The organism is Dyadobacter sp. UC 10 (assembly GCF_008369915.1).
Lineage (GTDB): Bacteria > Bacteroidota > Bacteroidia > Cytophagales > Spirosomataceae > Dyadobacter.
In genome coordinates this window covers 5,832,303-5,889,973 of sequence record NZ_VSRN01000001.1, presented here as the reverse complement: position 1 = coordinate 5,889,973, position 57,671 = coordinate 5,832,303, and the positions used below count along the sequence as shown (strand labels likewise).

The following is a 57,671-nucleotide window of genomic DNA, read 5'->3' as shown; positions in this document are numbered from 1 at the left end:
CTGCTTCGCAGGGACTTTATATCAGCAAAATCGTTGGTGACGAGACCGTTTTTACCAAATACCATAGTTTTACGGACTTTAAAAATTTCTTCAATTTCATGAATGAGCGCCAGCAGGAAAAAATGGAAAGGCGCATCAAGAAGAAAAAAGAAAGCGGAACCGACCTGAAATTAAATTACAGACTGCTGGTCCACGATATTGTACCGAAAGACAATCATTACCTGCTTGTCGCAGAAGCCTTTTATCCCGAATATCGATACAATAATAACAATGGAATGATGGGCGGTTACGGCTTCACGGGCTATCCTTTCGGAATGGGGCTTTACAATCCCTACTTATGGAACCCTATGTACGGTGGCCGCGGCTATAACCAGCAGGTTTTCGATGGCTTCACCTACACCCACGCGATCGTGACGGGCGTGGACCAAAATGGTAACCTGGTTTGGGACAACAGTATCAATTTCGATAACGTGAAAAGTATGGAGCTGCGGGAGAAAATCCGGGTGCAAACTTTCTCAAACGGAAATTCGAGACTTGTATACAGCCACAATGGTGCAATCCGCAGCAAGATTATCAAAGGCAATCAGGTGATCGATAGTGACCGCGTTATTCCGAATGAAACCAATGTGGAAGGTGACAAGGTCAGAAAAACCAGTACGGATGATATTGATTACTGGTACGAAAACTTCTACCTGGCCTGGGGCGAACAACGCATTGTAAACGCAGCCGGCGACCCGCAGACAAGAGGAAGGCGCAATGTGTTTTATCTGAATAAGATCGCATACTAGAGACCCGGTAACCATATCCCAAGATCCCAAGATCCCCGGATCGCCCGGGATCCCCGGCTGTATCCGTTGGCAAAAGCCAACGGAAATTAATCAATGACCGCCGGCTTCAGCCGACGGATTATACAAAGACCGCTGGCACAAGCTGACGGATAACGAAATACTTTCCATGATCCTACTTACTCCCGAACAACATACTGACTACCAATTGATCGATTCCGGCGGTTTTGAAAAGCTGGAAAGATTTGGCCAATATATTCTGACGCGGCCCGAACCGCAGGCTATCTGGGACAAGTCCCTGCCTGAAAGTGAATGGGAAGAGCGTTCACATGCGGTTTTCAAAAAAGATAAAAACTCCCAGGAAAAGGGCCAGTGGATATCAAAAACAGATATGCCGGAAAAATGGGTTTTTCAATACAGGACAAATTCGCTGCATTTACGCAGTAAGCTTATATTATCCTCATTCAAGCACGTAGGCCTCTTTCCCGAACAGGCGACGAACTGGGATTATATTTTCAGGAAGCTGAAGCAAATCCCGGAAGAAAAACCGAATGTACTTAACCTTTTCGCGTACACGGGAGTCGCCTCCCTGGCTGCAAAAGCTGCGGGTGCAGATGTAACGCATGTGGATTCAATTAAACAGGTGATCAGCTGGTCGCGTGAAAATATGCAGCTGAGCGGGTTGGATAATATTCGTTGGGTGGTGGAAGATGCAATGAAATTTGTGCAACGGGAAGTGCGCCGCGGTAACCAATATAACGGCATTATACTGGATCCGCCTGCATATGGTCGCGGGCCGGATGGCGAGAAATGGCTCTTGGAGGAAAGTTTGAATGAACTATTGCGTCTTTGCGCGCTGCTTTTAAAGAAGGAGAATTACTTCTTTATTATCAATCTATACTCACTTGGCTTCTCGGCGCTGATCGTGGAGAATCTAATCAAGGCGCATTTTGGAACAGAAATCAGGCACGAGTTCGGCGAGTTGTATATTCCTGATACATTTGGCAAAAAACTTCCCCTGGGCGTCTTTTCCCGATTTTCAGACCAAATTGATTAAAATACAACAAGAATTTTCAATTTTGTATAGTATCCGGATAAGCTGGAAAATATCACGGCTTAATTCGTCTTTTGTATGAGATCAGCAGCTTTTAGCTACCTATTGCTTCTACTTGCCTTTATTTCCGGCAGTTTCTTTCAATCCTGCCAGAGTGATGCGAGAAATGCTACGCGCATTCCTCCCGTTGTAAAAAAGTCGCGGGCGCAGTGGCAGAGTGATGCATTACTTTCACTGACCGACCTGATCAACAGAGGTATCGATTCCGATATAAACTATTTCAAAAGAGCGCGGATTTACTTTGAAAAAGAGCAGTATAACGAAGCGCTGGACGATATCAATGAATCGATTTACGAGCAGGGCAATGTCAGCGACTATTTTTTGCTGCGCGGAAAAATCAACCGGGAACTAGGTAAGATCGATAATGCGCTGGAAGACGCCCAACGGGCAGAGGCGTTGCAGCAAAGCAGTCCTGAACTCTACGTGTTACTGGCCGATATCTTGCAGGCAAAAAATCGCTTTGGGGAATCCGTAGGTTACCTGAACCAGGCTTTGAAAATGGCTCCTTACGACGGTCCCGCCTATTATGTAAAAGGTATGCTGCAGGCCAAACAAGGCGACTCCCTCGCCAGCTTGTCCAGTTTGGAATATGCCATTAACGTGAATCCGAGAATGCTCCGGGCCTACCAGCAGAGTATCCTGATTCTTCGGAAACTTAAAAATATTGAAAAAGCACTGCAGGTAAACCAGCAAGCGATCGACCGTTTTCCCAATGATCCAAACCTTCATTTTGAGCGGGGAGAGATATTCGTTGCGATGGCAAGGCCTGACACCGCGCTGTTTAGTTTTCAGAAAGCTGTTTCGCTCAGCCCCGACTATGAGGACGCGCTTTTTCAGATTGCGAATATTGGCATTCAACTGAAAGCATATTCCAAAGCCATCCCGGCACTGATTAAACTACTCAAAAAGAAGCCGCAATCGAAAGAAATCAACAATATGCTGGGATTTTGTTATGAGAAAAGCTACGATTATGAAAACGCCAGAACCTATTACAGTACAGCATTGGCACTCGCTCCGGGTGACCAGGATGCCCGGTACGGATTGTACAGGATCAGGCTGCGGGAAAATGAAGAAAGCAGCTATCAATCCTATTACCCTGAGGAAAACGTCTCTTCCGGCTACAAATTACTAGACACTTCCCGGGTAAAAATCAATGTCCTCAAACCGCGGGGCACGACAAATATCCGCATCGACTCAACACAAAAAGCTAAAATTGAATAGCTTTGCACTTTCCCGATTTCCGAAAAACCTTTGAATTAAATCCACAGAATAGATTTTTGAATGAAAGACGAGTCTCAAGTAAAAATTACCCTGCCCGACGGTAGCGAACGATTTTACCCGAAAGGAGTTACTGCCCTCGAAATAGCACTCAGTATCAGCGAAGGACTTGCGCGCAATGTGATCGCTGCGAAGGTCAATAATGAAGTTTGGGATCCTACGCGCCAGATCACGCAGGACTCCCTCGTAAAACTGCTGACATGGAATGATGAGGACGGTAAAGCTACATTCTGGCATTCCTCTGCCCATTTATTGGCTGAGGCGCTGGAAGCTTTGTATCCGGGTATAAAATTCGGCACGGGGCCGTCTCTTGAAAAAGGCTTTTACTATGACGTCGACCTGGGAGAACAATCTATTTCGCAGGATGATTTCCCGAAGATTGAAGCAAAAATGCTTGAATTGGCGCGGCAAAAAAATGAGTATGTACGCAAGCCTATCAGCAAGGCAGACGCTATTGAACTGTTTACTCAAAAAGGTGACCAATATAAACTGGAACTGATCGACGGGCTGGAAGATGGCTCGATCACCTTGTATGAGCAAGGTGGATTTACGGACCTTTGCCGCGGCCCGCATATTCCCAATACCGGATTTATCAAGGCTGTCAAGTTGACGAATATTGCCGGTGCCTACTGGCGCAACAAGCAGGAAAACAAAATGCTTACCCGCATTTACGGGATCACTTTTCCGAAGCAAAAAGAGCTGGAAGAGTATGTTACCCTGATGGAGGAGGCTAAAAAACGCGACCATAGAAAGCTGGGCAAGGAATTGGAACTGTTTGCTTTTTCGGAAAAAGTTGGTCAGGGACTCCCTTTGTGGCTTCCGAAAGGTGCGATGCTGCGTGAGCGCTTGCAGGCATTTTTGAGCAAGGCACAATCACGGGCGGGCTACACGCCGGTGGTGACCCCAAATATTGGCAGCAAAGAATTATATGTGACTTCGGGCCACTGGGACAAATATGGTAAAGATTCATTTCAGCCGATCAAAACGCCGAATCCAGGTGAAGAATATTTACTGAAACCGATGAACTGTCCGCATCACTGCGAGATATACAAAACTTCTCCCCGCTCCTACAAAGACCTGCCCTTGCGGTTTTCGGAGTTTGGAACGGTTTATAGGTACGAGCAAAGCGGCGAGCTACACGGGTTGACCCGCGTGCGGGGCTTTACACAAGACGACGCCCACATTTTCTGCCGCCCTGACCAGGTGAAAGAAGAATTCGTGCGCGTGATTGACCTTGTATTATATGTATTCAAAACCCTTGGATTTGACGATTACAGCGCGCAAATATCGCTGCGTGATCCAAATGATAAGGTGAAATATATCGGTAAGGACGAAGACTGGGAGCGCGCTGAAAATGCGATTATAGAAGCGGCTTCTGAGCGTGGCTTAAACACGGTAACAGAATTGGGCGAAGCTGCATTCTACGGCCCCAAGCTTGATTTTATGGTTCGCGATGCTTTGGGCAGAAAATGGCAGTTGGGTACTATTCAGGTTGATTATCAAATGCCAAAACGATTCGGTCTTGAATATACTGGCTCTGATAATCAGAAACACCAGCCTGTCATGATCCACCGTGCGCCATTTGGATCGATGGAGCGATTTATTGCGATATTGATCGAAAATACTGCCGGGCAATTCCCGTTGTGGTTGTCGCCTGACCAGATCGCTATTTTGCCGATCTCCGAGAAATTTGCCGATTATGCGGAAGAAGTTTTCTTTCGGTTGCAGGATGACGATATCCGGGGTTTTGTAGACCACAGGGATGAAAAAATAGGAAGGAAAATCCGTGATGCGGAAGTTACCAAGGTTCCGTTTATGCTGATTGTCGGTGAAAAGGAAATGGCTGAGGGTAAATTATCGGTACGTCGCAAGGGAGAAGGTGACCTGGGTAGCATGACCGTGGCGGAATTTGCGGCTTTTTTCAAGAAGGAATCCGCGGTAATTTGATGTTTTCCTAACTTTTTGTTATAATTCAAGCAGGAAGGCACTATTTTTGTTACCGCACTGTTAGCACTTTTGATTTTCACCGAAAAAACAAAAAAACACCAAACCAAGTTATATGGCATTAAGACCCCCTAGTGGACGGTTAAGAGTTCCCGAAGAACCTTATAAAATAAACGAACGAATTACAGCAAAAGAAGTACGTCTGGTTGGAGAAAATATTGAGCCAGGCATTGTGGATATCAATACAGCCCGAGCACTTGCAAAGGCGCAAAGTCTTGATTTGGTTGAGATTGCACCAACAGCAGTACCTCCGGTTTGCAAGGTAGTCGACTACTCCAAGTTCAAGTACGAGCAAAAGAAAAAGCAAAAAGAGATCAAGGCGAAAGCCCAGAAAGTGGTTATCAAAGAAATTCGTTTCGGACCAAACACGGACGATCACGATTTTGATTTCAAGCTGAAACACGCGATCAACTTTTTGAAAGAAGGCTCAAAAGTAAAAGCTTACGTGCATTTCGTAGGTCGTACGATTGTGTTTAAGGAAAGAGGTGTAAATCTTTTGAATAAATTTTCCGAGGCATTGAATGAATACGGCAAGCTGGAAATGGAGCCTAAGCTCGAAGGAAAAAGGATGACAATCATTCTCGCCCCAACATTGAAAAAATAAGATATTTATAATATATAGAAATCGTGGTTCCGGAATCCGGGATCACGATTTTCATTTTATAAACATTTTGGCTAATTTTGCGCGCTGTTTTATATTTTATCAACTATTATTTTTTGAATCATGCCTAAAATGAAAAGCGTTTCAGGAGCTAAAAAGCGTTTCACGCTGACCGGCACTGGAAAAATTAAGCGTAAACACGCTTTCCACAGTCACATTCTGACTAAAAAATCTAACAAACGCAAGCGTGGGTTGGTGAAGACTGGTCTTATTGACGTGTCTAACCACAAGCAAGTGCTGGCAATGCTTGGTTAATTAGCCAGGCCATTTAATTACAATACCATTTCGGTTTCTTTGTTCAACCCGGTAAAAGGCTTTTAAGACTCAGCAGAGCGCCCATTATCAAAAACAGTTAAAACATGCCACGTTCAGTAAATCACGTTGCGTCACGTGCAAGACGTAAAAAAGTAATGAAGCTTGCGAAAGGCTATTTCGGCCGTCGCAAGAATGTATGGACAGTAGCTAAAAATGCGGTAGAACGCGGTTTGGCTTACGCATACACAGGCCGTAAACAGAAAAAGCGTAATTTCCGCGCACTGTGGATCCAGCGTATCAATGCAGGAACCCGCGAGCACGGATTGTCTTATTCTGCTTTTATCGGCAAATTGAATGCAAAAGGCATCGAGCTAAACAGAAAAGTGCTCGCCGACTTGGCGATGAACCATCCGGAAGCTTTCAAAGCGATCGTAGATCAGGTAAAATAAAACAGCAATCCCGCCCTTCCGGCGGGATTTTTTTTGTCTAAAATTTGGATATTGCAGGCGAAAATCAACTATCGTACCTCAAAACCAAATAACATGCTTGAACAACTTTTCGACCTCGTTCAACAAAATTCCCAACAAGCCGTAGTCCAGAACCCAGATGTGCCTAACGAGCAGAATCAGGAAGTAATGAACACATTGGTAGGCTCGATTACCGGCGGTTTGCAGGATCAGGCACAAAGCGGGAACATCGGCGGCCTCATGAGCCTTTTTTCCGGCGAAAGCGGCACCTCTGGTGCTTCGCTTCTCAACAATCCCATAGTTGCTTCGATCGCCACCAACGCTATCGGCGCCATCGTTCAAAAGTTTGGATTAAACAGCCAGGTGGCGGGTAACATCGTTAACGCTGTGCTGCCGAGCGTATTGGGGGCGGTGATCGGCAAGATGAATGGAGCCGGCGGAGGCGGGTTCGACCTCGGCTCGCTGGTTCAAATGGGCGGCGGCCTCTTTGGCGGCGGAAAGGACGAAAAGCCGGGCCAAGGCGGCATCGATCTCGGCGGTATGCTGGGTGGCCTTTTTGGCGGCAAGTAATAACAAAGAATAATACCGAGATAAAGCAAGGGCTTTAAAAGGATAGTACATTTGCACAAAATGATGTACTATCCTTAAAGCCCTTTTTCTTTTTAACTCACCTTACTATGGATTCGAGAAGAGAATTTATCCGGAAAGCTACCTTACTCACAGGAGCAGCCGGATTATTCAGCACCCTGCCCGCTTCTATTCAGAAGGCATTGGCCATAAATCCACCCCAAGGCACAACATGGCAGGATGCCGAACACGTGGTGATATTGATGCAGGAAAACCGTTCTTTCGACCACTCTTACGGAGCACTGCGCGGCGTGCGCGGGTTTAATGACCCACGGGCGATCCAGCTTCCCGATCAAAATCTTGTTTGGCTGCAAAAGAATGCATTCGGAGAAACGCACGTTCCGTTTCGATTAAATATGCGGGAAACCAATGCAACCTGGATGGGCTCACTCCCACATTCCTGGACCAATCAGGTAGATGCGCGGAATAACGGCAAGTATGACCAATGGCTGATCGCCAAGCAGCCAGGGCATAAGGATTACACCAAAATGCCTCTGACGCTAGGATATTATAACCGCGAGGATATCCCCTTCTATTATGCGCTGGCAGACGCATTTACCGTTTGTGATCAGAACTTTTGCTCGTCACTGACAGGTACCACACCCAACAGGCTGTACCTGTGGACCGGAACGATTCGCGAAAGCCCTGACCCTAAAAATTACGCGAATGTCAGAAACGAAAATGTGTCCGACGATGCAGAAGCTTCCTGGACTACATTTCCTGAAAGGCTGGAAGACCATGGCGTTTCATGGAAAATCTATCAGAATGAACTGAGTATCCCGACCGGGTTGACAGGAGAAGAAGAATCCTGGCTGGCCAACTTTACGGATAACCCTATTGAGTGGTTTTCTCAATATCAGATCCGTTTTCATACCGGCTACCAGGAATATTTAAAAGGGCAGATAAAAAATTTGCCGAAGGAAATTGAAGAGGCACAGGCCAAGCTAAAAACAATGCAGCCCGGAAAGGACGCTGATGCGCTCGCGAAAAAGATCAGTGCGCAACAGGCAAGTCTTGCATTAGCAAAAGAGGAAATAATAAGATGGAGTCCCGAGAATTTTGAAAAACTTTCTCAACGCGAAAAGAATATTCATCAGAAAGCATTTACGATCAATAAAAATGACCCCGAATACAGAAAAATAACGACCGTTAAATACTTGGACGGTGATATTGAACATGAGGCAAAGGCGCCGCTGGGAGATATTCTTCATCAATTCCGGTCCGATGTGAAAACGGGCAACCTTCCTACCGTTTCCTGGCTCGTAGCGCCTGAAAATTTCTCGGATCACCCCACTTCCCCCTGGTATGGGGCATGGTACGTATCGGAAGTAATGGATATTCTGACCACCGATCCGGAAGTATGGAAGAAGACGATCTTCATCCTCTGTTACGATGAAAATGACGGCTATTTCGATCACGTACCTCCATTTTCAGTCCCAAATCCTTACAAGGAAGATACCGGCGCCGTTTCAAAAGGCATCGACTGCAAGACCGAATATGTGACTTTGCAGGAGGATATGACCAAAAAGTCTCAAAAAGAGAGTCGTGAAAGTCCGATTGGGCTTGGTTATCGGGTACCTCTGGTGGTTGCTTCGCCCTGGAACCGGGGCGGTAATGTGTGCTCCGAAGTTTTTGATCATACCTCCATTCTGCAATTCCTGGAAAAGTTTGTCTCGCATAAATCCGGCAAGGAAATCAGGGAAACGAATATCAGCGAATGGAGACGTACCATCTGCGGCGACCTTACTTCTACATTCCTGCCCTATGAAGGCGAGCAGAGCAAGCTGCCGACATTTCTGGAAAGAGACGAATTCATGGAGGGAATATTTAATGCCAAGTTTAAAAGACTGCCGACTGGTTATAAAGCGTTGAGCAAGGGAGAAATTGAATCGGTTAATAAGGACCCGCTTGCCTCGTCCGTTTTACCAAAACAGGAAAAAGGGACACGCCCCTCCTGCCCCATTCCATACGAGCTGTCGGCGGAAGGCGCCTTAAAATCTGACAAAACTGCATTTGAAATTACGCTGGAAGCCAAAAATGGCATGTTTAAGGATAAGGCAGCCGGCTCACCATTTATGATTTATGCCCCGACAAAATATAAAAATGAGGCTTTTAAGGTCTGGAACTATGCAGTAAAAGCGGGAGACGCGTTGAAAGGATCCTGGAAAATAGCCGATTTTGAAGGCGGTAAATATCATTTGCGCGTATATGGTCCCAACGGGTTTTACAGGGAATATACCGGCACAAAAGATGCCGGATCTGTGAAAGTAGGGTTGCAATATCAGCCCGGTAAAAGTAAGAATTCGGAGGCATTTGCTGTTTTTACACTAAGTAATCTCGATCCGGATAAGAATGCCGTTATTACTATTACAGACAACGCCTACAATGCTGATAGTAAGAGGATTAATATGGAGGAATACGCTGCGAAAAACGAAATTCGCATACCTTTTGATCTAAAAAACAGCTCTAACTGGTACGATTTCTCGGTCACCCTTGAAAATGACCCTCACTTCCTGCAACGCTACGCCGGGCACGTGGAAACCGGATATCTGAGCCAGAGCGACCCTTATATGGGACAAGTACGCGTTTAATAAATACTTTCGTCAGGCTGGAATCCCAGCCTGACACTTTGTCACTTCCCCCATTGTATCTCTAATCTGGTACGGGCTTTTTAGAAAGTCTCAGAGCGGTCGAAATATCGATTAGCAGCTCGACAGAACAGAATCAAATTATACTTAACTTTTAATATAGAACAATGGGAAAAATTATTGGCATAGACTTAGGAACAACGAACTCCTGCGTGGCTGTCATGGAGGGTAACGAGCCGGTTGTAATTGCAAACAGCGAAGGAGCCCGCACTACTCCATCTGTGGTTGCATTCATGGATAATGGTGAACGCAAAATCGGAGCACCGGCCAAACGTCAGGCGATCACTAATCCCAAGCATACTATCAGCTCCATAAAAAGATTTATGGGTAAAAAATACGATGAAACAACCAGCGAATTGAAGACGGTTGCTTACAGCGTAGAGAAAGGCCCGAACAATACGCCGCGTATCCCTATCGGAGACAGGCTTTATACGCCCCAGGAGGTTTCTGCTTTCATTTTACAAAAAATGAGACAAACTGCGGAAGATTATCTTGGTCAGGAAGTAACGGAGGCGGTTATTACGGTACCTGCTTACTTTAATGACGCGGAACGTCAGGCAACTAAGGAAGCAGGACAAATCGCAGGTTTGGATGTGAAGCGTATCATCAACGAACCTACTGCTGCTGCCCTTGCTTATGGTCTTGACAAGCAGCACATGGATATGAAAATCGCTGTTTTCGACTTGGGTGGTGGTACTTTTGACGTTTCGATCCTTGAACTGGGCGACGGCGTTTTCGAAGTAAAATCAACCGACGGTGATACACACCTTGGTGGTGATGACTTTGACCAGGTAATTATCAACTGGCTTGCCGACGAATTTCAAAAAGACGAAGCGGTTGATCTGCGTAAAGATCCGATGGCGCTGCAACGTTTGAAAGAAGCTGCGGAAAAAGCGAAAGTTGAATTGTCCAGCGGAACACAGACTGAAATCAACTTACCATATATATTCCCGGTTGACGGAATTCCAAAGCACCTGGTGCGCACATTGACCCGCGCGAAATTCGAGCAGCTTGCTGATTCATTGTTCCAGAGAATGATGGAGCCTTGCAAGAAAGCGATGAAAAACGCAGGTTACTCGAATAGTGATATCAATGAAGTAATCCTTGTAGGCGGTTCAACGCGTATTCCTCGTGTACAGGAAGAAGTTGAAAAGTTCTTTGGCAGAAAACCTTCGAAAAACGTTAACCCGGACGAAGCAGTTGCAGTTGGTGCCGCGATTCAGGGTGGTGTTTTGACGGGTGAAGTAAAAGATGTATTGCTGCTCGACGTGATCCCGCTTTCATTGGGTATTGAAACCCTGGGAGGTGTATTCACAAAACTAATCGATGCGAATACAACTATTCCTTCGAAAAAAACGGAAACATTCTCGACCGCTGCTGACAACCAGCCTTCTGTTGAGATCCACGTGTTACAGGGAGAGCGTCCTATGGCTACTCAGAACCGCACATTGGGCCGTTTTCACTTGTCTGATATTCCACCGGCACAACGCGGTACCCCACAAATCGAGGTTACTTTCGATGTGGATGCAAATGGTATCCTGCACGTTTCGGCAAAAGATAAAGGAACAGGAAAAGAGCAAAAAATCCGCATCGAAGCTTCCAGCGGCTTAACTGACGCTGAAATTAACAGAATGCGCGAAGAGGCAAAAGCCAACGAAGCAGCTGATAAGGCGGAGCGTGAGAAAATTGAGAAAATCAATGCGGCAGATAGCCTGATCTTCTCAACTGACAAACAGCTGAAAGAATTTGGCGAAAAACTTTCTGAGGGTAATAAGTCCAATATCGAAGGTGCATTGGCTGAATTGAGAACTGCTCACCAGAGCCAGGATCTTTCCGGAATTGATTCCGCAATGGAAAAATTGAATGCTGCATGGCAGGCTGCTTCTCAGGAAATGTATGCTCAGGGTGGCGAAGGTCAGCCTGGTGCAGGTCCTGCGGGCGGGGCAAATCCTGGAAATCCGGGAGCTGCGGATAGTGCCAATGCGACCGACGATGTGACGGACGTTAATTTTGAAGAAGTCAAATAAGACGCCCCTTTAAAAATCCCCGTCTTGACAGATGGGGATTTTTTTTACACGCAGTGCTGAAAATTGGGGTGCCTGAAACTCGATATGTAATCAAAGCACCGCAGCGGCCGACTGGCACCGAATTTTATGAACGTCAGTTACACAAAATCATCAAACAAAAACCTGTTACTAAAATTCACGTTAATCTATGGACGCAAGGATCTCATTACCTGAATTGATGTATTTATCTCCCACAACCCGTGAAAAAGCGGTTGTCATTGCACAAGAGCTTCTTCGCTCCCATAACATTTCTCCCCGCGACGCTGTCGCAAAAGCCATATTGATCGCGAAAAACTGGGCGGTCAAAAAGATTAACCGCAGTGTCTGGAAAAAATTGAAATCAATCGAAAAAGAAATTATATGATAGGTCCTGAACTGAAATTTAAAGGTCAGGTTGTTATCGTGACCGGGTCAAGCTCGGGAATTGGTAAAGCCTGCGCAATTCATTTCGCCAACCAGGGTGCAAAAGTCGTCGTCAATTATAGTTCGAATGCAGAAGCGGGTAAGGATACGGTAGATGAAATAGTCAAAAGAGGTGGCGAGGCAATACTGGTTAAAGCTGATGTTAGCCGCGAGGATGATGTACTGGCGATGTTCAGAGAGACGATTAACAAATTCGGAAGACTGGATGTACTAATCAGCAATGCCGGATTGCAAAAAGATGCGCCGTTTCTGGAGATGACCTTGCAGGAGTGGCAGAAGGTAATCGACGTAAATCTCACGGGCATGTTCCTTTGCTGCCGCGCTGCTGCCAGGCAATTTCTCGCTCAGGAAAAAGCTGCCGAAGGCACCAGTCATAGTGAGCTTTCAATAGGCAAAATCGTGATGATGAGCTCGGTTCACGACATCATTCCCTGGGCCGGCCATGTAAATTATGCGGCTTCAAAAGGAGGTATCATGATGTTTATGAAATCCATATCCCAGGAACTTGCTCCGCATAAAATAAGGGTCAATTCAGTAAGTCCGGGCGCGATTAAGACGCCTATTAACAAGGAAGTCTGGTCGGATCCGGCTAAGTATGATGAACTGATGAACCTGATTCCCTACAAAAGGATCGGTACGCCGCAGGACGTTGCCAAAGCAGTAGCCTGGCTCGCTTCCGATGATTCTGATTACGTGAATGGAGAAACATTATATATCGACGGCGGAATGACGCTTTATCCTGAGTTTTCGGATAATGGTTAAATGGTCAAATTACTTACTTCATCAATAAATAGCGTCCGGCAAATGCCGGACGTTTTCTTTATACTGTACTATTTGTTCAAGGTAAAATCTATTTTATAAGCAGGACTTATAACGTTATAAGCTCTGCTTATAAAATTGTGGGTGTAGCTTGTTGAGTTATTGAAATATTGTTCCGCATTTTGCTTCACGCCACGAAGTCGTACAAATAAGTACATCGGGAGGGTGGAAACAAACATGCTATGAAAATGAAAATCAGGATTTCAGTGCCCTCTCTTTTTAAATTAGCGGCAATCATTTTCCTCCTCAATGCCTGCTCCAAAAACGATCTGTTGGAACCTACTCTGAAAGAACCAACAGAACAAAAAAGCCAATTCTTCGTCGACCAAAAAGAAGCCGTCAGGTTACTCTCCGGTGGGGAAATGGCCCAAATGCAAAGCAACGCCAGGACCAGCGACAGCGAAAAACTTATTGTAAGTGGGGTAAGACGTTTTTTAAACAATGACAGCAAAGTGATGTTCTACATTGTAGAATACGAAAACGACAAGGGATTTACGCTCCTTTCCGCCGACAAACGAATGAAGCCAGTTCTGGCCTTTGCAGAAAAAGGAAACTTCGATGAAAAGACAGACAATCCGGGGATCCAGCTCTGGTTTGATCTGATCAGGGAAAATTTTGAAGGTGTCCAAACCCAGAAGGAAGCTCACATCGACATCGTCAACCTTTGGCAACAACTTGGCAGAACACCAAACGGCGGCCGGACAAGCGAACAACCCGTCAACACACCCGAAGCCAGCTGCGAATGGTTCGTAACTCATCCGATTCCGGCGAATTCGACGATTGCGCATTTGACGCATACGCTCTCCCAATGGCAGCAAGGAACAGGGTATAATGCCTTTTGTCCGTCTGGTGTTAATACATTGAATTGTAGTGGGCAGTATAATTGCGGGAAGGCGCCAACTGGCTGTGGACCGGTTGCAGTATCACAGGTGTTAAGATACCACCATAAGCAAATCACTACCAATGGGCATACTTACTCGGCATCAATGTTTAATGCAATGCCCGTAAACGCGCCAAAAAACTGCATTCCTGTAAATCCAAACCATATTGATTTAGCTCATCTTTTACGAGATACCGGTAAAGATCTGGACGCAGTGTATAATACGTTGGTTCCTGGGCTAGGTATTCCGCTCTCCGGATCTGGCTGCCAGACCTGGAATATCCCCGGGCACATTGATAATTTCTTCTCGAACAGGGGATATACTTCCTTCGATAAAGAATTCTTCTCCAACATCGGGATGATAAGCACCGAACTGCGAGCGCTGAGGCCTGTTATCGTATTCGGATCTAACTGCGCCGCCTGTGCAGCTAATCAGCACATTTGGGTCATGGATGGGATTCGGGACTTGTACGCTATTTTCAATGATCAAAATGGGTTTTGCTATGAAAATCACTCAGTATACTATCAAATGAATTGGGGATGGGGAGACGTATCAGAGAATCATACGTGGTTTGCTTACACCGGGATTGTTGGAGGCGGTACCCTATACAATAGCCAGAATATGAGAGCTTACATTGTTCAACCATAAGCCATATAATCGTGAAAGTTTTCGTGTTCATACTAATTTTAACAACCATGTGCGGTTGTTTCCCAAAACGATATGTGATCGAGCCTAATGGCGACGTGACCAATGGTGAGAAGCCGGGATATTGGATATTGGTAGATTATCAAAAAAATGGTAAGTCCCTGGATCCTCATAAAGCCGAAGGAAAAGTGCTTTTAGAAGCGCAGAAATTCATATCTGAAAAGGATAGCTTGCAGGAGCCGTTGTACGAGAAAGGAATTCCATATTTTGTTTTCTCGTTCTTCAATGCTGCTTTAAAAAAGACAGATTCAATTCAAGCCAAATTATCTGATTATAGGTATGACAGAAAGCTTGAAAGAAGCCAATATTGGTATCGGCTTAACCGGGAATTTGGCTTCGTGGTATATCTCGATGTGAAGTTGGGCAAAGAGACAGAAACTCACCGCATTGAGCTCAGCAACGTCATGAAAAGCGCAAATTACAAGCCGGAGCTGGATTCACTTCGCTATATCTATGAACCGACTGCGAAGTTCAGGTAACAATTGATGTGAGCCCTAAACATCGTACTGTCTAGACTGATCCAAGATGCATATGAAATCTATAATTATAATCCTGACTGCCACAATTGTTGTCGGATGTTTTCCAGAAAGATTTACAAAATCAGTAGTAGGAAGCCCTACCGACGGCGAAAACCCCGGGTATTGGATATTAGTTGACTATCGAAAAAAAGGTGGAAAGGAGGATCCCAACAAAATCTCGGAGAAAGTGTTGCTAGAAGTCCAATATCTAATTTCCGAAAAAGACAGCTTGGATGAACCTCATTATCATAAGGGGATTCCGTATTATATCTTTTCATTCTTCAATTCCAAATTACACAAGACGGATTCACTGCAGGCGGTTCAATATGGACATCGCTATGATAGAAAGCTAAAAAGGAGTCAGTTTTGGTATCAGATAAATAAAGAATCCGGATTTGCTGCATTCCTGGATGCCATTCCGGACGGCGAGGGAGAAACACATCGCATCGAGCTCAGCAATGTAATGAAAAGCGCAACCTACAAGCCCGAGCTGGATTCATTGCGCTATATCTATGAACCGACTAGTAAATTTCGCTAACTCGGCATTGAGCATTGAAAAAATCTCATCAGCAGTATAAAACCGAAGGGGATAAAAAGAAATGGGCCTAAATTTGAGCTTCTAAACGACATTTCGCAAATATGAAGCTTTTTATTGCCCTTTTCAAACGCCCCTGGATTGCCTGGTTTTGGACCATACTGATTCTCGCCGCCTGCACCTGGCCGGGTAAGGATATTCCTTCCGCGCCAGTCGTGGGATTTGACAAAGTCGTACACGCGGGGCTGTTTATAGTATGGATTTTTCTGTGGCTTCTGGCGTTCCCAAAGAATGGAAGACTATTGATCTTTCTCGGAATGGCTTACGGATTGGGGCTTGAATTTTACCAGCAGCTTCTGCCATTCGACCGCACGTTTGACTGGTGGGACGCGGTGGCAGATGCTGCTGGTGTATTAATAGGCTATTTGTTCACGACTTTAATCCTGAACCGTTACCTCCAACGTTTATATTGATTGATCAAGCCGTTCGTAGAGCTGTCGTGATTACTTACCGGCCAGTCGTTTTGCAGTTCGGGGTAAATTTTGTTAGCAAGCTGTTTACCCAACTCTACGCCCCACTGGTCGAAACTGTAAATATTCCAGATAATTCCCTGCACGAAGATTTTGTGCTCATACATCGCGATCAGGCTTCCCAGGACTTTCGGAGTGATTTTCTTGACCAGAATTGAATTGGTAGGACGATTCCCGGAGAATATCTTAAAAGGCGCAATCGCGTCTATTTCTTCTTTCGATTTACCCGTACCACTCAGCTCAGCCCGTACTTCTTCATCCGTTTTTCCATTCATTAACGCTTCTGTCTGCGCGAAGAAATTGGATAACAGCATTTTGTGATGATCGCCCAACGGATTGTGGCTGATGGCCGGAGCAATAAAGTCGCAGGGAATCAGCTTAGTACCCTGGTGGATCAATTGGTAAAATGCATGCTGCCCGTTCGTTCCTGGCTCACCCCAGATTACTGGTCCCGTCTGGTAACCGACAGGCTGTCCGTCCCGACCCGTGCTTTTACCATTACTTTCCATATCCCCCTGCTGAAAATAAGCCGCAAAACGGTGCAGATACTGATCGTAAGGCAAAATGGCCTGGGTTTGCGCGTCGAAGAAGTCATTGTACCAAATACCCAGCAAACCAAGAATCACAGGAATATTCCGCTCGAATTTAGCGGTCCGGAAATGCTTGTCCATTTCGTGGGCGCCCGCAAGCAGCTGCTCAAAATTTTGAAAACCAATGTAAACGGCAATGGAAAGCCCGATCGCAGACCATAGGGAATACCTGCCCCCTACCCAATCCCAGAAACCAAACATATTCTCAGGATCGATCCCGAACTTCTCTACCTCGCTGCGGTTAGTCGAGATCGCGACAAAATGCTTCTTTACAAATTTCTCATCTTTTGCTTTATCCAAAAACCAGGTCCGCGCACTGTGGGCATTGGCCATTGTTTCCTGCGTGGTGAATGTTTTGGAAGCAATCATAAAGAGGGTCGTTTCCGGATTCAGCTTTTTAACCGTCTCCGCGATATGCGTCCCATCCACATTTGACACAAAATGCACTTCGAGGCCAGGCTTGCTATACGCTTTGAGCGCTTCGGTCACCATTACCGGGCCCAGATCGCTTCCGCCGATCCCGATATTCACAACGTCGGTAATCTCTTTTCCCGAATACCCTTTCCATGAGCCGGAGCGTACTTTGCCCGAAAACTCCTTCATTTTTTCCAACACCTCATTCACATCAGGCATTACATCCTTGCCGTGAACCAGAACGGTTTCGTTCGAACGGTTTCTCAACGCGGTGTGCAGGACAGCCCTGTCTTCTGTGGCATTGATCTTTTCGCCGGTAAACATTTGCTCAATCGCTCCTGCCAGCCCTGCCTCTTCCGCCAGCTGGATCAGGTAAGATCTCGTACGGGTCGAAATGCGGTTTTTCGAATAGTCGACAAGTATATCTCCGAGCCGGATCGTAAATTTTTTACCGCGCTCGGCATCTTCTTCGAAGAGCGACTTCAGGTGTTTTTGAGATATTGACTTATGGTGCGTTTTCAGTTTTTTATACGCAGGAAGTTTATCAAAGGGCACGTTTGGAAGCATCAGTAGTTATTGTTATAGTATGAAAATGATCACCTTGATCTGCAAAAATAGGGTTTTGCCGCACTTTAAGCGATTTTTCAATGCTTAACCTGCATCGCACACCCCCTTGAAATACCCAACCGACTCTGCAATACCAGCCAGCGGATCTTTCATATCTTTCTCATATTCAAGGCTGCATACCCCATCATACTTACTTTTTCTAAGCATTTTGACGAATGCAGGAATGTTGATGACACCTCTTCCCAGTTCACAGGCTTTGCCGTCTTTTGAAGCTGCCGTGACATTTTTGAGGTGAAGATCGAAGATCCTTTTTGAGTATTTGCCCAGGTCTGCTACCGAATCCTGATTGTCTCTCCTGTTGTGCCCCATATCAAAACAAATTCCAACCCGCGGGTCTAAATTTTTTACGCGCTCATAAATAGAAGCTGCGTTGGGGTACAACTTATCTTCCGGCCCATGGTTATGGATTGCATAACGAATATCGTATTCCTTCACCTTCTGATCCACATAGGCCAGATCTTCGTGATTTGGGATACCGACAATCAGCTTCACGCCAACCCGCTTTGCATAATCGAATGCATTATCAATATCCTTGTGTGTTTTGGTATAGATAGGCCCGACTGCATACCCGGTCACGCCCGACTCTTTCAGTTTTTCATGAAAAGCCATGATCTGTTCTGCGGTACTATTGTATGGCAAATGAAAATCCTTAATGCACAAATAATGTACATCGGTCCGCTTCATCATCGCAAGCGCCTCGTCGAGCTTGAAATTGACAAAGCTAAACCCGGCGACTCCCAGCTTGAACGTATCCTGCTTCTTTTCAAAAACCGAACTGGCATTGCTTTCCTGCAAAGACAACACAGTGCCCGCCAGCATTCCTGCAAACCCTTTCCTGACAAAAGATCTTCTCGAATTCATTGATATTCCTGTTTAATAATTGAGCTATATAGTAAAGACAAAACCCGGCCGTTTTACCATTTACTCGCAGATCCAGACATATGATCTTCTAGTATGACCCTCCGGAGTGTAATTCTGTATATCAAACTTGATCTTGCCGTTATCAAAACCCCACGAGTAAATTGTATAGGTGCCCGAATCCTGGTCGCCCAATATGAAGAGCCACGCCCCCATTGATGAATTGATAAAATAAGTTTCGATACTATCAACTTCCTGAGGCGTGATCAGTGCCATGGAAGCACTTTCTGCGACTGAGAATACCGGATTATTTTGGGGAGGATAAACCTGTTGCCCCAAAATTCCGCCCAGCTTCACAATATGCGCCTCAATCACCGGTTGCGGATCGGTTTTATTTTTGCAAGAAATAACAACTAACAGCACCACTAACAGCGCTAACCTTCCTATTCGCATTATCATATTGGAAAATCGACTTCATGAATCTCAATGAGCAGTTGACCTGGCTAGATTTTCAGCCGGATACCTATTCGGGTAAGCAAACCGGTGACAATAATAACGAGCAAAGAGAAGCAAAGTGATTTGATCAATCCGATCAATCCGGTGCGTAAGTAAAGCGGCAGGCTGAAAGTGAGTAGCGCCAGGATCGCATACCAGAGATAGGGAACCAGATAACAGGTTAATGTAGCGGTTCCCGCCGGTTTCAATATGCTTGCCCAATGCTTGCTTTTTTTCAAATCCACGAGCCAGTACATAAATGCAAACGCAAAAAAACTGATTCCGCTGCAAATACCGACCCAGGCGGGAGTTGCACGAATTTTTGAAATACCCCAAAACGGCCGCGTGCCAAAACCATAAACGACTGCGAGAGTCCCGAGTACCAATAAAATCAGAATGTACTTCTGGCTTCCACCTGATTTTCCGGCTAAATCCCGGTAGATAACCGAAGCAGTTACGCCGGCCATGGTAAAGGCAGGCATCGAACCGCTTCCCACAATCCAGATATTTCCCCGAATGTGGTCAAGAAATCCCAGCATGCCTGCAAACTCAGCCAGGTTGAACAAAACCAGGAAAATCCAGCCGGAAACCACCAGCGCGATATGGTCACCCATAAAAAAATATGCTACCGCACAGATCAGGTAGGACCAGCCAATCAACCCCAGGATACCGTACCAATGCGTTCCCATCGAAGAAGGGTTTGCAGGATCGCCACCCTTGTACAATACAGCCAGCGCTGCAAGAATTATAAAACCCAGGATTTTCATGCTCGTGAAGCGGACATCATTTCCTTTGTAGACATTCCATATCAGGAAAAAAGCGACAACCATTCCGATCTGCCAGACATACTTACTGACAGACATTCCACTGCTCACCGCATTTTCCAGGTTCACAATATAAATACCCATTAAAAGCAACGCGAATGTGCGTTCCAGAATGTGGAAGAGGATGATACCATCACCGTCGCCTTTTCTCCGCCTGTTCGAAATCGCATATGGGATCGACAGCCCGACGATAAACAGGAAACAGGGAAACACTACATCGGAAAGTCCCATTGCATCATCACTTCCTTTGCTGTGCTGCATCCATTGCGGCACTCCCTCCAGGGTCCAGAAATCATTTACAAAAATCATCAGAAACATGGTCAGAGCCCGGAAAACGTCGATGGACTCTACGCGGAATGAAGCATGGCTTTTGCTCATCTATTTAATAAAAAAGGGTTATGGTTCCGAATATATATGTATTTCAACAAAACGTTGCACCAAAAACACAATTATCAGCTCAATAGTGGATTTGTCAGTTTCAGTCCCCGTTTTTTCTGCTTAAAAAAGTATCCCGGGCGTTGACTTTGCCAAGTGCCTATTTTTATTTGAATTATCCTGCTCCATGCAGGCGACATTACTCAACAACCCCTTCACAACTTTGAGACCGGAAACGCTTCTGTTTGAAATTTCGTGGGAAGTTTGTAATCAGATCGGCGGACTTTTTACCTACATCAGGTCAAAAATTCCGACGATGCTGGATACATATGGCGACAGATATCTGTTAATAGGACCATATTTCGCCGACAAAGCAAAAACACATTTCAGGCCCGTTAGCGAGATCGACAATACGCAGCTGTCCGAGGCAGTTAGGTATGTACGGAATCTGGGATTTGAAGTCCATTACGGATACTGGATGCTGGAAGACGCCCGGCCGAAGGTCTTGCTCATCAAACCGGTCCTGGATACGGATTATGCCGATGAAGTCAAATCCCGCTTTTGGCAGCGATACGGTATCTCTTCCATCCGCACGGACGGTTTCCGGGACGAAGTGCTTGCTTTTGGCGAGATCACCAGAATGATTTTGACAAAAATGGTCAGCTTGCTGAGCATGGAACAGGATGTGATCGCGCACTTCCACGAATGGGTATCCGCCAGCGGACTACCCGATCTGCATTTCGAAAAAGTCAGGATCGCTACGATTTTCAATGCACACGCCACTTTACTGGGAAGGTACCTGGCTGCAAACGAAAGAAATTATTTTCAGCAGATTCCGGATTACGACTGGGAGAATAAGTCTTTCGAATATGGAATAGAAGGCCGTGTTGGCATTGAACGAACAATAGCAAGGGAAGCTAACGTACTGGTAACCAATAGCGAGATCACTTCCAGAGAATGTGAGTTTTTCTTCGGGAGACTACCGGACTACATTATACGGAACGGTGTTCATAAAAAGCCTGGTGCGGGTCATGAGGTTTTTGAAAAACACCTCCTTCACCGTCAGAAAATTGACGCTTTCGTCAAATCGCTCATTAATCCAAGTTATCCGTACAAGACGGAAAAAACGCTGTATTTCTTCACTTCCGGAAGGTTTGAGTACTATAACAAAGGTTTCGATATTACCATGAAGGCCGTTGAGCGGCTGAACGAGCAGCTGATCGCATCGGGGTCTGAGGTTTCAGTGGTCTTTTTTATTATCACAAAACGGCCATTTATTCATATCAAACCCGATATTCTGGAATCGAAAAAGCGGTTTCAGGATTTGCAGAAGATTTGCCGGGAGATCAGTAAAAAGCTGGGGCCTCAATTGTATTCAAGTGTGACGGGAGTCAAAAGTGCCGCGCTTCCAAACCTCAATGAGCTCGTCGACGACGAGCTGCATGTGACCTGGCGACAGGCAAAAGCGCAGTTTCGCAGGGAAGGCCCGCCGCCTGCCGTAACTCATCTGCTCGAAGAACCGGACCAAATCGTCGATTATTTGCACCGGTCAAAGCTGACTAATAGTGAAACCGACAAAGTGAAAGTCATTTACCACCCGGATTTTATTGACCAGACGACCTCTCTGCTCTCAATGGATTATCTCGAATTTGTCAGAGGTTGCCACCTGGGTGTTTTTCCATCGCTGTATGAACCCTGGGGATATGCGCCCATGGAGGCAGCAATGCACGGAACGCCGGTGATTACGAGTGACTTGTCTGGATTTGGGCGGTATATTCAATCTGTAATACCGCCTGAAAACGAGGAGGGTATTCAGATGCTTCACCGGCGTTACCATTCGGATGAAGAGTCAGTAAGCACGCTGACCGGTCTGCTTTCAAGTTTTGTCGAAAATTTCGAACAGGATCAGTACATCCCGCGGGTCAACTTGCCAAAACACATTTCGGACACACTCTGCTGGACCGAGTTAATGCGTTACTACCGTGACGTATATCGACTCGCGCTCATACGTCATCAGCCGGTTGCTAATTTGTATTAAGTATGATTTTGTTTGCGAATACGCTCGCTTTCTTTACTTTTGCTCCTGGATTGGGAGTAACCCGGTCGGCAAAAGAGCTTAGCAGTTAATCTGTTAAGCTCTTTTGTTTTTTTCCTTTAATTTCCCAAATACCGCAATGAAAGCATCGTGATATCGTCAAACTGATTCGCGGCGCCGATAAATTCGATCAGACTGTCGAGCGTCGATTCGTTCATTTCCCGCGCAGTCTCTTTGGCGGCCCCTTCTCCCGTAGTGAAGAAATCCTGTAAAAAGTGCAGCCCGTAACGCGAGCCTGCCAGGTTATTGGCGTCGGTAACCCCATCGGTATAAAGTACAAATTTATCCCCCTTGTTAAGTTGGAAGGAACGCGATTCAAATTCGAAAGAGGGGTCGAAACACAGCGCCATACCTCCCTGCTTTGGGATCAGCTCCGTACTTCCGTCGGCTCGTATCACAATAGGTGGCTCGTGCCCCGCATCTACATACTCAACCACTCCGGTTTTGACATTCATAATGCAAACAAATGCTGTCACAAACATGTAAGTGGAATTATCCTCGCTTAAAAACTGATTGACGATTTTTACCTTTTCACAAATATTATCGTCATTCCGGTTTGAAAACTGACTTTTAAATATCGCTTTACAAATTGCCATAAACAGCGCAGCCGGAACGCCTTTGTCCGACACGTCGCCGATCATGAAAAACAAATGCTCCGAATCCATCATGAAATAATCATATAAATCCCCTCCTACTGCTTTGGCAGGGTGAATGAATGCATGCAGGTCAACCCCCGCCTTACCGATATTGGCCGGCACCGTTTTGGGCAGCATTGATAACTGGATTTCCCGCGCCACGCTCAAATCATTCTGAATTGCGATCAGCTGCTCCCTTCCCCTTTCCAGGTTTGCCAGCATTTCAATGTGTTCGACGGTTTTTGAGATTGTAATTTCCAGGTCCTCAAAATTGACGGGCTTCGTCACGAAGTCAAAAGCCCCGCGGTTCATCGCCGTGCGAATGTTGTCCATATCCCCGTAAGCCGACACCATGATCGCTTTCAGCAAAGGATTTTGTTTTTCATTGATTTTGGAAAGAAAGGTCAGTCCGTCCATTCCAGGCATATTGATATCGGAAAGGATAAGGGTAATATCCTCCGTTTCTTCGAGTTTCTGCAAAGCCTCCACCCCATTATTCGCGAACACAAACTCATACTTTTTATCCCTGATCTGCTTGCGGAACAATTGAAGGATGAGCATTTCCATGTCCTGCTCGTCATCTACGCTTAATATCCTGATGGCCATTTCTAGTTTGGTTTTTTGTTAAAATCCTGATTAGGCAGGAATGAGTATTTTGAATTCTGTTTTTTCGCCTTGCACCGAAGTCACACCTATCGTCCCTTTATGCGTATCTACAATACTGGAATATGTGAGCGACAGTCCCAGCCCGGTACCTTTTCCCAGTGGTTTGGTAGTAAAAAATGGCTGGAACAGTTTTGAGACGATATCATCCGCTATTCCGATTCCGTTGTCGCAGATCCTGATTTCAATACCTGCATCCAGCTTTTTTGTCACGATCTCTATCACCGGGTCGAAATCCGCCCCGGCTTTCCGCTTTTCATTGATCGCATAGCAGCCGTTATTGACGAGGTTAACAATCACCCTGCCGAATTCGCCCCTCGATAAACTGACCAGTCCGACCTGCGGGTCAAGCTCATATTTCAACGTCACATTAAATTCCCTGTCATCTGCCCTGACACTCTGGTAAGCCAGCTTGCTATATTCTTCCAGCAGCTGATTGAGGTCCGTCGGTTCGAAAACCGCACCGTCAGAACGCGCCTGCGCGAGCATTCCCTGGATGATCCGCTCGATCCGTTTGCCGTTTTCGTTGATTTTGAGAAGGTTTTGCGACAGCGTGTTCAAAATGTCTTTTTCTTCTTCAATATCGTCTGAACTCAACTCCGCCAGCGGCTTTCCCAGAATCGCACGGATCTCTTCGACCAGTCCGTTTGACAATCTTGAGAAATTATTTACAAAACTCACAGGGTTTTTGATCTCATGCAAAATGCCAGCGCTGAGCTGGCCTAATTCAGCCAGCCGGTTCAGTTCAATGATTTTTTGCTGATAAATTTCAATTTCCTTATCGGTAGTAGCGGGCTCCATAGTTATTTCGTAGTATAGTGACTCTAACCTATTTGACAATCGGAAGGAAGATTTCAACTTCAGTAAATTCGCCCTCCCTCGAAATCACCGACATGCTGCCCTTGTGGTATTCAATTATATCTTTGCTCATATAGAGTCCCAGACCCGTGCCTTTCGAAGTTGGTTTGGTTGTAAAAAATGGATTGAAAAGTTGCTCGGTCTCTTTTTGAGGGATTCCTTTTCCATTATCCCGCAGGAAAATCGAAACACCGTCGCCGGCTGCACGTGTTGTAATTTTGATCTCGGGTTCAAGGTGCTTAGCCAGCTTCGCCTTCTCGGCCACTGCGTAACACGCATTGCTGATCAGATTATGAAGCACTTGCGCAAACTCGTAAGGCAGCAAGCTAACCCGTACCGGCTCTGTATCGAGAGCAAAAGACAGCTTTACCTGGGCATCCTTATATTCATTCAAAACCTCCTGAACAGCCGATCTAGCCTTTGATTCGAGGAAGGGATTGAGCTCAGTCACGAAGAATTCCGTCGATTTCCCTTTCAGCAGCTTTTGCATATCCTTGACAATGCGCGTGGTGCTGTTGCCGTGCTCATATATCTTTTCCAGATTTTTCTGGAGCATATCGAAACCGCTTTCCAGATCGTCCTTCTCATCCTCCGACAGCCCTTCCTGATGCTTATCGGTAACTTCGGTGATCTCTTTCAGCAGCTTCCCCGATGATTGTGAGAAATTGTTAATGTAGTTAAGTGGATTCAGAATGCGGTCGACGATACCTTTTGTCAAACTTCCTACCGACGCCAGCCGCTCCTGGCGGATCAGTTCTTCCTGCGTCGATTTAAGATTAGAAAGCGTGTTTTCAAGGTTTTCAAGGATATTGGTTTTAATATAAGCACCGATCAAATGCTCTTTCAGGTTTTTGACCATATTAAAATCGCGCTCCTGAAATGCATGCTCCCGCTCCATATTTTCAAGGGTAATGTAGCTTTTAACCTCGCCTTCCACCCGGATCAGGATGCTGATCAGAGACTTGGGAGAAAAATTGTCTCCGATGGATCTGTTGCTGTTCTGGTTGCGGAAGTTGCTTTTTAGAAAAATATCTTCAAAAACCTCCTCTCCATGCTCGACATAGCGCTCCTCCGCTTCACGGGCGCTCATTCTTACATCCTCCACATCCGCGTTTTCCACCGAGCCTGCCAACGCGATAAACTGGTAGTTGTCAGCTGCTTTGTTAAATACCAGCGCCGAGGCGCCGTCCACATTCTGAAACCCGCACAAACGGTCCAGAACAAGCTGAAATAACTTTTTGGTATTGACCTCCCCGTTGATGGATTTCACAAATTCGTCAATCCGTTCGAGCTGGTCATTCGTAGCAGACAATTCATCCGACTGATGTTCAAGTTCTTCCTTTTGATTTACCACTTCCTCCGTCCGCTCGCGGATCAGGTTTTCAAGCTCTTGTTTTTCTCTGACAATCCTGCGGATCCGCCAGCGAACTACATAATAGATCAGCACAGCAAATGCGATGATGTAGAGCGCAATCATATACCACTGCCTGAACCAGGGCGTGAGTATGGTAACCGGAAATGTCGCCTCCTTTGAAATATTCCCATAAATATCCCGCGCCCTCACCTTGAATACATAACTTCCCGATGGCAGACCATTGTATTCCTTCCGGGTCAGCGGATTCCACTCCGACCAGCCTTTGTCATAATTTTCAAGAATATACTGGTATTCGACTTCCTGATTACTGTGAAAGCTGGGCAAGGCGTATTCGATCGTCAGGTTATTCTGCCGGTGCCCCAACGTAACCTCCGAGCCCTTTTCGTCAGGTATCGGCAGCACGCCGTCCTGCGTTGCAACCCGCCTTAGCAATACCGGATAACTTTGCCCATAGTGCCCGCCGGCATTCATGTCGAGCCGGAAAAGCCCCTGGTCCCCGCCGAGCCACGCAACACCAGCCCGGTCCGGAAAAACGATCTGGAAAGGAACATTTGAAATCGGCGCGAATGGAGTTTCAAGCTGCTCAAATCCTACGCCCGATTTGATTTTCCTGAAATAGGTGACCGACTTTTTATCGCCGCGTGTCGTCCATATATTGCCCTGATCGTCTCCCTCAACACGGTCAAACCATGCTCTCCGGCTGGTCAACCAGGTTGCTGGTGTAAACCGGTCACCATTTGCGTGGTATTCAAAAAGCCCGTCTTTATTGGACACAACCAATCTGTTTCCAAAAACCGCGAGCTTATTGTAAAGCGGGCTGGTAATGCCTTGTGGCGCTGAAAACCTCTTGATGGAACCGATAGCCGGATCGAGCTTTATGATTCCATTCGACAAAGTTTCCAGCCAAAAGGTACCCGCCGGAAACTCAGTAACGCCGGTAATCTGCTCAGTAACGCCTTTTACGCGTTCCCTTTCCCAGCCACCATTGTTTTTTGTATAAATAGCCAGGCCATCCTGCAACCCTGCGAAAAGCTCCTTTCCCGATTGCGACGCAGTTATGCATAGCGAAAATTCATTTCCTATTGAGTTTAAAGCAAGATTTTCAGCTAATTGAAACAAACCCTTGTTCGACGCCACATACAGATTTCCTCCCGCCACATCAAAGCCAAGACAGCTTCCTTGAAATGCGTTTACCCGGACGATCCTATTGCTTTCCAGATAATAGAGGCCGGACAGTGTCCCGATAAAAAGCCTGCCTGACAAGCGGGTAACAGAAGTCACAGCGCCTTTTAATCCCGAATTTTCGTCAAAAACCGAGATCGCCGAGGGCAGGTCCAACCTTGCCAGCCCATCGTTCAATGCAAGCCAGACATTATCATCGCGATCACTGAACATCGCAGTTACCTGACGCTCGCGGATACTTTCCTCGTTAAAAATTGGATAGGCCACATCTCCGTCTGCGGTGAGAACCAGCATACCTTGTGTACCAGTGCTGATCGCGATCTTCCCGTCACGGAGGCGCACTGCAGCGGTAGCTTTATTTCCGGTTAAAACTGCATTGGCATTCCCCGGGGCATTTTCGATCCGGTTATTTTTCAGCATGTAAATACCCTGCCCGCTGGTCACCAGCATGGCAGATTGATCTGAAAACGGCACAACTGCTACCAGATCCAGCAATACCGGTACATTTTCGCCGCGCAAAACCGGTGATACCTTCCCGTTTTGCATAACCGAAATACCTTTTTCTCTCGCATAGACCAGGGTGTTTTCATTAAAAGGAAATGCCGATTGAATGGAAAGATTATGCTTGTAAGTGCTAACGGATTTACCATTCCAGAAAAAATTCAGCCGGTCACCGATAAACCAGGACCCGTTGCTGGCGGGTACGATCTGTAAAATCTGCGACGGCTTTTCCCTGAGCTGGGCAGACAGGCACACAAAACGATGCACTCCCAGTGAATCGTAAGACAGGTAGCCGAATTCCCCGTTCGCACCGACCAGCACCCGCCCTTTCCTGTCAGTAGCCAGGGCTGAGACGCGCGTTACATTTTCAGTTTGAATTGTATTCCAGGTCGCGCCGTCGAATTCGAGCACCCCTGCAAAATTGCCGAAGTACATAATGCCCGAAGTGTCCTGAGTGATGGCAAAATTCTGATCGTGTGCGTGGTATTCCGAAGACTGGTAGTAGCCGGACATCGGCTTGCCGTTCTCGCGCTGGGCAGCATTGTCCTTTTGAGCTATTGCCGGGGCAAAGCCAATGCAAAAAAGTAAGAGTACAAGCCGTTTCAAATTCATATATTCATCCTTTTCGGTAAAATCCCGTACTTAACACGGTCAGCTCGTGAGTATGGCTTCCTGAGTCGTATGCCCTGTTACTTTTAGTTCATTCAACAAATAATCCTCTACCATATAGAATTCAGTACTTTCGAGCACTTTCGCGGTCATCGCTACATCCATTTGCTTCAGATCACTGATACTCCTGATCTCCCCTGCTCCTACGATGCCTGCTTTTGGAAATAGCAGCTTCCCGTAAGTGACGAGAATTGAAATATCGGCTCTGCCGGCCGCCTTTTGCAGGTCGATCATCTGGCCTTCCTGCTCTTTAAAATATTCGGAATTGAGCAACACCTTTTGCAGCTCACCATTCAAAAGCCTGCCCAAACCGGGCGTTTCCCGTAATCTTCTAAGCTTGCAGATTAACAGGTCCTCTTCCGCCAGCCATTCGAGCGGCTGCATGATCTGCAAATGAAACCGGTCATTGTTCCGCGAAACCACATTCAAAACCGACCTGAACCGCGCCGGATTGACAATCCTTAATACATAAAAAGCAGTCTCGGATATTACTTTTGAGTGCGATACTCCATTTGCCACCAGTATCGGCGTTACGCTCTCGGCAGAGAAATGTTTCAGTTCCTTCACGGCAACTGCTTTCGTCCACCTGGAAATCCTTGTGTAATCTTTGTTAACGATATCTTTCAGCCGCTCTTCCGGGGACAATGTTACCTGAGGGAAAATTTCGTTGTAACGCCGATACATTTCGGTCGTCGAATCGCTGTCCAGGTAAGGCAACAGCTTGTTTTTAACATTTTCGGGTAAAAGGAGGTCTGTGATCTCGGTGAGATAGTCGCGCGCATCGGTCGCCTGCTCCCCTTTCAGCAAGGTAATCGCGTGAAAGCGGTTGCCAAATATGATTTCGAGTACCGTAAATGCTTTAAGAATAATGCGCTGCTTTTCCCGTTCCAGATTTTGCATCAGCTGGGCTTCCGGCGCATAGTGCTCTTGCAAATCGGATTGTGCCGCCAGGAGCCATGCAAAAATTTTTAAATGCTCGTCCAGTTCGCTCAGCAAATAGCTCCGCTCGGTGCTGTTGCAGTTATATTGCAGGTTGCGCAACGCGTCGAACACTTTATCTTTTACAAAACGGTTCGGATTTTCCAGGTTACGCCGCAAAAACCGGATCGCATCGGCATTCCCTATTTCCTCTACGATTTTGAGTATATGCAGTTGTCGGTCACGGTTATCATTGCTGCTGAGAAATGACTTCTCGATATGTTTAAGCAAAGGCCCTCCCGACTTTACAAGTGCATTGAACGACGCCGTGTAAAACCTGTCGATTTCCATTTGCTCCATCAGGTAAGGCCATAGTTCCGGCCTTTTCAGCTCACCTGCTGTGTAAATAGCCGCTTTGCGGACAATCGGACTTTTATCCTGTAATAAAGGGATCAGGTATTTGTAAGATAAAAACCGGTGACACTTGCCCAGCCCAAAAGCCGCCTCTACCCTGTCAGATTCCTGATCTGAAAACACCTGTCGCACCAGCATATCGAAAGGCTTGTCGATCGCGGCACGTTCCGGAATTTCACCTGCCCGCTTTTTACGTTGCGGAAATTGAAATTCCTTATCGCGCACCATTTTTTTATACGATTTCTGACCCAAAACCGAGACCACGGCCCAAAACAATGCAATTGCCAGGAAAAAAGCCGAAAGCTGTAATGCATTAAGATTTAACAGGTTCACCAGCACAAACAGCAAAGCACCTGCGATCAGCCCGCCCATCGCCTTTGCCCTGCCCTCGATCCGTCCCTGGATATTGAGCCTGAATTTGGCCGGGATGGGTTGATATAATGTCTGGTAAGCCGGCTCGCTGATCGCTTTTCTGATCGCGCTCATAAAAAAGCGGGACAAGGCCACGCAAGCAAAGAAAATCGCGGCTGTATCATAGCCAAGGCCATAAACCACCGAAACCGTGAAGCTGAAAACCACGCTCAGCGGAAGGATCAATATGCCCAGCCGAACGCCGAATTTTGCGATCAGTCTGTTATAAAGGAATGTTTTGATGAAAAATTCCAGAATAGCGGAAATACCAAAAAACAATCCCAGAAAGCTGGCCAGCGATTCTTTGTTCGGAAAAATAATGCGTGATTCGGTAAAGAAGATATATTCCACATAAAACAATGCGAACACCGGCAGCAGCGCGAGCAGAAAAATGTTGCGGTAATAGGTCGCATCTACATTCGTTTCCGCCTGTTTTTCCGCCGGTTCAGTTTTGACCTCCGCTTTCAAAACCTCGGGCGTGACGAAGTTGTGATGGATATTCCTCAGGAAAACACCGCAAATAACCAGAAAAACCACCGCAACGATCAGCAGAGCGTCCGTAGGTACTAGTTTCACCAGAGCTGGCACAGCAAGGTACATGATCACCGATGAAAGAACGTCGCCGGTATTGATCAGGGATGAAAGCCTTTTCGATTGCTGAAAATTGAACAGCTTTGCGACTATCGCCCAAAACGTGACGCCATTTACCAAAACGAAAACCCTGTTCCAGATAAATAGCACGAAGAAGATCCATTTGTTTCCGGTGGCATGGTAAATCCCGAGAAAAACCGCAATAGAAACGATCAGAAACAGCAGCATCCTTTCAGCCAGCTTATCGAATGGCATTCTTTTTTGAAGGCGCGTCACTCCCAATCCAACCAGGTAAATGAATACACCGCCTACAATGTAAACCTGCGGCAGGATCAGGCGGTCGAAGCTCACCAGGAACGAAGAAGCGACCACGGTGTAAAATAAAGCGGTCGCCCCTCCCATGAAAAACGAGTAGGCCATCAGCAGGGAGACGAGCTTTTCCTCTCCCTTTCTGATGTTCAGCATCCGCGATATGTTACCTGGTATTTTCAATTCCTCGGGTTTAATTCCTTGATCATAAAATAAATCTGGCGCTCCGGCATCTGGTAGAGCGGGCGAATTTTGCCCAGATACTCAAACCCCAGATCTTCCAGCGGCTTGATCCGAGACGCGATCGGCTGGGCGATGATCGACCTGGCGCCCTGCGTTTCAGCGAAACGGATCCGGGCGTGATCCAAAATGCCCGAAAAGCCCTTTCCCCTGTATTCCGGTGCGACCACCAGGCGGTTAAGTGAAGCAAAAGGCCCCTCTGCAAACCTGCCCAGCAGTGCTTCGTCAAAGAGATCGGCATGTGGCACCGCACTGTATTCCTTGTGAAAACTCATCCTGGCAGCAGCAACGATCACTTTGTTGTGTGTAATTACCCAGTGATGAGCCAGCAGGTCTTCGTCATCTAGCCAGAACTTATGCGAGAAAAACTCCTTACTGACCCCCTGCTCCTCTTTCCATGCTGCTACACGCAATGCACCCATTTCGTCGAGGCGCTCAGGATAATCCAGCTTTGTCAGCAGGAACTCCGGGTTTCCGATTTCAAAACTTGTTTTCATCAATAGAGGAGTGTTAAGCATTGCGTTCATTTCTGTGTTATTTTCCGTTTGTATCAATGAGCAACCCGATTGAAAACACCCGCTTTTCCTGCGGGTACCTGGAAGCCGAAGTAACACCTTCCGCAGCCCGGATCCCGGGGACGAAATATGCATGGTTTAAAATGTTCGAAACCTGTAACTGCAGGCTCACTTTATGGAAGATATTTTGATAGGTAACCGCTGAGCCGAGCAGGTAAACCGGTTTAAAACGGGTGATTGGATTACTGCTGCCTGACGTGCCAACACCTGATTTCCTGGCACTTATATAATTATTGGTAACGCTGACACTCAGATTCCTGACAGGCTCATACACCGCTCCTATATTAGCCGACCAGGGCGCGATATCACTGACAGGGATCTTTTGCCCTTCGACTTTACTTAAATCGCGGGGATTGCTATAAGTGAAATTTCCCCAGACATTCAGTTTCTTCCTATCATAGCGTGCCTCCGACTGCAAGCCGACGATCCGCTGCTTGCCCAGTGCCTGAAACTGGCTCGTACTGGCGCCGGTGGGCAGTGTGGCCGTCGCCAGGCCTACTGCGTTGCTGTAATTGGCAACATATCCGGAAACATTCAATGAGAGCGCCTTGCTGAAACGCAGGGATACGCTACCTTCCACATTCTTCACGCGCTCGGGCTGTAAAGTTGGATTGTTAAGAAGCCGCTCACGGGTTGTCGCGTATTTTTGAAGATAGGAAGCATCTTTAAATGCCTCTGCGTAAATACCTTTAAAAACAAACATGCCCCTCGTGTAAATAAGGCTGATGCGCGGGTTGAACACAAAACCATAGCCGCCCTTCGAACGTATCTGATTGTAATCCAGCCTGGTAGCCAGTACCATTTTCAGATTATCCGTCCAGTTATAAGTGCCCTGGCTGAAAAGCCCGATGTCAAAAACCCTGAAATTATCACCGCCTGCGAGGGTCGAATCCGGCCGGCCCGTTTCGTCTGCCCCTTCGAATGCCGATGTGATATAATTGGCCTGAATGATACTGTTCCGGATCTCAATGCCGCTATTGATATCCATTTTAGGCAAGGGTGTCCAGAGCACGCGAAATTCATTCCTCAGCTGATTCGAAACCCGGTACCAGTAAGGCGTGGCGTAGGTTGGTTTTTTTTGGTTCAAAAGGTCGGCGATACCGTAGCTGCCGTTGAAATAGCCCCGGTAAGTAGGCAGATTGGTCGCCCCGTTGAGCTCGTGCAGGCGGTAGGACGTAAGGTTCAGGATTTGTACTCTGTCTGAAATGAACTTGTTGTAAGTCAGCGAGAAAGCCTTGTTGTTCGCTACCCACCTGGAAAGATCTTCCGTTACGATCCGGGAGCGGTTGGTATACCAGGGCGTAGCGCCTTCGTTGGTTTTCCAACTCATCAGGGAAATCATGAAATCCTTGAATTCGATCTTAGCACGAACATAAAAATTCCGTGAATCGTCATTGAAGCCGACCGGATTTCCGTTGATACTGGTTTGAAACAGATTTTGATTATCCAGCTCCGCTGCTCTGGCTTTTCCGGCGGCTGTGAGGCTTAATGCATTCACAGTCCCGGCTGCATCGTACCCGATCTGGTACAGGTCACTGCCGGGAAATTGTGTCGACAGTTTGTTGTCGTTGTAGTATTTCAACGCCGCCGCTCCTATCAGGTTTTGTTGCGTAGGATAATTATCAGCTGTTCTCGGCGAATAGTCCCATTCACGGTATTTACTGTAATCCAGCTCATTAGAAAAGAAATAGCGCGAGGTAACCGACACTGCCACGTCTTTCGAGCGAACGGTCAGGGTACCGTCCACGACTTTCGTATTCATTGATCCATACCTGATCTGACCACTTCCCGAAAAATCCACTTTCCTGCCCTCGGGCATTTCCCGGTCCAAATGCCTTTTAGTAATCAGGTTGATCACACCCATAAATGCATTTGCCCCATACATCGTAGAAGCCGGCCCGTAAATCACTTCCACACGCTCGATATCAGACAATGCATATTGCCTGGAAATAGGAATATTATCAGAATTCAGATCGTTTTCTTCCACTCCGTCCACCAGCAAAATGGTCCGGTCATTGGAAGTTGAACGATACCCGCGCTGGTAAAATGTCACATAAGAAGGCCCGTTACCTCGGATCACGTCGAAGCCGGGAATATCATTCAGCATTTGGGTGAGGTCTTTGTAACCTCTTTTCAAAATATCATTGCTCGTTAAAACGGTCACCGTAGCAGGCACCTGCAAAAGATTTTCCGCCTTTTTGGAAACCGAAGTGATCTGAATAATCCGGTCCATCATGTCCTTCTGCTGTGCAACCAGGTCTTTGAACTGTGGTAGCGAAGAAAATTCTGGTTCGTAGTTCTGATTGGCTATAAGCAGGTTACGAACTGCCTGCCCCGCCTGCGGAAGTGAGTCGAGCGCGAGGTAGGTCAATGCAATGATCTTGTAAGCCTGAACCTGCGCATTGGGGGAGAATTTTGTTTTCAGACAAGGGTTTAATATTTGAAAAACCTCGTCAAAATTGCCTGTACGATATTTCCGGTCAGCCTCCGGCACAATTACCGAGGCATCGCAATCACCCTGCGCAAAGGTGTATTGGCCCAATGCCAGGATCGCCATGAAAAACAGGGGTACAAATCTTCTCATCTTGCGCTATCGGATATTTCGGGAAAGCTTTTCGTAAGGAATATCCTTGCCGATATACTGGTCCCATTCTTCTTCTGTCAAATCCCTTGATACTTTTTTGGAAACTTCCGCAAACAAAGCGGCAGAGTTGATATCCCAGACGCGTACGGTTTTGTCTGCGCCAGTGGCAAGCAGTTTTTTCCCGTCATTTGAAAACCGGATGTCCATTACCCAATAATCAAAATCACTGAGCACCACCGGCTGCTGTTTCGACAAATCATCCTGCGCGCTCCATATCCTGATCTTCCAATCGTAACAGGCTGTGGCAATGCGGCTTCCGTCGGGCGCGAATGCGATTTTGGTGATTCCGGACGTGTGAGTACCCTGTGTGCCCGACAAAGAATTCGGTACCGGCTCATCACGTTGCATACGCACGGAATACAGCATTCCTTCACTTGTGCCGAAATACAGCTGCTTCTGATCGGGGGAGAGGGTCATGGAGATCAACCTGCCTCTGATATTACCGAAGTTGTATTCAACCGGCTTTACCTGGGGCTTGTCTATATCCAGCCGGATCACTTTTCCGTTTCCGGTACCAAACAGCACGTAAGGCGTCCCCCGGATAAACTCCACGCACGATATTTCAGCGCCGAGATTGAGGTTTTTGAGTACATCCAGCTTTTTGTCACTGATATCCCAGATCCGGACTTGTCCTGTCGAGCTGACTGAGATGAGCTGCGGCTTGTCGTCTGCATTTCTGATACGCATAGACAGGATAATACCATCGTGCGCGATCAGTGTCCTGGTAGGCGTGCTGCCAGCCGCAAAGTTGTCCCAGCGAACGATCTGTCCATTTGAAGAACCTGTAAACGCCGTTTTCCCATCGTGCGTAAATGCCAGCGCGCGGATACTTTTGAATGTCTGTTTCGGATTTCGGAATGCAACGGGCCTGGTTGCAGGCACGAGGTAGTTCCACAAATTCACTACCCCATCGTCACCCGCACTTGCAAATACGGCATTACCTCCCCGCGGCTCGGCGACAACGCGCACTATATCATTGTGTCCCAGCAATGTAGCTTTGGCACCGGCGGCTTTGGACAAGGCATTAAAAATATCGGGATTCTCTCTTTCACCTCCATTTTTAACGTTAAAATCGTAAGCTTTCAAAGCCAGCAAAGCAGCCAGATCGTCGCCGGCGGGCATTTGAAAGGATTGTATCGCAATGAATCGCGCTACGGCTTTCGAGCGCTGTTTCAATGCATCGTTCCTGGAACTTTCGGCTTCTTTCTGTGCACTTTGCGCCAGTATCTTCTGGCGCTCCGATTCTTTCTGCGCACTTACCGCATATTCTTTCTGAACTTCTGTCTCTTTTTGAGACTGTACGGCAGCCCTTCTCGCATTATCTGCCTGTACTTTTTGCTCTTCCGCTACTAAGCGGGCTGCCTTGGCCGCTACGCTTTCCTTTACCGCCTTTTCCTGTTCGCGGACTGCGATGGCCTTTTGCTCTTCGGTTAATGTTTTTTGCAGCTCGGCAAACGTGCCCTGTTGTTCAGCGATCTTCTTTTGTGAGATCGCCTCCCGCGTCTGGTCCTCCGCGCGTTTTCTTTCTTCCAACGCCAGACTTTCCTTTTCCAAAGCCGTTTTTTCACTCTGCTGCGCCTGTGTTCTTAAAACCAATGCGACGATCAGGAAAAGCAACGACACTAATGAGCTGATACCCAACACAGAAGCAAAGACTCTTGCTTTGCGGAGCTCACGTTTCTGGCGGTCTTCTTTTTGCCTTACTTCGAGTTCAAATTGCTTTTTACTGTAATCCAGAAAATTGATCGCCCGCTCGAAAAAAGGATCATAGCGCTGCGCCCATTCCAGGGTCGGCTCGCTTTCTTTCAGCCATTTCAAACCCAGCGCCAGCTCGGGATTTACCCATAAACCAGTTCGGCCCTCCTGGTACAGAAGTGCTGAATAGCTGAGTTGTTTATACAATTTGGCCGATTCCAGCTCCTCCCCGATCCACTTTCGGCAACGGTCCCAGAAAGTCAGGATTTTCTCAACGGAAACATCGATGATAGAGTCGTGGTCGATCTTCACGCCTGGTTTCGGGGTCAGAAATGATACTCCGTTTTCACGAAATACCATCACTACATCAATCAGTAAATAATCGGGAATACCGGTAATCTGAATGATTTCGCGTAAGACCGTCGGGTGTAAAGAAGAGGTATCACTCGGCCCCAGCACAATCAATGCTTTGAAAAGTTTAGCCGCCGCATTCCTTCTTTTCTCGTCCAGCTGCTGGGTGTAAATCTCCTCAGCGTGCTGCGTGATCGACTGCTGCATGGTTCCGATCGCCTCATAATCTGTGCGGGCGATAGGTACTGCAAGGGTTTTAGTGGCTTTCCAGCGGTCCCAGGTTCGCATGAGCGCGTGTTGCAGGATCGGGAGGTAGTCGGGATTTTCAGAGAGCTCTTTCAATAGTCCGTCCACCAGCTCCGGCTCGATAGACACCCCGGAAGCCGCTACCGGGCCTTCGATCACCTGCCGCACTTCTGCCGTATTCATTTTGGGCAAAAGATAGTAGCCCTTGTTGATTACCTCTGTCAGCCCATTGAATTCGGTGCAGTGATCGAGGTAATCCGAGCGCATGGTGATCACGGCATGAACAGGAAATTGCCGCTGGTTGATCAACGCCAGCAGCAACTGTACAAATGCCAGCGTATTATTTCTTCCCGAGAAATCATCGGCCAGCTCATAGCGGAACAATTCCTCAAACTGGTCGATCACGAGCAGGATATTCCGGTCATGGACCGCGGAAAGCAAGTCGAGAGCCTTTTGGGGATTTTCCGAAATTTCCTTTTCAAGCGCCGCAGGGTCCCGGTTTTCCCAGAGCGGATCGTTGGCACGGAAGGCTGTTTTCAGCGCAACAGCGAAATTCCGGACCGGATTTCCTCCCGGCCGGAATATGATCACTTTCCATACTTTCCTGTCGTCGCTTTTTTCAAGAGACGGAATAAGTCCTGCTTTGATCAGGGATGACTTACCACTCCCAGAAGAACCAATCAATGCCAAAAAACGACCGTCCAATAATTTGCTTTTCAGCTCGCGGATATGCGAATCCCTTCCGAAGAACAGGGCATGGTCTTCATGCTCATAGCTGCGGAGACCGGGAAAAGGATTGGATAGCGTAGATTTTTCAACCATAATACTCAGGTTGAGGCAATTTTCATGACAAATTTATTTCGGTTTTTCCCATCCGCATATTCATAGGAAAATTCGTCGACACCATTGACGGTCAGGTAAATACCTAGCCCTCCGATTTCGCGATGTTCCAGTGATTTTGTCAAATCGTCGGAATTTGGCAGTTCTTTGGCAAGCGGATCAAATGGCGCGGCGATATCTTCCAGAACCACAACAAGTTCCTGGTCGGTTATTTCGCTCAAAACCGTAAAATCCGCCTCCAAACCGGCTTCCTGGTATCCGTATAAAATGATATTCGTAGCTATTTCATCAATAGCCAGTTTAAGGGCGTAGGTCGGCTTTTTACCTAATCCGGCCTGCTGCGAGAGCTCACCAACGTATTCCCTCAGCGAATCCAGAGAATCCACATTGCCGGGAAAACTTTTCGATTCCATCGTGTAGGATGTTAAACAGGATATTGATCAACAATAGTAACACTGTGCTGCAGACCTGTTTTCGTCAGGGTATCTACAATCAGCTCTTGTGGTTTGACAATATAAATGGAAAGTTTCGGGCCAATCTTTTGCTTTGAATAAATAAGTACACGCAAGCCCGCAGAAGACATAAAGCTAAGCTCTTCCATGTCTAATACCAACGAGTCGATCGGCTGGTTGGCGATTTTTTCAATCTCGGTTTGAAATACCCTTGCCGAAAGCGAATCCAGTTCGCCGTGTAAAGTCAATTTCGCAACCTGCTCTTCTACAACTGATTCTATTTGAAATGCCATGATTTTGATGTTTGATGTTTTCTGAATTTTTTAATTTTATTTTGGGTGGTTTGAAATTGTTCGGGGTGGTTTGGGGTGGTTCGAGATTGTTTGGGGTGGTTTGGGTTGATTTTGGCCTGTGTTGGTGTTGTCCAACACTTTTTAGCCTGTGTTGGTGTTGTCACCAACACTTTGCAGTTTCCGCCGTTGCCAGTGATGTCACCAGCGACGGCAGAAACAACACCGAACAATACCGAACTAACGTCCCTCCTTCCTCCTTCCTCCCTTTTGGCCTGTGTTGGTGTTGTCACCAACATTTTGCAGTTTCCGCCGTTGCCAGTGATGTCACCAGCGACGGCGCAAAGAACACCGAACAATACCGAACTAACGTCCCTCCTTCCTCCCTTTTGGCCTGTGTTGGTGTTGTCACCAACACTTTGCAGTTTTCCGCCGTTGCCAGTGATGTCACCAGCGACGGCAGAAACAACACCGAACAATACCGAACTAACGTCCCTCCTTCCTCCTTCCTCCCCGCCTACTTCCCCACCAATATCACCGTAGCCCGTCCGCCAACTAAAAACCGGCTCTGGTCTTCCAGCCTTGGCTCTTTTCCGATTTCGAAGAAATCTTCACCGGCGGGCATGTCGGTATTTACTGACAGATACCAGCTGCGGCCATTTGGCAAGGCAGGCAATTCGTAATACAGCGCGTCCCAGTAGGAATTCAGGGCTACGTAAATGGTATCGTCTATAATGGTACCGCCTTTTGCGTGGGCCCCGTCGAGCATGAATGCCAGGCAGCGGCTGGATTCGGAAAAGTCTGGCTGCCAGGCTTGTGTGCCGTGGAAGCTGACATCCGGATACCCGCTTCCTGCATAGTCGCGGTGCTGGAAATGCGTGCGGCTGCGCAGTACCGGGTGGGCGCGGCGGAAATGCATGATGTGTTTCGAGAAATTAAACAGATCCGCATTCTTTTCCAGCAAGCCCCAGTCTACCCAGTTCAGCTCGTTATCGTGGCAATAGGTATTGTTGTTCCCGTTTTTGGTCACCCCCATTTCGTCCCCCGAGAGGATCATAGGAACGCCCTGGCTGACGAACAAAATAGATAATGCATTTTTTATTTGCTTGTGTCTGAGCCGATTAATGAACGCATCATCCGTTTCACCCTCCACCCCACAATTCCATGAATGATTATCATTACCGCCATCATTGTTATTTTCTCCATTCGCTTCGTTGTGCTTTTCATTATAGGCAAAAAGGTCGTAAAGGGTAAAACCGTCGTGACAAGCAATGAAATTGATACTTGCAGTAGGCCCGCGATAGTAGTATAGATCGGGCCAGCCCTGAATGCTCTGGGCAATGTCACCGACCAGCCCTTCGTCTCCTTTCAGGAATTTACGCACGCCGTCGCGGTACTTTCCGTTCCACTCGGCCCAGCGGCCATAGGCGGGGAAAGAACCTACCTGGTACAATCCACCCGCATCCCAGGCTTCCGCTACGAGCTTGCATTTCGCAAGGATCGGGTCGTAAGCGAGTGATTCCAGCAAAGGCGGGTTACTCAAAGGCGCACCGTTCTGGTCGCGGCCGAGAATGGCGGCGAGGTCAAAACGGAAACCGTCGATGTGATAATCCGCAGCCCAGTAGCGCAGGCAATCCAGTACCATATTCCTGACCACCGGATTATTACAGTTCAATGTATTCCCGGTTCCTGAGAAATTGAAATAATAACCCTCCGGGGTGAGCATGTAATAGGTTTTGTTGTCAATTCCGCGGAACGAAATGGTGTGCCCCCGGTGATCGCCTTCGGCAGTATGGTTGAAAACCACGTCGAGCATTACCTCGATGCCGTTTTTGTGCAGCTCCTTCACCAGCGTTTTCAGCTCGTCAACCTGCATTCCGAACTTGCCGGTGGCAGCATAACCTGCTTTCGGCGAGAAGAAATTGACGGTACTGTAACCCCAGAAATTGACGATCAAACCGCCGGTTACGGGATTCTCCTTGCTATTCTCCCATTCGTCAAATTCATAGATCGGCATCAGCTCTACACAATTGATACCCAGCTCTTTGAGGTAGGCAATCTTACTGCGTATCGCCGCGAACGTACCTGGATTTTTGACATTCGAAGAAGGATGCTGCGTGAATCCGCGTACATGCATTTCGTAGATGACCAGGTCTTCGATCGGTGTTTCGAGCGGGTGATCATTTTCCCAGTCGAAATCCTCGAAAACGAGTCTGGAACGATAGGGATAAATGTTGTCCCAATTCGGCTTCGCCAGCCAGCTATCGCGACCCGCTATTGCTTTTGCGTAAGGATCGCTGAGAATTACATTTTTGTCAAATCGGTGTCCTTCCTCCGGTTTGAAGGGTCCGTCCATCCTGTAACCGTATTCGAGCCGCTCGTAGTCGAGGTCGAAAACGGTCATGGAATACACGTTACCGGTCCTGAACTCTTCCGGAAAGCGGATCTCTGCAAACGGTTCTGCTTCACCTTTTTCAAACAAAACCAAAGTACAATCTATGGCTTCGCTGGAATAGATGCTGAAATTGATCCCGTTCGGCACCATAGTAGCCCCAAAAGGCAGTACGTGCCCCCGGCGAAACTTGATACCCTGCTGCTCGTGGGTCGGGTAATAGTCGATCCTGATATCTGTCGCCATCGCTAAGCCTGTTTAAGAATAACGATTGCTTCGTCCGCCGAATCAACAATGCTGAAAAAGTTGATGAACCCGGTGGTTGACATAACATCCTGAATATCTTCCGAAACGCCGACCAATATCACATTACCTTCCTGCGAGCGTATATTCCGGTACACCATCAGGAGCACACGCAACCCCGCGCTGGACATAAATCCAACTTCCGTCAGGTCTATTGCGATCAGCCTGCTTTGCGCAGTCGCAGCCCTTGCGTTCCTTTCGAATTCCGGCGCCGTCTTGCTGTCGATATCCCCGGCCACCTGGACAACCGTGATATCTTCCTGTTCCGTTATATTTATTTTCATAGTTGTTGTTTTTTGGGCGGCTGTTGGGTTTTGGCTGTTAGCTTTTAGCTGTTAGCTGTTAGCTGTTAGCTGTTAGCTATTGGCTGTTAGCTTTTAGGTCTTGGATTTTTGGGTTACTGAATTTAGATTTTATGTAATAGTGGGTCAGTTTATTTCCCTGAGATCAGTACTGCCCTCCTAATAGTATTATCCTCACAAAACAGCCAAAAGCTAACCGCTAATAGCTAACTGCCAAAAGCCAAAATCACCTGCTGGGACTGATCAATACCTTCACCCTGATACGCTCCTCTGTTTCTGGTAACTTCACAGTAAGTGCCTCTGCGTCGAAGTCATTGTAAGGCTGATCGTCGATAAACACCTCGCTGATGTAAATGCTGCCCGGAGGAAGGATATCAGGAGAAACGCGCAGGATATTGTCTTTCCAACCATTTGGATAAGGCTTGAAGTAGAACCAGGTTGGCTCTTTTGTGATCAAGAGGTTGATATATACCGCTGACAGGTAGCACAATTCAGTACTATGGTAGGCGCTCATCGAGTGGCTTCCCTTGAAACGCTCGGTACCCAGCAGGTAAGGCATTCCATTTGAAAGCACGTTGAAGTAAACGCCGCCATCGTCATTGTCAAGGAAGAATGCATTATAGAACGCAGCCGCTTCGCGGGCTTGTTTTTCATATTCTTTGTCCCCCAAAACCCCGTACATGATCAGATAAGCCAGAATTGCCTGCTCCTGCTGCCACCAGGCCTTGCGGTCGTGCCAAACGAACTGGTGCTTGCCGCCCGTTTTCTTCACCCTTTCAACCACATCATACCAGCCGCCGCGCTGCTGATCGGAGCCAGCCTCAGGCATTAATGAGGCGATCTTTTTGGCAAATTCAAGGTATTCCTCTTTTGGCGTCAATGATTGCTGACGCATCAGGTTCCATGCGATTTTCAGGTTGTGGCCCACGACCGCCCGGTTTTGCTGCCAGCCCCAGGTCTGGTCTTTGCTCCAGTCTTCAAAGAATTTCTCCTGAACAAACGGACTGTTTTCGTAATCCGGGAAATACTTTGTAATAGTATCAAAAGTATATTCCAGAAAGTCCGCATGAGCCTTTTCACCTGTCGCCAGGTACAGATTGATCAGGTAAGCCGGCGCGTGGTCACCCACCGAATTCCAGTTCTTACGGGCCTTATTATGCGCAAGCGATTCTTCGTGCGCATCCAATGTAATCGGGTGTAAATGAGAATAGTAACCTACGCCATTCGGATCTTTGAAGTATTTTTCAAAAAGGTCGATCGTCTTGTCAATATCGTCGCGGATACGCTGGTCTCCTGTAATGCGGTAGGTCTGAGTTGGGCCCGCCAAAGCGTAGATCTGTTCATACATCGGCAATGAATCCAGGTCATCGCCAAATTCGGAAGTAAGCAGTTTCGTTTCTTTCTGACCTTCCACTTTTAATCCGTGATACCAGTAAACGAGGTCATCGTCGGTATCAAAAAACCGCATGTGGTCGCGGAGATATTCGGTACCCAGCTCGGCACCTTCCAGGTATTCGTCTTTTCCTGTCAACAGGTAGGCCGATGCAAAACCGTAAACCATCCGGGAAATTGTATCCGTTTCCTGCAAATAGTCTCCTTTTTTGGAGCCTCCCAAATGCAGCATCGTACGATAATTTTTATAGTTGATCTCCTCTTTGGGGTAGTCAAACTGCCATTTCAGATAGCTGGAAGCGATCGAGCTGATCTGAGTGATCCACCAGTTTTGCTCTTCGTGGCGATATACTTTCGGTTCCTTGCCCGGGAATATCAACTGCTGCGCTTCAAATGCGGCTTCATTTTCGCCTGCATTCGGATAAAAGGTTCCGTAAGCAAAAACGTATTGCCCGTTCGTAGACAGGAACGGCGCCACATCGCCCGGATCCTGCCAGCCTTCCGTCAGATTCTGCACGCTGCGGGCATAAGTGGAAGCGATCAGGTTTAGTTTGAAAGGTCTTTTATCGGAAGTTTCCAGGGTAAACCAGCGCTCTTCCGCGTTATATCCTGTGATATAGCCAGCGATGGTATCAGAAAAAGTGAAATTTATATTCATGCTCAAAACGTTAAGGTGTTCTTGGATAAAATTGATTAAGCCAGTGCCGGTGTTGTCGCCGGCGCACGCGTATTGGCGTCGGGCATTTGTTGGTGACAACACCAACAAGGACAAAGCCTTGGCCGGTGTTGTCACCGGCAACCTCGGTCACCGGCAATCTCACGCCGTTGCAGCCATATCCTGGTCGCGGTAACCCTGGGTGAGCTCTATGATGTTACCTTCCGGATCTTTCAGCCAGACTGTCTTCCATCCTTCAATTACGTCGTCGAAATGAAGTGGCCCGAGTGTGATCACCGCATCCACTCCCATCAATCTTACCTTCTCATCGATGTCCTCGACCGAAAAAGCAATGTGGCGCAGACCGGGATAATGCGGCCCGTCAGCTTCCGACATGGCATAAGGCCGGTCCTCTTCCGGCGGGAAAATTTCGAGGTAGATATTCTTGTCGTTTTTAAGAAAAACCAGTTCTGCATCGTCGCCGAGGCTGATCGTTCTGGCGCGATAAAAACCGAAATGCCTGGCGTAGAAAGCCTCGAATTTAGCGAGGTCTTTTACCGTTAGTGCGAGGTGAAAAAATGAGGTATCCATACTGATAGTTAATTTTCAGAGAGCGTTTCTATGATCTTCCTGGCGAATAAATGCGCATGACCGCCAGACCTTCCCGTGATCAGGTCACCGTCTACTACCACATCCTCGTTGGTATAGATAGCTCCGTAAGCCTTCGCATCACCGATCAGGTTGTTATGACAAACCAGTTTTCTGCCCCTGACCAGCTCAGTAGCTGGGGCTACCAGCCACAGTCCGTGGCAGATAATCCCTTTCACGATGGACGGTTCTGCAAAAACGCGCTTCAAAAACTCGGTAGCAGGCGGTATTTTTTCGACATCCTCGGTATAGCGGAGTCTATCCGACACCATTCCCGAAGGAACGATGATCGCATCGTAGCTTTTCAGCTCCTCGTCGGTCATGTTCTCGAAGGTCTCCCAGCAATCCATGGGCGCCCGATATTCATGACCATGGAAAGTCAGCTTTTCCTGCCCCCAGAGCCTGGAAAGGAAGTGTACCTCCGCTCCTTCTTCGGGAAACCGGAACTTGTAATAGAAGATCTCATTTTCGAAGAAGTCGGCCTCGAACAAAACTCCGATCTTTTTGCCTGCGAGTTTCATGGTCAAACACGTTAAGGGGATTTACTTGATATTTTGAATGCGACAGAAAGCTTTCGCCCTGAAATCCGCAATTTCTACTTCACTCCTGAGTAATGCTTTACGATCTTTCCGTCCTTCAATACCATCGCATCGTATATCCTGACCGGGCCGTTTACCGTATCAATCGTCGCTTCGAACATCAGGCTGTCGTCGGTCGAAGCAAACTTTTCAGTAGAGATAAAACCGCGATACACATATTCCAGATAACTGGAAAACAGGTTTTTCAAAGCATCGCTGCCTTTGACAACAATCGGCTCTTCGCCACTCAACACGACCATCTCTGCGTCGTCGGCGTAGTGTTTATCGACCAGGTCATCTGCGTTTCTGGCTGCCAGCAGGGCTACCTGCTCGTCATAAAAAGCTTTCATATTTTTAGATTTAGTTGAGAGTAATGGTTGTGAAGTTCGGAAGTCAGGCAAGTGTGCCATCGGGATGTTGTACCATTCCTGCGAAATGGATAGCTATCCTGCCATTTTCAAGCACCCAGCTGTCGGCAAAACGCATTTCACTTTTTTCGCCGCCCACGGTCATCGTGATCTGTTCGGTAATCATTAATGTTTCAGGATTTTCTGTTTCAGCCCAGAAAACGATCTCCGTTTCCAACCCGTCGATCCCCAGAATGCCCTGCATATGCTCATTCACCTGGTCGCGGCCTTTATACACTACCGGTGATTTCGAGAAGCTGCTGATCAATGTAGCATCGTCCGTGTATTGATCTAAAAGCGCATTGATATTTTTATCCAGGATATGCTGAATATGTTCTTTGTACATTTTACCCAGTCTGGTATCAGGTACGTTTTTCATAGGATTAGAAGGATAAGGTGTATAAAAATCAGTTAAAGCGTCGCTGAACCTTCGTGGTATTCCAGCCCGTCTACTACATATTTGGTGATGACAACTTTGCCGGCATCATTCAATTTTACCTCCCATGTCTGGAAAGCATCACATTTAATGCGCTTGCTGAATGGTTCCGGTGCATTCCATACGCTTGCTTCCCATTGTACCACCACTTTCACGGTCGCCCTGTCGCCATTGATCTCCGGCTCAACCAATTTCACAGTATGTACTTCGTCAAAAAAGATGCGGATCACGCGTTGGAACCAGCCTTCGAAGCCGGCATAACCATATATGGTCACCTCGGGAAACACCATTTCCAACTCAGCATCGGCCAAAAGTGGCAGTACTTCTACCATCGGCACGTGAACGTCCAGTTTTTTATACCAATCGATGGCCAGTTCTTTTATTGATTCTTGTGTTAACATGCTCTTTATGTTGAGGTTAATGGAATTAAAAATTTAGTTGGACATTACCTGGCCGTTTGTCTTATGGGCTGATTTCAATATCATATCCGCCGCTTTCTCGCCGATCATAAAACAGGCAGCTACCGTATTTCCGCTCGTAATAGTCGGCATGATGGAGGCGTCGGCTACCCGGAGACCAGTAATTCCATGCACTTTCAGCTCAGGATCTACGACCGACATTTCGTCCCTGCCCATTTTACATGTTCCTGCCGGGTGCCACAGTGTGGAGCATTGGTTTCGGATATATTGTTCCAGGTCTGCACCCTGTCCCGGCACCATTTCTCCCCCGTTCAATTCAAGGAATTTGGGTGTATCCGCCAGTGATCTCACGATTTCGATTGCCTTTACGAGTACTTCAACGTCAGCCGCCTCAGTCAGATAGTTGGGATTAACCAGAGGCGCATCCATCGGATTCCCCGATCGTAATGTCACTTCTCCCCTGCTTTCCGCCTGCACTAGTATCGGCAGAAAAATGCAGATCGGGCCGCCCATATCCGGCAACATCGGTGCGAGCGGCCGGGGCATGCTCGGTGTAAAATTTATCTGTAAATCAACCATTTGCGCCTCACCTTTTGTACTGATAAACAATGTATTACCGGTCAGCAAAGTGGTATTCGGCATTGGGATTTTCGATCGGAAAATCATAGGCAGCTGCAAATGATCCTGCAAATTTTTACCTACTCCCGGCAAATCTGCCACTACGGGAATATGAAGCGCTTCTAAATCGGACGCCCGGCCAATGCCCGACAGCAGCAATATTTTCGGCGAAGCCAGCGCTCCGGCACTAATAATTACTTCCTTTTTGGACAAAGCGTGCCACTGCATATGGTCCGATTCGAATTGCACTCCAAACGCTTTTTGGTCCTGGATCAGCACCTTGGTTACGCGGGCATTGGTAAGGATTGTCAGATTACTCCTGGATTCAATCGGTTTTAAGAAAGCGGAAGCGCCACTGTCGCGATGGTTATCCTTATCGATATGAAACTGAAGTAACCCGGCGCCATTCTCCTGGCGTTCGCCATTGTAATCCCAATCAGGGCCTTCATAGCCAAGTTGCATGGCACCTTCGAGAAAATGGTCCGAGCGCATGATTTCATCCGGACAGTCGCGGATCGTGAGTTCCCCGTTTGTAGCATGATAATGAGAAGGGCCGTTTTCAAAGTTTTCAGATTTTTTAAAATAGGCCAATACATCTTCATAAGCCCATCCTTCGGCACCCATTTCAGCCCATTGATCGAAATTACGTGGGTTCCCGCGCACGTACATCATTGCATTCAATGAGGTACTTCCTCCCAGTACTTTGCCCTGGTTGAGGGTGATTGTTCGCCCGTTTAATCCTTCCTGAGGCATTGTTTTCAGCTCCCAGTCCAGTGCGGACCCCCAGAGGCTGACGAACCCACCCGGATCTTTGATAGCCGGATCGTCATCTTTACCACCCGCTTCAATCAAAAGAACACGGTTCATTAGATCGGCACTCAGCCGGTTGGCCAGTACGCTTCCTGCAGCCCCGGCTCCGACGATGATATAGTCGTAAATTTGATTATTCAGCATTTTCAACGGTCGAGGTTGGTATTTGCTACTGGGAACAATTCAACTTAATCCATTCAGAATGGTGATCGCCTTCGAGCACCAGATCGATCAGGAATGGCTTGTCATCGGCCAGCATTCTTTCGATCGCCGGTAAAATATCTGCCTCTTTCTCCACCCTTACCGCCTCCACCCCCATCGACTGCGCCATGATGTCAAAGCGGATTGCGGGATAGGAAAGGTCAAAGGGAAGCGGAAAATTGTGCTTTTCAATCTCACGTTCCTTCCAGTACTGATCGATATTGAGCTGCAACAATTTGTAAGAACCATTATTGCAAACTACGAATTTAGCCCCCGCATTATGCCGCACAGCCGACCAAAGCGTCTGTATCGTATACATGCTGCCCCCGTCTCCTGAGAAACCGATCACAGTCTTTTCCGGATTGGCAAGCTTGGCGCCAATCGCTCCCGGAAACCCCACGCCCAGTGATCCGCCACGGGTTGTGAAGTATTGTCCGGCTTTTCTTGGAGGAATATACCTGCTCACCGCCGGAGAGCTGGTTAATGCTTCGTCAAAAATGATCGTTTCTTCCGGATCAAGCTTTTCTGCCAGCACTCTGGAGAACTGCGCCATATTCAGCGGCTCTTTACCAGTGCGCCTTTCGTCCGCTTCTTTTTCCAGTCGGACCCGTTCATTTTTCTTCTTACCGATATCCTCTATACGTTGGATCACCTCCGCCATTTGTTCCGGAGATATCATCGCCTCGATGACTTCCGCCAATTCGGTCAGGGATAGCTTCGGATCGCAAACCACGCCCAGGTCGACGCGGTGGTTCTTGGCAATTTCGTAGGCGTTCAGGTCATAATGGATCACCTTCGCCCCGGGGGCATAAATGTCACCGAGTTCAGGAAAAACCTCCGGCACCATATAAGTGCCAACAATCAGGTTAACATCGCCTTTTGTTGTGATCGGGTGGCTGTACGAACCGAACATATGACCCGTAGTACCCTGGTAAAGCGGGTGCGCGTTGTCCATCACAACATCTCCGAATTCCACTCCGTACACTTCTGCACCAAGCAGCTCTGCCACTTTCGTCAGTTCCGGTATTGCATCAGAATAAGCTACTCCGTCGCCCACGAAAATCACCGGCTTTTCCGCATTCAGCAGCATCTCTGCCGACTGCCTTACTAAATCAGCAGATGGGATTACCCTTGTAGAAGGTATGCAGCTTGGAAATACAGGTTCGTCGTTGATTTCGTCCAGCACATCCATCGGCAAGCAAACATAAACGGGCCCCATCGGTGCGGTAGTTGCTATTTTGATGGCACGACGCAAAGTCCGCAGCAGTGATTTCGAGGAGGTTGCCATGGTTGCGTACTTGGTAACCGGTGCCATCATAGCCACCAGGTCATTTGCCATTTGCGCATCCATATTCATGTATTGCACGCCAGCGTCGGACCCGATTATCACCAATGGCGCGTGGCCGCGTTTGGCCTGGTACACTGCGCCCACTGCATTCCCGATTCCGGGCGAGCTGTGCAATTGTACCAGTGTCGGTTTTTGTGTGGCCCTCGCATAACCATCGCCCATCATCACGGCGATCGTCTCCTGCAGGGTCAGTATGTATTTCATGTCGGGGTATTCTGCCAGCGCATCGAGGAAGCCCTGCTCCACCGTACCGGGGTTCCCGAACATAAAGTCCATGCCGTCGGCGAGGAACTGTTCTACGATCTTCTGATTTCCTGTTTTACCAGCCATAACGCGTGAGGCCTTTGTCCAATACATTCACAAACTGCTCTCCGAATTCGAATGAACATTGAAGCGAACGCGCAGTAATGAACGGATAATCAACAATGACTGAAGTTTCTTTTCCAAAGTTGCCGTGATATTGCCCTTCGGGACCTACCGCATCAGCAAGGATATATTCCAACACATATGGAGGAGGGCCCATATTCAGATCGGTATGCAGGAAGCCGGTACCATCGTGGTAATCGTATTCGATACAGTGGCCTGTTACGTGTTTTCCTTTGATAATCGAATTTCGCTCGTTGAAATCACGTGCGAAAACAAGTGGCGCCACCCCATAGCAGATACCTGCGACAGGCATATTTTTGTTGTAGAATGCAAGGATAAGGTCGTGGACACGCTGGTTGTTAACCATATCAATAATCGGCCCGCTGCCGCCTACAAGCAAAACCGCTGCATATTCCTCGGTTACTTTCTGCTGGGCGATTTTGAGATCGCTGTAGTACTTTTCAAACGCACGAAGGAAGTCGGGTGTCGAAAAGTAGGGCCGCTGAGGGATCAGTTCCGACAGGTTCAACCTGGTTTCAAGCCTGTTCGTCGCTTCAAATGCTTTCACTTTTTCCGCGGCAAGCGGGGTAGTCACACAAACACCGAGAGGAGGATCTACATAGGTAGTATCATAACTGGGAGGTAAAGCTTCGGCTTTTTTGCCGTTTGGCGTAATGAATTCCACTGTATAGCCGGCTTCTTCCAATTTTTCGAGCGGCCCAACGAGCTCAATGCCCCAGTATCCGTATTCGGAAAGAACGGCCAGTATTTTTTTTGACATAACGACTGAGATTGAATGTGAGAAACGGTTGAGAAAATGAAGGAAGTGTTCAAAAAATAACGTTGAGTTATATTTATGTTTAGTATCGTCAGGACAGACAGTGCCGTCGGCTGCGCACTTGATTTTTGCCTTTGGTTTCATAAATATCTCCACAAGACGGGCGGCAGGGTTTCAAATAATGATTGAAACTGAAAAAAATTGAGGTGAACCGGTTGATTCCAGACCTCAAACCGACGATGTTTCGGCGAAGCTGCGGAATTGTACGATGAAATTTTAAGATTGGCCTGTGAAGCTTTCATTAATAAGGCCAAAATCACTTTTGAAGCAATAAACACTTGTAAAACAGGCCTATATGCCAAATATCGCGAATGTAGACTGACCGTATAATATTCCTGTAAAGTGTATTTTCATTTTTTTGTCTTATTTCATTTTTTTCCCTAGTATTATTTCTACGATTATCAGTATTATTGCAACAGCGCCTGCTAAATACACTTTTTGACGGCAGTTTAAAAAAACAGCCAACCTGCATACCTGCTGTTTCCGCATACAAGACTCAACACATATAACATATAATTTCGGTACTGTACCCTTTACACCTTAAACCTCCATTCAAATGAAACCTTTGAAGCTTCTCATCGTAGCCATGAAAGAAGAATGGCTCAATCTTTTGGAAGATTCCCTGCGTTACGAGGGCTACAACTTTCACATCAAGCAGGTAAATTCCAAACAAGCTGCAATTAAGGCATTCCGGGAATCGAAGTATGACCTGCTGATTTCAAACCATGCCCTTCCCGACGGGGCGATCAACGATCTCGCTACTGTGCTGGGCAGTCAGCTTCCCTGTATGGTTATGTCGGAAGGACAATGCCCTGTTACATCCGAGAAAGTTCTGGCCATCAAAGACAGTAATTACTATATCAACTGTTACAACAAACTCGACTGGATCCCTGCATTGGAGAATACGATTGAGAAATGGCAAAGCAATGCACGTCAGGACCTCGACGACCATATCAAAAATCACGATACCCTTTATAAAAAATCACTTAACCGCTGCATAGAGTTGCTTTCAGGAGGAAACCAGCAGAAAGATGCGGACGCTCTGACGGCCGAAGCATTTGAAATGCTGCTGGAAGTGATGAGCGTGAGCAGGATTTACTTATGTGCAGCCCTGCATTCACCTGACAAAACCTTCGCGATCCGCCAGACGGTTGAGGTATCCGCTGCCGGTGTGCCCGCAAAGGTACTCTTTACCGAAAATCCGCTTGAAATACCATTTTTCGATCGCTGGACCAAGTTGTTTGAAAAAGGTCAGACCGTTTTCGAGCGGCTTGATCATTTCCCTGTCAACGACCACCAGTGGCTCAGCCGGCACGGCATCCAGTCATTAATGGCTGTCCCGATTGGCAAAGGCAGCAAATGGCTGGGCTATATCGCCGTTGAAGATAACCTGAATATAAGAGCGTGGACAGAAGCTGAAAAAGAACTTATTGCGGCCGTCGCGAAACTTATTCCCCAGCATTATTTCCTCACTTCCAAACCATCCCGGATAGAAACTGAACTCTTCGCCAGTCCGGTATGAACCAGGATTTGAATTACAGGAACGGGATGTCATTAGGTTGGCGTCTCTGTTTCATTTTAAGCCTGTTTGCTACCATTCCCAGATTGATCTTCATCTGGCCGAACCTGTCTGACCAGTCCAGTATCTGGGCTGGCCTGCTCGATATCTGTATTCAGTTCATCATCAGTTTTGAGTTTGCCTGGATATTCGTTTATATCTGTCTGCATTACACCTACCAGAAGCCGAGCTGGTTTAACCGACAAAGTCCCTGGGTGCAACTGTTAATTCTGGTGTTCCTGTTCCTGACTATTAATGAAATTTTATTCCAACTTAAAATCGCCCTTTCCGGCAATAATTCGGATATTCTGATTTTCCGGGTGGTGTATTACCTCTACCATATCCTTTTGCTGCTTGCCATTCTAGCTTTCCGGAATTTTTTACTGACCACGCAGGAGAATCACAGGATCGGCCTGGAAAACGAACAATTGAAGCGGGAACAGCTCAAAGCGCAGTTGGAAGCCCTTCGTAATCAACTCAATCCGCATTTCCTTTTCAATGCACTTAACATTCTGAATATCTCCATATCGACGAATCCGGACCTGGCGCAGCGCATCGTACTCGATCTCTCTGACATTTTACGGTACAATCTGAAAGTACAAAACCAGAGCCTGATACTTTTAAGTGATGAGCTGGCGGCTGCCAAAGCTTATCTGGACCTTCATAAGGCGCGTTTTGGAGAGAAAATGGCCTTCGAATTTGTCGGTACGGAAACCACCAAACAATGGTACGTGATTCCGCTTTCATTACAGATCCTGATAGAAAATGCGATCAAGCACAATGTGATTACCTCTTCACAGGTACTGTTTATCGAGCTAAGGCTCAACGAGCAGGAAAAGCAGGTAATCGTCATGAACACACTCAATAAAAAAGTCAACTCGGGCGGAACGGGTATCGGGTTGCAAAACCTCGATAAACGGTATAAGATCCAAACCGGCCAAAAGCCTTCCATGACGGAAGATGAACAACAATTTACTGTAAAAGTACCCTTGATTGAAGCTCCATGACAAGAATACTGATCGTAGAAGACGAACAGCCGGCAGGGCAATATCTGACGCAGCTCATTCAGAAGATCGACCAGAAAACCGAAATTCTGGACATTATAGAAAGTGTGGAAACGGCTGTGGCCTGGCTTGAAAATTACCCGGCCCCTGACCTGATTTTTCTCGACGTGCAGCTGGGCGACGGTACCTGTTTCCAAATCTTTGAACAAATTTCGATCGGCTGCCCGGTTATTTTCACGACCGCTCACGACGAATACGCCTTGCGTGCATTCAAGCTGAACTCCATAGATTATCTGTTGAAGCCGATCCGGCAGGAAGCGCTCAAATTCAGTCTGGACAAATATTACCAGCTCAATGAAGAAAACGCGATCAGTAAGGTGAAGTACCTTGAAGAGCTTATGTATTCGCAAATATTAAACCGGAGAAACCCGCGAAGGAGCTTCCTGGTCCCATATCGCGACAAGCTGATCCCCCTCAGGGACGCGGATTTCGCATGGCTTACAATAAGGAACGGCCTGGTGGTTGCGACCCTTCACGACGACCGGAATTTTGTAATTGACAAATCTCTCGAGGAGCTCGAAAACCAACTTGACAATTCCAATTTCTTCCGGGCAAACCGCCAGTTTATTATTTCGCGCCAGTGCATTACCGAAATTGAACTGTATTTCAACGGCAGGCTGCTTATCCGCACTTCACCGTCATCGTCCAACCAGATCCTGATCAGTAAGGAAAGGGTTCCGGTTTTTAAAAAGTGGTTCGAAGAACTTTCTTGACCGAATAGCAGCCGGATTTTTCAGTTTAATCCGCATTATTTTCTGCTTCACGGCAAAAAATAGCGAAAGGTGCCGCATTATTTGAAAGATTACACTTCCATTTCTTTCAAATATAGACCCATGTACACCGCACGTGAAATAAAGCCGGGGATCGTTCTGTCCTTTGCCTGGAAAACCTTGTTGTTCTTTTTCTGTTACTCCGCTGCTCTGTGCGGGATCAGTGCCTGGTCGGGCGTTACGCTTGGTTTTTCATTCGTACCAATAGGGCTGATCGGCACAGCCGTTGCATTTTATGTCGGTTTTAAAAACAATTCGTCTTACGAAAGATTGTGGGAAGGCCGGCGGATCTGGGGATCGATCGTCAATGCAAGCCGCACCTGGGGAGCATTGACCTGCACCTATATCCAGTCGGACGACACGGGCGAAGGCTCTGTAAAAGCACGGTTAATCCACCGCCATATTGCGTATGTTAATGCCGTCCGTATTCAGCTTCGCTCAAAAAGTGTCTGGAATGACCTTAATACGGTGGAGCATCAGGTCGTGGAGAAACAGCACATCACTGCAGACCAGTCCCTGCCTGATATGCTCAGGCGTTTTTTGCCGGAGGAAGAAGCCGCCTATTATGGGCAGCGCAAAAATCCTGCAACGCATATTATGCGTGCACAGGCGAATGACCTGGACGAAGAATTCAGGGCGGGGAGGATTAAAGAACTGTTTTACTTCCACATGATGAATTTGGTGCAGGAATTCTATAACCAGCAGGGCGCTGCTGAAAGGATCAAAAATTTCCCGTTTCCTCGTCAGTATGCTTATTTCAGCAAAGTATTTGTGTGGCTTTTCATCACCGCCCTTCCGTTTGGTTTGATCAATGAATTCGCCAAGCTGGGAAATCCTTATATCTGGCTGGCGGTGCCCAGCTATATTGTAATCGCGTGGGTTTTCCATACGATGGAAATTGTGGGTGATACCAGCGAAAACCCCTTCGAAAACGCAATCAACGATGTTCCCATGACCTCGATTTGCCGCACTATCGAAATAGACCTGCGCGAAATGCTAAGAGAAACCGATATTCCTGCGCCTGTTACCGCTGTCAATAACATTTTGATGTAAAGAAAAGTACATGAATACTTTGCGGAAAAGTTGAGTACAATGATATCAAAGGCATTAGGGACCTGCGTGCTTGAGCCGGCAATCGTAAAAGAAAAAAGTCATTTCAGTTTCCCGAAATGACTTCCTTGCATTCATTTAGATTAGGTTTGTTATGTGTTATTTTTTAATGTGCGCAGTGAACTTGCCATAATCCACAGTTTGGTCCGCGTAGATTACATAAGACCTTACATACAATTCGTTTATGGCACTTTCGGCAATCTGAAGATTTACTCCACGAATCAAATCTTTGACAGGAGGCGATGTTTGAGCGTTAGTAGCCCTTTTATGATCAGCAACGGTTGGCATCGGATTAATGGCCTGGGTAACGGCTGTGTTATATGAATAAACCAACCCATACTCTACAATATTCTTATTCCCCAAATTTTTAAAAACATAACCCGTGTTGTAGGGCATGTTGATATTAGGAGTTCCAAACACTTCCAGTACTGCCCGCCCGCCCAGGTCGGGATTAAACTCCATTGTATTTCCATAAACTACTTCCCCGCTGCCAAGCATCGCAAAAGCACGGTAATATATCGCATAGAAACCCTCGGGCGCAGCCGCTTCCGAGTGACTAAGCTCCCCCAAACCCGGGTCTCCTAAAAAATCTTGTTTGATAAAATTAATCGTGGGAATCTTAGTAGAATTTATATTCAGATCAAAGAATCCTACTGAATAAACAATGCCGTAGGACGCTATCTGAACATTTCCCAGATTCTCAAAAGCCATTTTGAAGTGCAGCTTTCCTGTTCCGGAAACCTGCATGGGACGGGTGGACACAACCGGCAATATTTCCGGTGTTTCAGGAACCACGTGGTCCTCACATGAAAAACTGAATAGAAACAGCATCGACAATAATGCTGCAAATTGAAGAGAAATCCGTCTCATAACATTAGCCATTTAATTGATAATGTTGCAAGTATAAATGGCTAGCATATTTTACAAGTCCGACTTCACCTTCCGGACTATTCTAAGGCTTCCGTTCAATTATTAAACGGCTCCTCTGTTAAGCGGTCACATCCCGTTGCAAAATGTCAGGGTCTTTTCGAGGTCAGGCTGCATTTCAAGATTAATATCATTTTCTTTCAGAAACCGGTCGATCTCGCTTTTTCGAGTCGGAAAAATCTTCAGAAGGTTGCTGCGGTTTGCGACGTAAAACCGGGCGTTTTTGTCTACCAGAAAGTAAACCTCCCTCCTTTTCATCGTGACCTTTTCATTGGGTTGCAGGTACCTGAACTCCCCTTTGTTGTTCATAAATGAAGAATAGCTGGAAATGGCAGAAGTACTCGAATACTGGCCGTAGGAAGCATATTTTTCATGTCCCATTTGAACCAGGAATTCCTTTTTGCCCAACTTCACAAGGCCGTAATCGCCTGAAATAAGTATATGCCCGTGGCCCGGGTAGTAATAGTAGAGGTTTTGACCAACGTATACACGGTCGATGAAATCGTTATCGGCGAGCAGGAGTGTATCCCTGAGTCGGTCAATGAACATGACTTCACCGTGCAGAAGGCTATAATTCATTTTCGCCTTCGATGTCCGTCCGTTCCGAAAATGCACCTGGCCATCGGTAAATGCAGGATATTGAAACCTGCCTTCGAAGGGAATTACCTCATTGACATTCCGGGACGAACTTACCTGGTAGATGTCGTCGCTTTTCTGAGCAATCGAAACCGTTGAAAGCAATGCTATCAGCAAACAAAACAGAAATGTTTTCATGAGCCTGTTGCCAAAAAATTGTATATAAATTTTCCATTCTAAATTTAGACAAATCAATTAAGTATATCCTCATTCTTCCCAGGTTTCTATCAAAGAGCCCTCTTCTGTTTTCACCGAGCCTGCAATTGCCGCATTGATCTCTGCCATTTCTTCGCCGGTCAGGTCCCGCCATTTTCCCACAGGCAAATTCCTTAATGTTACATTCATAATTCGCACTCTCTTCAATTTGATGACCTGATATCCCAAAAATTCGCACATTCTCCGAATTTGCCGGTTCAGGCCCTGGGTGAGTACGATTGTAAATACGTGCGTGCTGTCTTTGTGCACCAAACATTTTCGCGTGACCGTTCCCAATACAGGAACTCCGGAACCCATTTTTCGAACAAATTCTTCGGTCACCGGCTTGTTGACAGTCACCACATATTCTTTTTCATGATTATTGCCGGCACGCAGTATCTTATTCACGATATCGCCGTCGCTTGTCAGAAATATCAATCCTTCCGATGGCTTGTCCAGTCTTCCGATCGGGAAAATCCGCTCTTTATGCCGGATGTAGTCGATGATATTGCCTTTTACATTGCGTTCGGTAGTACACGTAATTCCGACGGGCTTGTTGAATGCAATGTAAACTGCGGGCTTTTTAGATTTCAAAGGTTTACCGTCCACCCGCACGTCGTCTTCCGAAGAAGCTTTATCTCCTAGTACTGCTTGTTTTCCGTTCAGGGTAACCCTACCCTGCTCCACCAGCTTGTCGGCTTCACGCCTGGAACAAAAACCTGTCTCACTGATGAACTTATTGATTCGTATTGATTCCAAAGTCAGTTGTTTTGAGGCAAAAAATATTTCCTTCTACGACGCAAATATCTGTGAATTGGAAAAATTATCCGGCACCGGACAAAGATTTGGTGTATTTGCCACTTTACCTGTCAACGCTAAAATTATTCATTATATAAGACAGATCAATTCCTGAACTATGAGAAATCGTTTGCTGCTGACACAATTTTTACTTTGGATAGCGATCATAAGCGTTCACGCACAACCTGTCCGCAGGCCCGTGGAGGTAATCGTAAGCACCGACCATGAGGACTGGATATACAAAACCGGCGAAAAGGTTCAATTCTCAGTACAGGTCCTGAGAAATGGTTATCCGGTAAAAAATGCCCAGCTGCGCTATGAAATCGGCCTGGAAAAGATGGAACCGACGATGAAGGAAAGTAAAACGGCTGCTGATGGAAGGTTGACGATCGACGGCGGCACCTTGAAAACGCCTGGTTTTCTGCGGTGCATTGTTTGGGCAAATGT

General features: G+C 47.0%; 50 protein-coding genes (2 of these 50 cut by a window edge). 22 read left to right on the top strand and 28 right to left on the bottom strand.

Annotated features, from left to right (window positions below):
- The 16 genes from FXO21_RS24445 to FXO21_RS24370 form a co-directional block, all read left to right on the top strand.
- Positions 1–788, top strand: the 3' portion of a protein-coding gene (locus tag FXO21_RS24445; protein ID WP_225865845.1) for a hypothetical protein. The gene continues 760 nt to the left of window position 1, outside the view; 788 of the gene's 1,548 nt are visible here — the last part of the coding sequence; its start codon lies beyond the left edge, outside the window; its stop codon occupies positions 786–788.
- A 166-nt stretch (positions 789–954) separates the two neighbouring features.
- Positions 955–1,842, top strand: a complete 888-nt coding sequence (locus tag FXO21_RS24440; protein WP_149642540.1) for a class I SAM-dependent methyltransferase — start codon at positions 955–957, stop codon at positions 1,840–1,842.
- A gap of 75 nt (positions 1,843–1,917) precedes the next feature.
- On the top strand, positions 1,918–3,120 hold the full coding sequence (locus tag FXO21_RS24435; RefSeq protein WP_149642539.1) for a tetratricopeptide repeat protein: 1,203 nt from the start codon (positions 1,918–1,920) through the stop codon (positions 3,118–3,120).
- A gap of 60 nt (positions 3,121–3,180) precedes the next feature.
- A complete protein-coding gene (gene thrS, locus FXO21_RS24430; RefSeq protein WP_149642538.1) occupies positions 3,181–5,124 on the top strand; it encodes a threonine--tRNA ligase in 1,944 nt (647 codons plus the stop codon).
- A 112-nt stretch (positions 5,125–5,236) separates the two neighbouring features.
- Complete coding sequence (gene infC / locus FXO21_RS24425; RefSeq protein WP_149642537.1) at positions 5,237–5,785, top strand: translation initiation factor IF-3; 549 nt, start codon at positions 5,237–5,239, stop codon at positions 5,783–5,785.
- A 120-nt stretch (positions 5,786–5,905) separates the two neighbouring features.
- The gene (gene rpmI, locus FXO21_RS24420) at positions 5,906–6,097 is read left to right on the top strand and encodes a 50S ribosomal protein L35 (protein WP_149642536.1); all 192 of its coding nucleotides are present in this window, start codon (positions 5,906–5,908) and stop codon (positions 6,095–6,097) included.
- Positions 6,098–6,201: 104 nt separating this feature from the next.
- Complete coding sequence (gene rplT / locus FXO21_RS24415) at positions 6,202–6,546, top strand: 50S ribosomal protein L20 (protein ID WP_149642535.1); 345 nt, start codon at positions 6,202–6,204, stop codon at positions 6,544–6,546.
- A gap of 51 nt (positions 6,547–6,597) precedes the next feature.
- The gene (locus tag FXO21_RS24410) at positions 6,598–7,134 is read left to right on the top strand and encodes a hypothetical protein (protein ID WP_225865844.1); all 537 of its coding nucleotides are present in this window, start codon (positions 6,598–6,600) and stop codon (positions 7,132–7,134) included.
- Positions 7,135–7,241: 107 nt separating this feature from the next.
- The gene (locus FXO21_RS24405) at positions 7,242–9,782 is read left to right on the top strand and encodes a phosphocholine-specific phospholipase C (RefSeq protein ID WP_149642534.1); all 2,541 of its coding nucleotides are present in this window, start codon (positions 7,242–7,244) and stop codon (positions 9,780–9,782) included.
- Positions 9,783–9,946: 164 nt separating this feature from the next.
- Positions 9,947–11,866, top strand: coding sequence for a molecular chaperone DnaK (gene dnaK, locus FXO21_RS24400; protein WP_149642533.1), 1,920 nt, complete (start codon positions 9,947–9,949; stop codon positions 11,864–11,866).
- 187 nt (positions 11,867–12,053) lie between these two features.
- Complete coding sequence (locus FXO21_RS24395) at positions 12,054–12,269, top strand: hypothetical protein (protein ID WP_149642532.1); 216 nt, start codon at positions 12,054–12,056, stop codon at positions 12,267–12,269.
- Positions 12,266–13,090: an SDR family oxidoreductase gene (locus FXO21_RS24390; RefSeq protein ID WP_149642531.1), complete on the top strand. Its 825-nt coding sequence runs from the start codon at positions 12,266–12,268 to the stop codon at positions 13,088–13,090. The genes FXO21_RS24395 and FXO21_RS24390 overlap by 4 nt, the downstream gene beginning before the upstream one ends.
- A 245-nt stretch (positions 13,091–13,335) precedes the next feature.
- A complete protein-coding gene (locus FXO21_RS24385) occupies positions 13,336–14,676 on the top strand; it encodes a C10 family peptidase (protein ID WP_192579318.1) in 1,341 nt (446 codons plus the stop codon).
- A 47-nt stretch (positions 14,677–14,723) separates the two neighbouring features.
- The gene (locus FXO21_RS24380; protein ID WP_149642529.1) at positions 14,724–15,212 is read left to right on the top strand and encodes a hypothetical protein; all 489 of its coding nucleotides are present in this window, start codon (positions 14,724–14,726) and stop codon (positions 15,210–15,212) included.
- Between the two features lie 52 nt (positions 15,213–15,264).
- Entirely contained in the window at positions 15,265–15,789 is a 525-nt protein-coding gene (locus FXO21_RS24375) for a hypothetical protein (RefSeq protein ID WP_149642528.1), read from the top strand.
- A gap of 101 nt (positions 15,790–15,890) precedes the next feature.
- On the top strand, positions 15,891–16,259 hold the full coding sequence (locus tag FXO21_RS24370; protein WP_149642527.1) for a VanZ family protein: 369 nt from the start codon (positions 15,891–15,893) through the stop codon (positions 16,257–16,259).
- Here FXO21_RS24370 and pgi read toward each other — a convergent pair.
- The 4 genes from pgi to FXO21_RS24350 form a co-directional block, all read right to left on the bottom strand.
- Positions 16,238–17,887, bottom strand: coding sequence for a glucose-6-phosphate isomerase (gene pgi, locus FXO21_RS24365; RefSeq protein ID WP_149642526.1), 1,650 nt, complete (start codon positions 17,885–17,887; stop codon positions 16,238–16,240). The genes FXO21_RS24370 and pgi overlap by 22 nt on opposite strands.
- An 84-nt stretch (positions 17,888–17,971) precedes the next feature.
- Positions 17,972–18,808 (bottom strand): sugar phosphate isomerase/epimerase family protein, encoded by an 837-nt coding sequence (locus FXO21_RS24360; protein ID WP_149642525.1) that lies wholly within the window; start codon positions 18,806–18,808, stop codon positions 17,972–17,974.
- A gap of 60 nt (positions 18,809–18,868) precedes the next feature.
- Complete coding sequence (locus tag FXO21_RS24355) at positions 18,869–19,180, bottom strand: hypothetical protein (protein ID WP_149642524.1); 312 nt, start codon at positions 19,178–19,180, stop codon at positions 18,869–18,871.
- A 128-nt stretch (positions 19,181–19,308) separates the two neighbouring features.
- Positions 19,309–20,502 (bottom strand): DUF5009 domain-containing protein, encoded by a 1,194-nt coding sequence (locus FXO21_RS24350; protein WP_149642523.1) that lies wholly within the window; start codon positions 20,500–20,502, stop codon positions 19,309–19,311.
- Between the two features lie 184 nt (positions 20,503–20,686).
- Here FXO21_RS24350 and FXO21_RS24345 point away from each other — a divergent pair, with 184 nt between their 5' ends.
- The gene (locus FXO21_RS24345) at positions 20,687–22,537 is read left to right on the top strand and encodes a glycosyltransferase (RefSeq protein ID WP_149642522.1); all 1,851 of its coding nucleotides are present in this window, start codon (positions 20,687–20,689) and stop codon (positions 22,535–22,537) included.
- 116 nt (positions 22,538–22,653) lie between these two features.
- Here FXO21_RS24345 and FXO21_RS24340 read toward each other — a convergent pair whose 3' ends face one another.
- The 21 genes from FXO21_RS24340 to FXO21_RS24240 form a co-directional block, all read right to left on the bottom strand.
- Complete coding sequence (locus FXO21_RS24340) at positions 22,654–23,835, bottom strand: PP2C family protein-serine/threonine phosphatase (RefSeq protein WP_149642521.1); 1,182 nt, start codon at positions 23,833–23,835, stop codon at positions 22,654–22,656.
- Positions 23,836–23,865: 30 nt separating this feature from the next.
- Complete coding sequence (locus tag FXO21_RS24335; RefSeq protein ID WP_149642520.1) at positions 23,866–24,693, bottom strand: sensor histidine kinase; 828 nt, start codon at positions 24,691–24,693, stop codon at positions 23,866–23,868.
- A gap of 28 nt (positions 24,694–24,721) precedes the next feature.
- The gene (locus FXO21_RS24330; protein WP_149642519.1) at positions 24,722–28,420 is read right to left on the bottom strand and encodes a sensor histidine kinase; all 3,699 of its coding nucleotides are present in this window, start codon (positions 28,418–28,420) and stop codon (positions 24,722–24,724) included.
- A gap of 39 nt (positions 28,421–28,459) precedes the next feature.
- Positions 28,460–31,276, bottom strand: a complete 2,817-nt coding sequence (locus tag FXO21_RS24325; protein ID WP_149642518.1) for an MFS transporter — start codon at positions 31,274–31,276, stop codon at positions 28,460–28,462.
- A 23-nt stretch (positions 31,277–31,299) separates the two neighbouring features.
- Positions 31,300–31,857 carry a GNAT family N-acetyltransferase gene (locus FXO21_RS24320; protein ID WP_192579317.1) on the bottom strand — a complete coding sequence of 186 codons (558 nt, stop codon included), beginning with the start codon at positions 31,855–31,857 and terminating at the stop codon, positions 31,300–31,302.
- 37 nt (positions 31,858–31,894) lie between these two features.
- Positions 31,895–34,519 carry a TonB-dependent receptor plug domain-containing protein gene (locus FXO21_RS24315; protein ID WP_149642516.1) on the bottom strand — a complete coding sequence of 875 codons (2,625 nt, stop codon included), beginning with the start codon at positions 34,517–34,519 and terminating at the stop codon, positions 31,895–31,897.
- A 6-nt stretch (positions 34,520–34,525) separates the two neighbouring features.
- Positions 34,526–37,693 (bottom strand): WD40 repeat domain-containing protein, encoded by a 3,168-nt coding sequence (locus FXO21_RS24310; protein ID WP_149642515.1) that lies wholly within the window; start codon positions 37,691–37,693, stop codon positions 34,526–34,528.
- Positions 37,694–37,698: 5 nt separating this feature from the next.
- Entirely contained in the window at positions 37,699–38,124 is a 426-nt protein-coding gene (locus FXO21_RS24305; protein ID WP_149642514.1) for an ATP-binding protein, read from the bottom strand.
- Between the two features lie 11 nt (positions 38,125–38,135).
- A complete protein-coding gene (locus tag FXO21_RS24300) occupies positions 38,136–38,456 on the bottom strand; it encodes an anti-sigma factor antagonist (RefSeq protein WP_149642513.1) in 321 nt (106 codons plus the stop codon).
- Positions 38,441–38,932 (bottom strand): hypothetical protein, encoded by a 492-nt coding sequence (locus FXO21_RS24295; RefSeq protein WP_149642512.1) that lies wholly within the window; start codon positions 38,930–38,932, stop codon positions 38,441–38,443. Before FXO21_RS24295 ends, FXO21_RS24300 begins: the two co-directional genes overlap by 16 nt.
- 38 nt (positions 38,933–38,970) lie before the next feature.
- On the bottom strand, positions 38,971–41,091 hold the full coding sequence (glgX, locus tag FXO21_RS24290; RefSeq protein ID WP_149642511.1) for a glycogen debranching protein GlgX: 2,121 nt from the start codon (positions 41,089–41,091) through the stop codon (positions 38,971–38,973).
- A gap of 2 nt (positions 41,092–41,093) precedes the next feature.
- The gene (locus tag FXO21_RS24285) at positions 41,094–41,432 is read right to left on the bottom strand and encodes an STAS domain-containing protein (RefSeq protein ID WP_149642510.1); all 339 of its coding nucleotides are present in this window, start codon (positions 41,430–41,432) and stop codon (positions 41,094–41,096) included.
- Positions 41,433–41,676: 244 nt separating this feature from the next.
- Positions 41,677–43,500 carry an AGE family epimerase/isomerase gene (locus FXO21_RS24280; RefSeq protein ID WP_225865843.1) on the bottom strand — a complete coding sequence of 608 codons (1,824 nt, stop codon included), beginning with the start codon at positions 43,498–43,500 and terminating at the stop codon, positions 41,677–41,679.
- Positions 43,501–43,659: 159 nt separating this feature from the next.
- On the bottom strand, positions 43,660–44,088 hold the full coding sequence (locus FXO21_RS24275; RefSeq protein ID WP_149642508.1) for a VOC family protein: 429 nt from the start codon (positions 44,086–44,088) through the stop codon (positions 43,660–43,662).
- 8 nt (positions 44,089–44,096) lie between these two features.
- Positions 44,097–44,666 (bottom strand): DJ-1/PfpI family protein, encoded by a 570-nt coding sequence (locus FXO21_RS24270; RefSeq protein ID WP_149642507.1) that lies wholly within the window; start codon positions 44,664–44,666, stop codon positions 44,097–44,099.
- A gap of 74 nt (positions 44,667–44,740) precedes the next feature.
- Complete coding sequence (locus FXO21_RS24265) at positions 44,741–45,073, bottom strand: nuclear transport factor 2 family protein (protein ID WP_149642506.1); 333 nt, start codon at positions 45,071–45,073, stop codon at positions 44,741–44,743.
- 43 nt (positions 45,074–45,116) lie between these two features.
- Complete coding sequence (locus FXO21_RS24260; RefSeq protein ID WP_149642505.1) at positions 45,117–45,509, bottom strand: nuclear transport factor 2 family protein; 393 nt, start codon at positions 45,507–45,509, stop codon at positions 45,117–45,119.
- 32 nt (positions 45,510–45,541) lie between these two features.
- The gene (locus FXO21_RS24255; RefSeq protein ID WP_192579316.1) at positions 45,542–45,967 is read right to left on the bottom strand and encodes a hypothetical protein; all 426 of its coding nucleotides are present in this window, start codon (positions 45,965–45,967) and stop codon (positions 45,542–45,544) included.
- 33 nt (positions 45,968–46,000) lie between these two features.
- Entirely contained in the window at positions 46,001–47,557 is a 1,557-nt protein-coding gene (locus FXO21_RS24250) for a GMC family oxidoreductase (RefSeq protein WP_149642503.1), read from the bottom strand.
- A 25-nt stretch (positions 47,558–47,582) separates the two neighbouring features.
- Positions 47,583–49,292, bottom strand: a complete 1,710-nt coding sequence (locus FXO21_RS24245) for a thiamine pyrophosphate-binding protein (protein WP_149642502.1) — start codon at positions 49,290–49,292, stop codon at positions 47,583–47,585.
- Positions 49,282–50,109, bottom strand: coding sequence for a type 1 glutamine amidotransferase domain-containing protein (locus FXO21_RS24240; protein ID WP_149642501.1), 828 nt, complete (start codon positions 50,107–50,109; stop codon positions 49,282–49,284). Before FXO21_RS24240 ends, FXO21_RS24245 begins: the two co-directional genes overlap by 11 nt.
- A gap of 613 nt (positions 50,110–50,722) precedes the next feature.
- Between FXO21_RS24240 and FXO21_RS24235 the strand changes: the two genes are divergently transcribed.
- From FXO21_RS24235 to FXO21_RS24220, 4 genes are all read left to right on the top strand, one after another.
- A complete protein-coding gene (locus tag FXO21_RS24235; RefSeq protein ID WP_149642500.1) occupies positions 50,723–51,688 on the top strand; it encodes a GAF domain-containing protein in 966 nt (321 codons plus the stop codon).
- Between the two features lie 26 nt (positions 51,689–51,714).
- Positions 51,715–52,731, top strand: a complete 1,017-nt coding sequence (locus tag FXO21_RS24230) for a sensor histidine kinase (protein ID WP_192579315.1) — start codon at positions 51,715–51,717, stop codon at positions 52,729–52,731.
- Positions 52,728–53,501 (top strand): LytR/AlgR family response regulator transcription factor, encoded by a 774-nt coding sequence (locus tag FXO21_RS24225; RefSeq protein WP_149642498.1) that lies wholly within the window; start codon positions 52,728–52,730, stop codon positions 53,499–53,501. The genes FXO21_RS24230 and FXO21_RS24225 overlap by 4 nt, the downstream gene beginning before the upstream one ends.
- Before the next feature lie 120 nt (positions 53,502–53,621).
- Positions 53,622–54,611: a bestrophin family protein gene (locus FXO21_RS24220; protein ID WP_149642497.1), complete on the top strand. Its 990-nt coding sequence runs from the start codon at positions 53,622–53,624 to the stop codon at positions 54,609–54,611.
- A 156-nt stretch (positions 54,612–54,767) separates the two neighbouring features.
- Here the strand turns inward: FXO21_RS24220 and FXO21_RS24215 are convergent, their stop codons facing one another.
- The 3 genes from FXO21_RS24215 to rluF all read right to left on the bottom strand — a co-directional run bounded on the left by FXO21_RS24215 (position 54,768) and on the right by rluF (position 57,185).
- Positions 54,768–55,538, bottom strand: coding sequence for a hypothetical protein (locus FXO21_RS24215; protein ID WP_149642496.1), 771 nt, complete (start codon positions 55,536–55,538; stop codon positions 54,768–54,770).
- 126 nt (positions 55,539–55,664) lie between these two features.
- The gene (locus FXO21_RS24210; RefSeq protein WP_149642495.1) at positions 55,665–56,369 is read right to left on the bottom strand and encodes a hypothetical protein; all 705 of its coding nucleotides are present in this window, start codon (positions 56,367–56,369) and stop codon (positions 55,665–55,667) included.
- A gap of 69 nt (positions 56,370–56,438) precedes the next feature.
- Entirely contained in the window at positions 56,439–57,185 is a 747-nt protein-coding gene (rluF, locus tag FXO21_RS24205; protein WP_149642494.1) for a 23S rRNA pseudouridine(2604) synthase RluF, read from the bottom strand.
- 157 nt (positions 57,186–57,342) lie between these two features.
- Between rluF and FXO21_RS24200 the strand changes: the two genes are divergently transcribed.
- On the top strand, positions 57,343–57,671 hold the start of the coding sequence (locus FXO21_RS24200; protein WP_149642493.1) for an acetylxylan esterase. The gene runs 970 nt beyond the window's last position; only the first 329 of its 1,299 coding nucleotides appear in the window; its start codon is at positions 57,343–57,345; the stop codon falls past the right edge of the window.

Bases quoted from the DNA above. Each gene is read 5' to 3' on its own strand.
- FXO21_RS24230 (WP_192579315.1), top strand. From the start codon at position 51,715: ATGTCATTAGGTTGGCGTCTCTGTTTCATTTTAAGCCTGTTTGCTACC.
- FXO21_RS24360 (WP_149642525.1), bottom strand. From the start codon at position 18,808: ATGAATTCGAGAAGATCTTTTGTCAGGAAAGGGTTTGCAGGAATGCTG.
- FXO21_RS24440 (WP_149642540.1), top strand. From the start codon at position 955: ATGATCCTACTTACTCCCGAACAACATACTGACTACCAATTGATCGAT.
- pgi (WP_149642526.1), bottom strand. From the start codon at position 17,887: ATGCTTCCAAACGTGCCCTTTGATAAACTTCCTGCGTATAAAAAACTG.
- rpmI (WP_149642536.1), top strand. From the start codon at position 5,906: ATGCCTAAAATGAAAAGCGTTTCAGGAGCTAAAAAGCGTTTCACGCTG.
- glgX (WP_149642511.1), bottom strand. From the start codon at position 41,091: ATGGCGACAGATATCAGGATCGACTATTACCCGACCCACGAGCAGCAG.
- FXO21_RS24260 (WP_149642505.1), bottom strand. From the start codon at position 45,509: ATGAAAAACGTACCTGATACCAGACTGGGTAAAATGTACAAAGAACAT.
- thrS (WP_149642538.1), top strand. From the start codon at position 3,181: ATGAAAGACGAGTCTCAAGTAAAAATTACCCTGCCCGACGGTAGCGAA.
- FXO21_RS24240 (WP_149642501.1), bottom strand. From the start codon at position 50,109: ATGTCAAAAAAAATACTGGCCGTTCTTTCCGAATACGGATACTGGGGC.
- FXO21_RS24345 (WP_149642522.1), top strand. From the start codon at position 20,687: ATGCAGGCGACATTACTCAACAACCCCTTCACAACTTTGAGACCGGAA.
- FXO21_RS24390 (WP_149642531.1), top strand. From the start codon at position 12,266: ATGATAGGTCCTGAACTGAAATTTAAAGGTCAGGTTGTTATCGTGACC.
- FXO21_RS24270 (WP_149642507.1), bottom strand. From the start codon at position 44,666: ATGAAACTCGCAGGCAAAAAGATCGGAGTTTTGTTCGAGGCCGACTTC.
- FXO21_RS24310 (WP_149642515.1), bottom strand. From the start codon at position 37,693: ATGGTTGAAAAATCTACGCTATCCAATCCTTTTCCCGGTCTCCGCAGC.
- FXO21_RS24250 (WP_149642503.1), bottom strand. From the start codon at position 47,557: ATGCTGAATAATCAAATTTACGACTATATCATCGTCGGAGCCGGGGCT.
- FXO21_RS24275 (WP_149642508.1), bottom strand. From the start codon at position 44,088: ATGGATACCTCATTTTTTCACCTCGCACTAACGGTAAAAGACCTCGCT.
- FXO21_RS24315 (WP_149642516.1), bottom strand. From the start codon at position 34,519: ATGAGAAGATTTGTACCCCTGTTTTTCATGGCGATCCTGGCATTGGGC.
- FXO21_RS24255 (WP_192579316.1), bottom strand. From the start codon at position 45,967: ATGTTAACACAAGAATCAATAAAAGAACTGGCCATCGATTGGTATAAA.
- FXO21_RS24395 (WP_149642532.1), top strand. From the start codon at position 12,054: ATGGACGCAAGGATCTCATTACCTGAATTGATGTATTTATCTCCCACA.
- FXO21_RS24325 (WP_149642518.1), bottom strand. From the start codon at position 31,276: ATGCTGAACATCAGAAAGGGAGAGGAAAAGCTCGTCTCCCTGCTGATG.
- FXO21_RS24210 (WP_149642495.1), bottom strand. From the start codon at position 56,369: ATGAAAACATTTCTGTTTTGTTTGCTGATAGCATTGCTTTCAACGGTT.
- FXO21_RS24320 (WP_192579317.1), bottom strand. From the start codon at position 31,857: ATGAAAACAAGTTTTGAAATCGGAAACCCGGAGTTCCTGCTGACAAAG.
- FXO21_RS24215 (WP_149642496.1), bottom strand. From the start codon at position 55,538: ATGAGACGGATTTCTCTTCAATTTGCAGCATTATTGTCGATGCTGTTT.
- FXO21_RS24330 (WP_149642519.1), bottom strand. From the start codon at position 28,420: ATGAATTTGAAACGGCTTGTACTCTTACTTTTTTGCATTGGCTTTGCC.
- FXO21_RS24300 (WP_149642513.1), bottom strand. From the start codon at position 38,456: ATGGCATTTCAAATAGAATCAGTTGTAGAAGAGCAGGTTGCGAAATTG.
- FXO21_RS24350 (WP_149642523.1), bottom strand. From the start codon at position 20,502: ATGAGCAAAAGCCATGCTTCATTCCGCGTAGAGTCCATCGACGTTTTC.
- FXO21_RS24380 (WP_149642529.1), top strand. From the start codon at position 14,724: ATGTGCGGTTGTTTCCCAAAACGATATGTGATCGAGCCTAATGGCGAC.
- FXO21_RS24280 (WP_225865843.1), bottom strand. From the start codon at position 43,500: ATGAATATAAATTTCACTTTTTCTGATACCATCGCTGGCTATATCACA.
- FXO21_RS24305 (WP_149642514.1), bottom strand. From the start codon at position 38,124: ATGGAATCGAAAAGTTTTCCCGGCAATGTGGATTCTCTGGATTCGCTG.
- FXO21_RS24245 (WP_149642502.1), bottom strand. From the start codon at position 49,292: ATGGCTGGTAAAACAGGAAATCAGAAGATCGTAGAACAGTTCCTCGCC.
- rplT (WP_149642535.1), top strand. From the start codon at position 6,202: ATGCCACGTTCAGTAAATCACGTTGCGTCACGTGCAAGACGTAAAAAA.
- FXO21_RS24370 (WP_149642527.1), top strand. From the start codon at position 15,891: ATGAAGCTTTTTATTGCCCTTTTCAAACGCCCCTGGATTGCCTGGTTT.
- FXO21_RS24405 (WP_149642534.1), top strand. From the start codon at position 7,242: ATGGATTCGAGAAGAGAATTTATCCGGAAAGCTACCTTACTCACAGGA.
- FXO21_RS24285 (WP_149642510.1), bottom strand. From the start codon at position 41,432: ATGAAAATAAATATAACGGAACAGGAAGATATCACGGTTGTCCAGGTG.
- FXO21_RS24435 (WP_149642539.1), top strand. From the start codon at position 1,918: ATGAGATCAGCAGCTTTTAGCTACCTATTGCTTCTACTTGCCTTTATT.
- FXO21_RS24340 (WP_149642521.1), bottom strand. From the start codon at position 23,835: ATGGCCATCAGGATATTAAGCGTAGATGACGAGCAGGACATGGAAATG.
- FXO21_RS24375 (WP_149642528.1), top strand. From the start codon at position 15,265: ATGAAATCTATAATTATAATCCTGACTGCCACAATTGTTGTCGGATGT.
- FXO21_RS24385 (WP_192579318.1), top strand. From the start codon at position 13,336: ATGAAAATCAGGATTTCAGTGCCCTCTCTTTTTAAATTAGCGGCAATC.
- FXO21_RS24225 (WP_149642498.1), top strand. From the start codon at position 52,728: ATGACAAGAATACTGATCGTAGAAGACGAACAGCCGGCAGGGCAATAT.
- FXO21_RS24220 (WP_149642497.1), top strand. From the start codon at position 53,622: ATGTACACCGCACGTGAAATAAAGCCGGGGATCGTTCTGTCCTTTGCC.
- FXO21_RS24235 (WP_149642500.1), top strand. From the start codon at position 50,723: ATGAAACCTTTGAAGCTTCTCATCGTAGCCATGAAAGAAGAATGGCTC.
- FXO21_RS24335 (WP_149642520.1), bottom strand. From the start codon at position 24,693: ATGGAGCCCGCTACTACCGATAAGGAAATTGAAATTTATCAGCAAAAA.
- FXO21_RS24265 (WP_149642506.1), bottom strand. From the start codon at position 45,073: ATGAAAGCTTTTTATGACGAGCAGGTAGCCCTGCTGGCAGCCAGAAAC.
- infC (WP_149642537.1), top strand. From the start codon at position 5,237: ATGGCATTAAGACCCCCTAGTGGACGGTTAAGAGTTCCCGAAGAACCT.
- dnaK (WP_149642533.1), top strand. From the start codon at position 9,947: ATGGGAAAAATTATTGGCATAGACTTAGGAACAACGAACTCCTGCGTG.